At 61.3% G+C, this 57,248-nt stretch carries 50 protein-coding genes, 1 other RNA gene, 1 pseudogene and 1 riboswitch (2 of these 53 only partly in view); of the genes and pseudogenes, 26 read left to right on the top strand and 26 right to left on the bottom strand.

Going from position 1 to position 57,248, the window contains the following annotated elements; translation table 11 throughout:
* The 9 genes in view from BR00_RS04970 to BR00_RS04930 are tightly spaced (at most 30 nt apart) and all read left to right on the top strand, a layout consistent with a single transcriptional unit that may run on beyond the window.
* Nucleotides 1-563 carry the 3' portion of a DUF3800 domain-containing protein gene (locus tag BR00_RS04970; protein ID WP_496476510.1) on the top strand. Its footprint begins 289 nt before the window's first position, so 563 of the gene's 852 nt are visible here — the last part of the coding sequence; its start codon lies beyond the left edge, outside the window; its stop codon occupies nt 561-563.
* Complete coding sequence (locus tag BR00_RS04965) at nt 560-3,469, top strand: DEAD/DEAH box helicase (RefSeq protein WP_496476509.1); 2,910 nt, start codon at nt 560-562, stop codon at nt 3,467-3,469. Before BR00_RS04970 ends, BR00_RS04965 begins: the two co-directional genes overlap by 4 nt.
* Nucleotides 3,466-5,460, top strand: coding sequence for a BREX-3 system phosphatase PglZ (gene pglZ, locus BR00_RS04960; protein WP_496476508.1), 1,995 nt, complete (start codon nt 3,466-3,468; stop codon nt 5,458-5,460). Before BR00_RS04965 ends, pglZ begins: the two co-directional genes overlap by 4 nt.
* The gene (locus tag BR00_RS04955; RefSeq protein ID WP_496476507.1) at nt 5,460-6,215 is read left to right on the top strand and encodes a hypothetical protein; all 756 of its coding nucleotides are present in this window, start codon (nt 5,460-5,462) and stop codon (nt 6,213-6,215) included. Before pglZ ends, BR00_RS04955 begins: the two co-directional genes overlap by 1 nt.
* Nucleotides 6,216-6,233: 18 nt before the next feature.
* Nucleotides 6,234-7,052: a Hachiman antiphage defense system protein HamA gene (locus BR00_RS04950; protein ID WP_496476506.1), complete on the top strand. Its 819-nt coding sequence runs from the start codon at nt 6,234-6,236 to the stop codon at nt 7,050-7,052.
* Nucleotides 7,042-10,182, top strand: coding sequence for a DEAD/DEAH box helicase (locus BR00_RS04945; RefSeq protein WP_496476505.1), 3,141 nt, complete (start codon nt 7,042-7,044; stop codon nt 10,180-10,182). Before BR00_RS04950 ends, BR00_RS04945 begins: the two co-directional genes overlap by 11 nt.
* A gap of 30 nt (nt 10,183-10,212) precedes the next feature.
* Complete coding sequence (locus tag BR00_RS04940) at nt 10,213-11,367, top strand: pPIWI-associating nuclease domain-containing protein (protein ID WP_496476504.1); 1,155 nt, start codon at nt 10,213-10,215, stop codon at nt 11,365-11,367.
* Between the two features lie 13 nt (nt 11,368-11,380).
* A complete protein-coding gene (locus tag BR00_RS04935) occupies nt 11,381-11,614 on the top strand; it encodes a DUF2188 domain-containing protein (protein WP_011369119.1) in 234 nt (77 codons plus the stop codon).
* A gap of 26 nt (nt 11,615-11,640) precedes the next feature.
* Nucleotides 11,641-12,396 (top strand): class I SAM-dependent methyltransferase, encoded by a 756-nt coding sequence (locus BR00_RS04930; protein ID WP_496476503.1) that lies wholly within the window; start codon nt 11,641-11,643, stop codon nt 12,394-12,396.
* Between the two features lie 624 nt (nt 12,397-13,020).
* Here BR00_RS04930 and hydF read toward each other — a convergent pair.
* The 5 genes from hydF to BR00_RS04905 all read right to left on the bottom strand — a co-directional run bounded on the left by hydF (nt 13,021) and on the right by BR00_RS04905 (nt 18,590).
* A complete protein-coding gene (gene hydF / locus BR00_RS04925; protein WP_496476502.1) occupies nt 13,021-14,256 on the bottom strand; it encodes a [FeFe] hydrogenase H-cluster maturation GTPase HydF in 1,236 nt (411 codons plus the stop codon).
* On the bottom strand, nt 14,253-15,572 hold the full coding sequence (locus tag BR00_RS04920) for a lyase family protein (protein ID WP_496476501.1): 1,320 nt from the start codon (nt 15,570-15,572) through the stop codon (nt 14,253-14,255). Before BR00_RS04920 ends, hydF begins: the two co-directional genes overlap by 4 nt.
* A complete protein-coding gene (gene hydE / locus BR00_RS04915) occupies nt 15,562-16,599 on the bottom strand; it encodes a [FeFe] hydrogenase H-cluster radical SAM maturase HydE (RefSeq protein ID WP_496476500.1) in 1,038 nt (345 codons plus the stop codon). The genes BR00_RS04920 and hydE overlap by 11 nt, the downstream gene beginning before the upstream one ends.
* A 338-nt stretch (nt 16,600-16,937) precedes the next feature.
* Nucleotides 16,938-17,312, bottom strand: a complete 375-nt coding sequence (locus tag BR00_RS04910; RefSeq protein ID WP_496476499.1) for an iron hydrogenase small subunit — start codon at nt 17,310-17,312, stop codon at nt 16,938-16,940.
* Nucleotides 17,313-17,324: 12 nt separating this feature from the next.
* The gene (locus BR00_RS04905; protein ID WP_496476498.1) at nt 17,325-18,590 is read right to left on the bottom strand and encodes a [FeFe] hydrogenase, group A; all 1,266 of its coding nucleotides are present in this window, start codon (nt 18,588-18,590) and stop codon (nt 17,325-17,327) included.
* 451 nt (nt 18,591-19,041) lie between these two features.
* Between BR00_RS04905 and BR00_RS04900 the strand changes: the two genes are divergently transcribed.
* The 4 genes from BR00_RS04900 (at nt 19,042) to BR00_RS04885 (ending at nt 22,474) form a co-directional block, all read left to right on the top strand.
* Entirely contained in the window at nt 19,042-19,287 is a 246-nt protein-coding gene (locus BR00_RS04900; RefSeq protein WP_496476497.1) for a TM1266 family iron-only hydrogenase system putative regulator, read from the top strand.
* Nucleotides 19,288-19,301: 14 nt separating this feature from the next.
* Nucleotides 19,302-20,708: a [FeFe] hydrogenase H-cluster radical SAM maturase HydG gene (hydG, locus tag BR00_RS04895; protein WP_496476496.1), complete on the top strand. Its 1,407-nt coding sequence runs from the start codon at nt 19,302-19,304 to the stop codon at nt 20,706-20,708.
* 344 nt (nt 20,709-21,052) lie between these two features.
* Nucleotides 21,053-21,727, top strand: a complete 675-nt coding sequence (locus tag BR00_RS04890) for a hypothetical protein (RefSeq protein ID WP_496476495.1) — start codon at nt 21,053-21,055, stop codon at nt 21,725-21,727.
* A 3-nt stretch (nt 21,728-21,730) separates the two neighbouring features.
* Entirely contained in the window at nt 21,731-22,474 is a 744-nt protein-coding gene (locus tag BR00_RS04885) for a FlgO family outer membrane protein (protein WP_496476494.1), read from the top strand.
* Nucleotides 22,475-22,826: 352 nt separating this feature from the next.
* On the opposite strand, the gene BR00_RS04880 is transcribed toward BR00_RS04885, so the two are convergent.
* The 17 genes and pseudogenes from BR00_RS04880 to BR00_RS04800 form a co-directional block, all read right to left on the bottom strand.
* A complete protein-coding gene (locus BR00_RS04880) occupies nt 22,827-24,887 on the bottom strand; it encodes a ribonucleoside triphosphate reductase (protein ID WP_496476493.1) in 2,061 nt (686 codons plus the stop codon).
* On the bottom strand, nt 24,868-25,518 hold the full coding sequence (locus BR00_RS04875; RefSeq protein ID WP_496476492.1) for an anaerobic ribonucleoside-triphosphate reductase activating protein: 651 nt from the start codon (nt 25,516-25,518) through the stop codon (nt 24,868-24,870). The genes BR00_RS04880 and BR00_RS04875 overlap by 20 nt, the downstream gene beginning before the upstream one ends.
* Before the next feature lie 52 nt (nt 25,519-25,570).
* Nucleotides 25,571-25,683, bottom strand: a riboswitch (cobalamin riboswitch).
* A gap of 111 nt (nt 25,684-25,794) precedes the next feature.
* Complete coding sequence (gene thrC, locus BR00_RS04870) at nt 25,795-27,237, bottom strand: threonine synthase (protein ID WP_496476491.1); 1,443 nt, start codon at nt 27,235-27,237, stop codon at nt 25,795-25,797.
* Between the two features lie 31 nt (nt 27,238-27,268).
* Nucleotides 27,269-28,117: a UbiA-like polyprenyltransferase gene (locus BR00_RS04865; RefSeq protein ID WP_496476490.1), complete on the bottom strand. Its 849-nt coding sequence runs from the start codon at nt 28,115-28,117 to the stop codon at nt 27,269-27,271.
* Nucleotides 28,114-29,310 carry a tyrosine--tRNA ligase gene (gene tyrS, locus BR00_RS04860; RefSeq protein ID WP_496476489.1) on the bottom strand — a complete coding sequence of 399 codons (1,197 nt, stop codon included), beginning with the start codon at nt 29,308-29,310 and terminating at the stop codon, nt 28,114-28,116. Before tyrS ends, BR00_RS04865 begins: the two co-directional genes overlap by 4 nt.
* Complete coding sequence (locus tag BR00_RS04855; protein ID WP_496476488.1) at nt 29,307-30,080, bottom strand: TIGR00282 family metallophosphoesterase; 774 nt, start codon at nt 30,078-30,080, stop codon at nt 29,307-29,309. Before BR00_RS04855 ends, tyrS begins: the two co-directional genes overlap by 4 nt.
* Nucleotides 30,080-31,633, bottom strand: coding sequence for a ribonuclease Y (gene rny, locus BR00_RS04850; RefSeq protein ID WP_496476487.1), 1,554 nt, complete (start codon nt 31,631-31,633; stop codon nt 30,080-30,082). Before rny ends, BR00_RS04855 begins: the two co-directional genes overlap by 1 nt.
* A gap of 106 nt (nt 31,634-31,739) precedes the next feature.
* A non-coding RNA gene (gene ssrS, locus BR00_RS04845) (6S RNA) lies at nt 31,740-31,917 on the bottom strand.
* Between the two features lie 30 nt (nt 31,918-31,947).
* Nucleotides 31,948-32,181 (bottom strand): annotated as a pseudogene (locus BR00_RS04840) (cell division protein ZapA); the annotation flags it as partial.
* 3 nt (nt 32,182-32,184) lie between these two features.
* Complete coding sequence (locus BR00_RS04835) at nt 32,185-32,367, bottom strand: hypothetical protein (protein WP_496476486.1); 183 nt, start codon at nt 32,365-32,367, stop codon at nt 32,185-32,187.
* Nucleotides 32,351-33,742 carry a bifunctional UDP-N-acetylglucosamine diphosphorylase/glucosamine-1-phosphate N-acetyltransferase GlmU gene (gene glmU / locus BR00_RS04830; protein WP_496476485.1) on the bottom strand — a complete coding sequence of 464 codons (1,392 nt, stop codon included), beginning with the start codon at nt 33,740-33,742 and terminating at the stop codon, nt 32,351-32,353. The genes BR00_RS04835 and glmU overlap by 17 nt, the downstream gene beginning before the upstream one ends.
* A gap of 33 nt (nt 33,743-33,775) precedes the next feature.
* On the bottom strand, nt 33,776-34,027 hold the full coding sequence (minE, locus tag BR00_RS04825) for a cell division topological specificity factor MinE (protein WP_496476484.1): 252 nt from the start codon (nt 34,025-34,027) through the stop codon (nt 33,776-33,778).
* 1 nt (nt 34,028) lies between these two features.
* On the bottom strand, nt 34,029-34,835 hold the full coding sequence (gene minD / locus BR00_RS04820; RefSeq protein WP_496476483.1) for a septum site-determining protein MinD: 807 nt from the start codon (nt 34,833-34,835) through the stop codon (nt 34,029-34,031).
* 35 nt (nt 34,836-34,870) lie between these two features.
* Entirely contained in the window at nt 34,871-35,533 is a 663-nt protein-coding gene (gene minC, locus BR00_RS04815) for a septum site-determining protein MinC (RefSeq protein WP_496476482.1), read from the bottom strand.
* A complete protein-coding gene (locus BR00_RS04810) occupies nt 35,530-36,150 on the bottom strand; it encodes an IMPACT family protein (RefSeq protein WP_496476481.1) in 621 nt (206 codons plus the stop codon). Before BR00_RS04810 ends, minC begins: the two co-directional genes overlap by 4 nt.
* Nucleotides 36,147-36,818 carry a phosphoribosylanthranilate isomerase gene (locus BR00_RS04805; protein WP_496476480.1) on the bottom strand — a complete coding sequence of 224 codons (672 nt, stop codon included), beginning with the start codon at nt 36,816-36,818 and terminating at the stop codon, nt 36,147-36,149. Before BR00_RS04805 ends, BR00_RS04810 begins: the two co-directional genes overlap by 4 nt.
* Before the next feature lie 3 nt (nt 36,819-36,821).
* Nucleotides 36,822-37,106 (bottom strand): hypothetical protein, encoded by a 285-nt coding sequence (locus BR00_RS04800; protein WP_496476479.1) that lies wholly within the window; start codon nt 37,104-37,106, stop codon nt 36,822-36,824.
* Between the two features lie 152 nt (nt 37,107-37,258).
* On the opposite strand from BR00_RS04800, the gene BR00_RS04795 reads away from it, so the two are divergent.
* The 13 genes from BR00_RS04795 to BR00_RS04735 all read left to right on the top strand — a co-directional run bounded on the left by BR00_RS04795 (nt 37,259) and on the right by BR00_RS04735 (nt 53,774).
* On the top strand, nt 37,259-38,146 hold the full coding sequence (locus tag BR00_RS04795; RefSeq protein ID WP_496476478.1) for a cation diffusion facilitator family transporter: 888 nt from the start codon (nt 37,259-37,261) through the stop codon (nt 38,144-38,146).
* The gene (locus BR00_RS04790) at nt 38,136-38,564 is read left to right on the top strand and encodes a MarR family winged helix-turn-helix transcriptional regulator (protein WP_496476477.1); all 429 of its coding nucleotides are present in this window, start codon (nt 38,136-38,138) and stop codon (nt 38,562-38,564) included. The genes BR00_RS04795 and BR00_RS04790 overlap by 11 nt, the downstream gene beginning before the upstream one ends.
* A gap of 41 nt (nt 38,565-38,605) precedes the next feature.
* A complete protein-coding gene (locus tag BR00_RS04785; RefSeq protein WP_496476476.1) occupies nt 38,606-39,379 on the top strand; it encodes a lysophospholipid acyltransferase family protein in 774 nt (257 codons plus the stop codon).
* Nucleotides 39,376-40,404, top strand: a complete 1,029-nt coding sequence (gene ansA / locus BR00_RS04780; RefSeq protein ID WP_496476475.1) for an asparaginase — start codon at nt 39,376-39,378, stop codon at nt 40,402-40,404. Before BR00_RS04785 ends, ansA begins: the two co-directional genes overlap by 4 nt.
* Nucleotides 40,405-40,619: 215 nt before the next feature.
* Nucleotides 40,620-44,624, top strand: coding sequence for a response regulator (locus BR00_RS04775; protein WP_496476474.1), 4,005 nt, complete (start codon nt 40,620-40,622; stop codon nt 44,622-44,624).
* A complete protein-coding gene (locus tag BR00_RS04770; protein ID WP_496476473.1) occupies nt 44,609-45,481 on the top strand; it encodes a CheR family methyltransferase in 873 nt (290 codons plus the stop codon). The genes BR00_RS04775 and BR00_RS04770 overlap by 16 nt, the downstream gene beginning before the upstream one ends.
* Entirely contained in the window at nt 45,478-46,047 is a 570-nt protein-coding gene (locus BR00_RS04765) for a chemotaxis protein CheB (RefSeq protein ID WP_496476472.1), read from the top strand. The genes BR00_RS04770 and BR00_RS04765 overlap by 4 nt, the downstream gene beginning before the upstream one ends.
* Nucleotides 46,044-47,069 carry a diguanylate cyclase domain-containing protein gene (locus tag BR00_RS04760; protein ID WP_496476471.1) on the top strand — a complete coding sequence of 342 codons (1,026 nt, stop codon included), beginning with the start codon at nt 46,044-46,046 and terminating at the stop codon, nt 47,067-47,069. Before BR00_RS04765 ends, BR00_RS04760 begins: the two co-directional genes overlap by 4 nt.
* A gap of 239 nt (nt 47,070-47,308) precedes the next feature.
* The gene (locus tag BR00_RS04755) at nt 47,309-47,557 is read left to right on the top strand and encodes a DUF4212 domain-containing protein (RefSeq protein ID WP_496476470.1); all 249 of its coding nucleotides are present in this window, start codon (nt 47,309-47,311) and stop codon (nt 47,555-47,557) included.
* 12 nt (nt 47,558-47,569) lie between these two features.
* Nucleotides 47,570-49,339 (top strand): sodium:solute symporter family protein, encoded by a 1,770-nt coding sequence (locus BR00_RS04750; protein WP_496476469.1) that lies wholly within the window; start codon nt 47,570-47,572, stop codon nt 49,337-49,339.
* 49 nt (nt 49,340-49,388) lie between these two features.
* The gene (locus BR00_RS04745) at nt 49,389-51,296 is read left to right on the top strand and encodes a putative nucleotidyltransferase substrate binding domain-containing protein (RefSeq protein ID WP_496476468.1); all 1,908 of its coding nucleotides are present in this window, start codon (nt 49,389-49,391) and stop codon (nt 51,294-51,296) included.
* Nucleotides 51,296-52,012 carry a 3'-5' exonuclease gene (locus BR00_RS04740; RefSeq protein WP_496476467.1) on the top strand — a complete coding sequence of 239 codons (717 nt, stop codon included), beginning with the start codon at nt 51,296-51,298 and terminating at the stop codon, nt 52,010-52,012. Before BR00_RS04745 ends, BR00_RS04740 begins: the two co-directional genes overlap by 1 nt.
* Nucleotides 52,013-52,094: 82 nt before the next feature.
* The gene (locus tag BR00_RS04735; RefSeq protein ID WP_496476466.1) at nt 52,095-53,774 is read left to right on the top strand and encodes a sensor histidine kinase; all 1,680 of its coding nucleotides are present in this window, start codon (nt 52,095-52,097) and stop codon (nt 53,772-53,774) included.
* Nucleotides 53,775-53,820: 46 nt separating this feature from the next.
* Here BR00_RS04735 and phoU read toward each other — a convergent pair whose 3' ends face one another.
* The 4 genes in view from phoU to BR00_RS04715 are tightly spaced (at most 20 nt apart) and all read right to left on the bottom strand, a layout consistent with a single transcriptional unit that may run on beyond the window.
* On the bottom strand, nt 53,821-54,489 hold the full coding sequence (gene phoU, locus BR00_RS04730) for a phosphate signaling complex protein PhoU (RefSeq protein WP_496476465.1): 669 nt from the start codon (nt 54,487-54,489) through the stop codon (nt 53,821-53,823).
* Nucleotides 54,490-54,509: 20 nt separating this feature from the next.
* On the bottom strand, nt 54,510-55,271 hold the full coding sequence (gene pstB / locus BR00_RS04725; protein ID WP_496476464.1) for a phosphate ABC transporter ATP-binding protein PstB: 762 nt from the start codon (nt 55,269-55,271) through the stop codon (nt 54,510-54,512).
* Nucleotides 55,272-55,278: 7 nt separating this feature from the next.
* Nucleotides 55,279-57,063, bottom strand: a complete 1,785-nt coding sequence (locus BR00_RS04720) for a sensor histidine kinase (RefSeq protein ID WP_496476463.1) — start codon at nt 57,061-57,063, stop codon at nt 55,279-55,281.
* Nucleotides 57,060-57,248 carry the final stretch of a response regulator transcription factor gene (locus BR00_RS04715; RefSeq protein WP_496476644.1) on the bottom strand. Its footprint extends 510 nt past the window's final position, so only the last 189 of its 699 coding nucleotides appear in the window; the start codon falls outside the window, past its right edge; its stop codon occupies nt 57,060-57,062. The genes BR00_RS04720 and BR00_RS04715 overlap by 4 nt, the downstream gene beginning before the upstream one ends.

Genomic DNA, 57,248 nt, shown 5'->3' with positions numbered 1-57,248 from the left:
GAAGCCACGACGTACATATTTTCGCCATCGAAAAGCAAAAACTTGCAACAGAAGTATGCGCGGCTGAGATGACCTACAACCTAAAGGCACCTTATCTGGTCGCTTACGATTACCTTCTTACTCACATCAACTGGTTCGTAAAAGAAAGGCTTGGCCGTTCAGCAAGGGGCATGTTGATAATCGACGCGAAAGAACAATTTCATCCCGATATAGAAGCAATCACAAGATATCGGCGATTTGAAGACACTGCTGCACATCGAATCAAGTGGATAGTTGAATTCAGTTACCCGGTAGATTCAGAAAAGAATCCTATGGTTCAGCTCTCAGACCTAGTCGTCTTTTGCTCGAAAAAGTTTTTTGAAATTGAGGCAGGTTACAGGAATGGCTATCCGGCTGAAGCCAAGCGCTTCTTTGCCGAGTGCTTCGAGATCATCGACAGTCGAAATTCGAAAAAGACTTTGGTCACGAGAAATGGTCGCAGCATGGAGCATCTCAATAACTACCTCAACGCTGTTCAGGCCAAGCCATCGCGTCAATGGAAAAGGAAATACGGACTGGTATGAATGGTATTTGGCAATACAGCACCGTTCATAACAGCGCTTGCAAGGTCATCGAAGAACAGACCTTGTGGGGGCAGACGGTGTGCCGAGTCTGGTTGCCGAACCAGGACGCGGTGGTGCGCGTGCCCCGCTCCGCTTTGCGGCCGTTGAGTGCCGACCTGCGGCCAGAGATCGAGGCCGGACGCATTGCCTATGTGGCCGCCGCAGCCAAAGTAGCCGAGGTGCTTGAAGGCTCCACCAACGCCACCGACGGTCATGTGCTGCTGGCTCCCATGGAGTCCAACGTCATTCCGCTGCCGCACCAGATCCACGCCTTGTCCCGTGCCATCTCCGGCGACCGCGTGCGCTACCTGCTGGCCGACGAGGTGGGTCTCGGCAAGACCATCGAGGCCGGTCTGGTCATGCGCGAGCTCAAGCTGCGCGGGCTGGTTCGGCGAATCCTGGTTGTCTCTCCCAAAGGCATCGCTACCCAGTGGGTGGCGGAAATGCAGACCCACTTCAACGAGCAGTTCCAACTCGTGCTGGGCGACGACATCGGCACCTTGCAGCGTCTGGCTCCCCAATTTGGAAAAGGGGCTGACCACCGGAACTCAGCTTGGTCGATGTTCGATCAGGTCATCGTCTCCCTGGATTCAGTCAAGCCCATGGACAAACGGCGTGGTTGGACCGCCGAGCGCGTTGCCGAATACAACCGCAGCCGATTCGAGGATCTGATTACCGCCGGTTGGGACCTGGTGGTGGTGGACGAAGCGCACCGCCTGGGTGGCAGCACCGATCAGGTCGCCCGCTACAAACTCGGCAAAGGGCTGGCGGAAGCCGCGCCCTATGTGCTGCTTCTTTCGGCGACTCCCCACCAGGGGAAGACAGATGCCTTCCACCGCCTGATGAACCTGCTGGATGACGACGCCTTTCCGGATATGGACAGCGTCTCCCGCGAGCGGGTGGCCCCGTATGTCATCCGCACCGAAAAGCGCAAGGCCATCGATGCCGACGGCAAGCCGCTCTTCAAACCCCGGCGGACGCAGATGGCCCCGGTGGCCTGGGAGAGCCGTCATCACCTGCAGCAGCTTCTTTACGAAGCGGTGACCGACTACGTGCGCGAGGGCTACAACCAGGCCCTGCGCGAGAAGAAGCGCCACATCGGCTTTCTGATGATCCTGATGCAGCGCCTGGTGGTCTCAAGCACCCGGGCGATCCGCACTACGCTGGAACGGCGACTCGCCGCACTCAAGGAAGGTGAACAGCAGGCCAGTCTGCGCCTGGCGGAGCTGGAAAACGGCACGGAGGGATCGGATAGCCCAGACGATGAAATGGCCGAGCTTTACGACATGGACGGCCAGGAGCTGCTCGATGAGCTGCTGAAATCCCACGTGTCGGCTCTGCAAAGTGAAGGCAGCCATGTAGAGACCCTGCTGGATGCGGCGGTTCGCAGCGAACAAGCTGGACCGGACGCCAAGGCCGAGGCGTTGATCGAGTGGATCTACGAGCTGCAGGCCGAGGAAAACGAGCCGGACCTGAAGGTGTTGATCTTCACCGAGTTCGTGCCCACCCAGCAGATGCTGAAGGAGTTTCTGGAAGCCCGGGGGATCTCGGTGGTCACCCTGAACGGCTCCATGGATATGGAGGAACGCAAGCAGGCCCAGGACGCCTTCCGCAAGTCGCACCGCGTGCTGGTTTCCACCGACGCGGGCGGTGAGGGTCTGAACCTGCAGTTCGCCCATGTCATCATCAACTACGACATTCCCTGGAACCCGATGCGGCTGGAACAGCGAATCGGCCGCGTGGACCGTATCGGGCAGCCCAAGAAGGTGCGGGCAATCAACTTCGTGTTCGAGGATTCGGTCGAGTTCCGGGTCCGCGAGGTGCTGGAGCAGAAGCTCTCGGTAATCTTCGACGAGTTCGGCATCGACAAGACCGGCGACGTACTCGATTCCGCCCAGGCCGGTGAGCTGTTCGAGGATGTGTTCGCCTCGGCCATCCTCAATCCTGATGGTATCGAAACCTCCGTCGATCACACGGTGGCTCGACTTCGCGATGAAATTCAGCAGGTGCGCGAGGCCTCCGCCATCTATGGCATCTCCGAAGAGCCGGATGTGCAGGCTGCTGAGCGTCTGCGTTCCCATCCTCTGCCCCATTGGGTGGAGCGGATGACGGTGGGCTATCTCAACTCTCACGGCGGCGCGGCCAGCCGTAAACGTTCCTGGTGGGATCTGAATTGGCCGGACGGCCAGGAGCATCGCAAGGCCGTGTTCAACGCCCGGGAAGCGGACCGTCTGACCGACGCGACCCTGCTCAATCTTGAAAACAGCCGTGTCCGTGGGCTGGCCTTGAACCTGCCACAGATCGCGGCTGGCCAGCCCTTGCCATGTGTTAGCGTAAGCGGGCTGCCAGCCAGCATCTCCGGACTCTGGGGGCTCTTTGAGATACGCCTTCAGGCCGGAATGCACCAGAAAACACAACTCCTGCGCATCCCCATGGTGCGGCGTGGCTATGTCAGTGTGTTCCTGAGCGAGGAAGGCAAACTGTTTCTGCCCACGGCCCGGCATATCTGGGATGCGCTGCAGACAGCGGAAGCCCAGGTGCAGACCACCCTCGGCCAGGATGAATCCATCATCGCCCATGAGAGCTTGCAGATTGCTGCCGAACAGGCCGGACAGGAGCTATTCGACGCCCTGCAGCAGGCGCACCTCGCCTCTGTGGCTCGCGAGGAGGAACGTGGAGTCGTCTCTTTTGCCTCGCGCCGCAAGGCCATCGAACGGGTTGGATTGCCGGAGGTGCGACAATTCAGACTGTCCCGTTGCGATGCGGACGAAGCCGAGTGGCGGCATGAACTGCAATCGGCAAGGCAGATTGTGCCGGAAATCAGGCCGCTGCTGATGCTGCGGATTGTCAAAGGAGGCGCTCAATGAGTAGTTGGCGAGACGCCATCCTGAACGACTTTGTACCCAACGTCAGCAAACTGACCCTGGTCGCAGACCCGGATTGCCTGCTGACCGAAGAGAAGCTGGCCTTGGAACTTCGCGGGCGCGGCTTCGACTTGATCGAGTTCAGTGACCCGGTCGAATTCAGATACGCCTATGAGTTCAAGTACCGTTCGATCTGGGACCGGGGTGAGCACACCGATCTGGTGGTGGTCCTCCGCTTGCAGGATGCGGAGCTGGAATCGTTGCCTTACGACCTGCTCCAGGCGGGCCGCAAACTGTCGTTCAACCTGGGGGATCTCTTTCCCAATCTGAGCTACCCGGTCATCGAGAAGCTCGACCGGAGCTTGCTGGATTCGCTTTTTGAGGCCCAGCGTAAGTCGCCGCCGGATCGCATGGGCGACAACGCCACCAAGGATTTCATTCTCCGTCATGTGTTCGGCATTGCGGCGGAACTGATTGTGGGCGAGGTGGAGCTGCTTCGCGCTTTGCTCCGACTGCACTACGGTAAGCTTCAGCTTCCGCTGATGCTGGCCGAGCGGCTCATCCAGGTTCTCAAAGGTCATGATGGGTTCAAGGCCTGGCCGCTCTCCGAGATCGTTCCGGACGATGAAGCCTTCTTCGCCTTTTTGCAGGAACGCTGGCCGCTCTTTCTATCAAGGCTCGGCAGCGCCAATCAGGTGCGGGAAGATTCGCCGGAATACGGCCTCAAATATCCCGGCCCTGACCGCCTGCCGTTCGACCATCAGGACATCAAGGTCTATATCGACAACTTGTTCCTGGAAGGGAAACTCACCCCAGTCGAGGCCAAGGACATTGAAGTGGACGCCGGGTCCTGGGTTCGAAGCGGCATCGCCACCTCCGGCGTGGACGATGACGAGCTGCGGATCTCTCGCTTGTTTGGCCTTGTCGAGAAGGAGCTGCCCACTGCGGAAGCGCGTTACTCGGACTGGACCGCCTTCGCATTGAAATGGGCCGAACTCTCTGCGCTGGTTCATTGCGGCAACAGCACCGAGCATCAGACCCGTCTCAGGGAAATCGGCGATGCATTAAACACGACCTTTGCCGGTTGGTTGACCGATCACTACTCCAGCCTGATCAACCTTCCGCCGACCAATCCGGCCATGCTCCACCACGTGCCGCGCCGCCTGGCTCGGGACATCGAGGACTCCGGTAGTAGCCGTGCTGCGCTGATCGTGGTCGATGGCCTGGCCCTGGACCAATGGGTGACCATTCGCCAGCTTCTGCAAAAGCAGGACGCCAATCTGGTCATGCGCGAATCCGCAACCTTCGCCTGGATTCCGACGCTGACCTCGGTATCGCGGCAATCGATCTTCTCGGGCAAGCCGCCGCTCTATTTTCCGTCATCCATCAACTCGACCAACAGCGAAGAGAAACTTTGGAAGCAGTTCTGGGAAGGCCATGGCCTGTCCCGGCTGGATGTCGCCTACCAGCGCGGACTTGGCGACGGTGATGCTGCGGGCGTCCTCGACTCCGCAATCCACCCCGGGAAAACCAAGGTGGTGGGGCTGGTCGTGGACAAGGTCGACAAGATCATGCACGGCATGCAACTCGGCTCGGCCGGGATGCACAATCAGATCAAGCAGTGGTGCCAGGGTGGATTCCTGGCTTCGCTTGTCGACCAACTGCTGGAATACGGCTATGAGGTCTGGCTGACAGCCGATCACGGCAACATCCAATGCGACGGCAAAGGCCGCCCATCTGAAGGGGTGATTGCCGAAACTCGCGGCGAGCGGGTTCGTGTCTATCCCACGCCGGAACTCCGCGCTCAGGTGGCTGGGGCCTTCCCCTTTGCCCACGAGTGGCAGCCGGTCGGGTTGCCCGCAGATTATTTCCCTCTGGTAGCCGGTGGCCGCGACGCATTCGTGAATCCGGGAGATGCCATCGTAGGTCACGGCGGTGTAGCCATCGAAGAAGTCATCGTGCCCCTTGTGAAGTTTGAAAGGAGAACACGGTGATGGGCAAAAGACATGAAGCCATTGGCATCAAGCAGGCGATCCGTTTCGAGTGGATGCAAAAGGCAGCCAATCTGCTGCTTGCGGGGCTCGAGGCCAAAACCATCCGTCAGGAGCTGCATGAGTTCCTCGCGGACCGAAAAGGCAATGGCTCCGAGGGCGAACGAAGCGATCAGACCCGGACCTTTGTGGTGAACAACCTGATGAAGATCTGGGTCTCTCCCGACCCCGAGTTGATTCCATTCCGGGATGCCTCACTGGCGTTTTTGCGGGAAAACCCGTCCATGGCCTTGGCGATCCACTGGGGGATGATCTCGGCAGTCTATCCGTTCTGGTTCAATGTGGCCCGGCAAACCGGCCGTCTGCTGGCCTTGCAGGACCAAGTGACCCAGACGCAGATCATCAACCGCCTCAAGGAACAATATGGCGACCGGCAGACCGTGAGCCGCTACGCGAGATTTGTCATCCGTTCCTTTGTGGCCTGGGGAGCCTTGAAGGATTCCGAGGCCAAAGGCTGCTATGAGAAAGCCGCTCCGGTGAACATTGCCGAGCCAAACCTGGCCATCCTGATGTTCGAATCCGCACTCCTGGCCACCCCGGAGGCCAAGGGCGCATTGGGTCTGCTCCTGAACAACCCGGCATTCTTCCCATTTCAGCTCCCCGTGTTGACCGGTGATTTTGTATCCCAACGCAGCGACCGCATCGACGTGGTTCGCTATGGGCTGGACGATGAGTTGTTGAAATTGAAGGACAAATAAATCAGGGACGGGACGTGAATGCCTTGGACTTCGGAACACACTAAATGGCTGGTCGACACCGGTGAACGACTGAAGACCGCCGACGGCAAGGAGGTCGAGGTCTGGGAGTTCCGTCATGAGAACGACGAGGCAGTGCTCTCTGCCTGGGTCAGGCATTTTCGGAATCACTACTGCTTTGACAGCGAGATCGATTACTGGCGCAGAGGGTACAAGTGCTCTCGCGGAGAGTATCTCAACACCATAAAGTTCCCGGACCCAAAAAATGCCCCAGGACCCAGTATCCGCGCTGGCGACTTTGGAGAAGTACTGGTTGCCGATTTTCTTGAATACCTGCTTGGCTACTGGGTTCCACGCACTCGTTATGGCGACAAAACCATCCGGAACGAGTCGACAAAAGGCAGTGACATCATCGGCTTTCATATCGTCAAGGATGGCAAAGCCTCTTCGAAGGATAGGCTGGCGATCTTTGAAGCGAAGGCGCAATTCTCAGGGAAGAAGGCCAAGGCTAGACTTCAAGATGCTGTAGATGGCTCAGCAAAAGACATCACACGGAAGGCGGAGTCTTTAAATGCGATCAAGCAAAGGCTGCATGGTCGGAATGAGCTCGATGATGCCGAAAAAATTGAGCGTTTCCAAAACCAAGTAGATCACCCATACAAGGAAGTTTATGGGGCTGTCGCGCTCTTTGAGAATCCGCTTTTTGACGACCACCTGACATCCTCGACCGATGCATCCTCTCATCCGCATTCAGGTGACCTTGCGTTAGTGGTTATCAAAGGGGATCAGATGATGGCACTCGTCCACGAGCTCTACAGGAGGGCTGCGGATGAGGCCTGAACAGAAATCTCAACTCCTGCTGGGCGTCACCCGGTCAAAAGCAAAGATGCTCGAGTACGGCGTACCGGAAGAGCATCACATCAAGATCACCCAAGATCCGGCCAAGCTCTTCACCATTTCGATTGGCCTGCTTGGTGACCTCGCCGCCGCCATCAACCGGGAGGAGCCAGACCCCGATTCCCTCGCAGAGCTAAAAAACAATCTGCTATTTTCCGCCCGCTTTTTCGACTCCTACCTCCAATCAAAGCTGAACGAGACACTTGATCCATACCTCGTGCTTCTGGGCTCCGCCTCCTATTACCTGTGTGATCTTCCCGGAAGCGCGTCGGTATTGGCGAAGCGCATCAATGGTGACTGTCCTGATCTGGATGGCGATAGTTTGGAGGACCTGTTGCTCTGGTTGCTGCAGGCCGATCTGGGAACCTATTTTGATGGAGCTGAGGGGCCGTTCGGCGGATTCATCGACGGGATTTCAAAGTGGATTCTCCAGTTTTTTGAGGATGGGAACGGCGAAGAAAATCTCCTCGATTTGGCCACGAAGCTGCGGGACGCCGTCTATGAATTCGGCACGCCCAGGCAGCTTCTGTTTGGTGATGTGATCGCGGCCGTTCTGAGGAAAAAGCTGGAAAACTCCGCCTGGAAGGCTTTGCCGTCATATTCCGGGCTGCCCCGAGACAAATGGCTCCATGCGCTGCAAAAGGATTCGTTCATCAAGGAACTCTGGCCTGCACAACACCTTTTGGGCCAGGCGGATGTTCTCAAAGGCGAGTCTGCCATCGTTCAAATGCCCACCAGCGCTGGCAAAACGAAGGCAACGGAGCTGATCCTTCGAAGCGCGTTTCTGGCCGACCGCGTGTCACTGGCCATCATCATCGCCCCGTTCAGGGCACTGTGCCATGAGATCAAGAACAGTCTCGTCGAGGCATTCCACAACGAACCCACCAGGGTGGATGAGTTATCCGATGCCCTACAGACCGACTTCGAGATTGCCGAACTCTTGGGACACCAACAGGTCCTGGTCGTAACCCCCGAGAAGCTGCTCTACGTTCTTCGGCACGCTCCGGAGCTGGCTGCCCACGTTGGCCTGCTGGTTTTTGATGAAGGCCACCAGTTCGACAGCGGCACCCGAGGCATCACATACGAGCTGCTCCTAACATCGCTGCGCTCCATGATTCCTGAAAAAACCCAGAAGGTGCTGATCTCAGCGGTCATCAGCAACGCCGAGGCTGTTGGAAAATGGCTGAACGGGGAGCCCAATGTCGTCGAAGGAACAACTCTGATTCCGACTTTCAGGTCGGTCGGGTTCGCAAGCTGGCTCGATCAGTTGGGAAGGATCGAGTACGTCGACAGCCGTGACGCCGAACAAGGCGAGTTTTTCGTTCCGAGGGTGATTGAAAGATTCAATCTCGGGAAAAGAGGCAGAGAGCAGAAAGATCGTCACTTTCCAGAGAGGGACGATGGCCAGGCCATTGCACTCTATCTCGGTATAAAACTGACCCCTAATGGAAGCATCGCCATCTTCTGTGGCAGAAAATCAACAGCGACAAGCATCTGTGAAAAAGCGGTAGAATTCATTGATCGTGGTATTCCGCTTCCACTCCCACAAGAATTCTCAGATCGAAGGGAGGTTGAACGGCTCCATTACCTCCATGTTGCGAATCTTGGACCTGAAGCATCGGCTTCAATGAGTGCCGAGCATGGCATATTTTCTCATCATGGCAATACACCACATGGCATCCGCCTTTCAGTGGAACACGCTATGCGTGAAAACCTCGTGCGGTTCGTTGTTTGCACCTCCACACTGGCGCAGGGCGTAAATCTCCCAATCCGGTACCTCATTGTTACCAGCGTCTACCAGGGCATGGAGCGCATCAAGGTTCGCGATTTCCACAATCTCATTGGCCGAGCGGGCCGAGCCGGGATGCATACTGAAGGCAGCATTTTGTTTGCCGACCCTATTGTGTATGACAAGCGCCGCAACCGAAAAGACGGTTGGCGGTGGGATATAGTCAAGGAGCTGCTTGATCCAACCAAGTCAGAGGAATGCGCAAGCAGCCTCTTTCAACTGATCCCTCTGGTTATCCGGAATGACCGTACCAAGTCAAAAGACAAAAAGAATCATTCGTTGACATGGGACATCCTGTCTTTTGCCAAAGCTCATATAGCCGGGTGGGATTCCCTGAATGAAATTATCAGCAAGATTGCTAAACAATACGGTGGAAACGGTTTCACGGTCGATGCGGTTAAACCGCAATTCGAATTTTTCAGCCTGACTCTCGCCTCCATCGAAGGCTTTCTTCTCTCCAACTGGGATGCTGTTGATAATGGGCTGACGGAGGCAGACATTGCTGATCTCGCGGAACAGACATTGGCGTACTTCTTGGCTGATGATGAGAAACGGGAACAGATTCAAGAATTGTTCAAGCTTCTGGCGGAAAACATATCAAAGAATATTACTGACGTTAATCGGCGGAAAGCATTTGGCAAAACACTCTATGGTGTCAATGATGCCAAGGCGATTGAGGGGTGGGTTCAAGATAACGCTGATGAACTTCTTGACGCCCAAAATGGAGACGAAGCTCTTGACCTCGTGTGGCCATTAATAATGGGGCATGTACACAACAAAGCTTTCAATAAGTTCGACAAGAAGGACGTCCTGAAAGAAATTACGAAGAAGTGGATTTCAGGAACTCCATTTCATCAGCTTTTCAGAATTGCCGACAATAATAAATGCAAGCTCGGTAAGGGAAAGAGGCCCAGGAAAGTCAAAATCGAAAATATCATTGATATCTGCGAGGGTGGTCTTGCCTACGATGGGGCTCTTCTTGTGAGTGCATTGTGTGAATTTGTAGAAATGCTGGACCGCGAAGGAACAGGTGACCCGATCAATCGTCTCCAAATTTTCCAAAAGCGACTGAAATATGGTCTGCCGACCGAAACCACCATTGCCCTTTACGAGCTTGGCTTTTCAGACCGCGTCATCGCTCAGGACCTTGCCGCATCCTTGAACCTGGCAGCGACTCAGAAGAAGGATCTCGTGAAGGCGCTGAAAAAAGACCGGGACGGAGCCAATGCGGTGATGGAAAAATACCCAAGATATTTTCAGGAGCGAATGAATGAACTCATGTAACGGGAAACGCAATCAACAAATCGTGGTTATATGTCAGACAATTTGAAAACTGCAAAATCTGCTCTCGCCAAGCTCCATCAGGACATGGAGGCCATCAACCGGATGGCTAAGCCGCCCTATCTGAGCGTAATCGAGCAAATGGAACGCACGCTGGAACCCATCCGTCGTCAGCAGTTGGAAATCAGTCGCGCCCTCGAAATGTCTGGAGCCATGGCCCGGATACAGGAGATTGCAAGTGCCAATCAACACTGGCAGGAGCTGATAAAGCAGACCACCGCAACAAGCCGCATTGCCGAGAGCCTTACGGCTGCACATCAGTCATGGCTTGATACAATCAAGCCCATCCAGCACGACTTCTCGCACCTTTCACAGCTTCAGGCCTCTACCAAGCTGGCCCTGTGTGATACCTCCCTGCGACTTACAGCCACAGAACGGCTCATGGCGGGCATCGATTTCGAGGCCATAAAGAGTCGGTTCCAGATCGAGATGCCGGTCATCTCGGGACTGGAAAGCTCGATAGCTCACGCGGCTGCCTCGTATGGGAGTTTGGCAGAGTCACTGCGGGAGATCTCGGACATCACGCGTCTGCCTGCCTTCGTTTTGCCTGGGGCCACCCGTGAAATCTACACCACCAGCTTCGCGCTCGAGACCCTTCGGCCCTGGGATGAACGGGATGAGGACGAGGCCGAAACGGAAATTCAGCTTGTCGCTGAGGTGGAACTGGAAACATCAGGCTGCATCGCTCTCCTGCAGCAAGTCGATCCAGGACTCGCTCGGCCGTACATCGGCGCTCGAGATGCCCTGCATGGGAACAATGCCGACCGGGCAAGGCACATTCTGAGCTCGCTTAGGGAGCTGTGGAACCATCTGCTCAGGCGTTTGGCACCCGATGATCTCGTCGCCACGTGGATTCCGGGTGTGTCCAACCAGAAGGATCTGCTACATGACGGCAAGCCTACACGTCGAGCCAGGGTACTTTATATCTGCCGGGAGCTGAACAACGATCCACTGACCGACTTCCTGGTGCACGATACCCGGGCGCTGGTGAAGATGATCGATCTGTTCAATCGGGTTCACGAGTTGGAGACTGCGCTGACCGATGAGCAGCTCAGGGCCATTCTCCTCAGAACCGATTCGTGGCTGATGTACATACTGCAAATCTCATCGGGAAATTTTTACAAGTAAACAGGAGACGACCATGCCAAAGAAACCAGGATCACATCATGTTGTGCCCAACGCCGACGGCGGCTGGGACGTCAAGAAAGACGGCGCGACCCGTAGCAGCGGCCATTTCGACAAGAAGCAGGATGCCGTCGATGCTGGGCGCAAAATCAGCCAGAACCAGGGGACCGAGTTCTACATCCACGGCAAGGACGGGAAGATCCAGAACAAGGATAGCCATGGGAACGATCCATATCCGCCCAAGGGCTGATCCGGCGTATTGAATGAGGAAGGAATATGGATGATTTGCAAATGCAGCTTCTGCTTGATCTGCATAGATCAAATTTCAGGCAAGGGCCAGGCGGGGACGATGAAACAAAACGGGCGATGGAGCTGGCCGGACTCGACCGGTCGCGTCCGCTGAAGATCGCGGATGTTGGCTGCGGCACTGGCGCATCCACTATCCTCCTGGCCAAGGAGCTGGATGCCGACATCACCGCCGTGGACTTCCTCCCGGAGTTTCTCGACGAGCTTCAGACCAGAGCCAGCGACCACGGCGTTGCGGACAGGATCACCCCGCTGAACTGCTCCATGGATGCCCTGCCTTTCACGGAGGGAGAATTCGACGTGATCTGGTCCGAAGGGGCCGTCTACAACATGGGCTTCGAAGCCGGGGTATCAGCCTGGAGGCGATTCCTGAAGCCCGGTGGAAAGCTCATCGTTTCTGAGATCACCTGGCTCAGCGCCACACGACCGCCGGAGCTCCAGTCCCATTGGGATACCGAGTACCCGGAGATCGATGTCGCATCAGCAAAGATCGGGCTCCTTGAGCGGCATGGCTATATCCCGGAAGGCTACTTTATCCTGCCGGTCCATTGTTGGCTTGAAAATTACTATCGCCCCATGCAGAGCCGTTTTGATGCGTTTCTGGAGCGGCATGGCCACAGCAACCAGGCCAAGGCTATCGTCGATGCGGAACGGCACGAAATAGCCCTGTATGAAAAATTCCGCGACTACTACAGCTACGGCGTTTACGTGGCGAAAAAGGTGTGAGCCATGACGCCACCGGAGGCAGGATTGCTTGCCCTGGATGCTCAATTCGATTCCCATTTCGGGAACCGAACCGGCGTCCGAAAACCGGATTCGAAGTTGTTGCGGCTCGACGTCAGGTATCCGGTTTTACTGCAAACCCGTCATCCTCGTCCGATGCCGGGAAATCAGGGGAGAAAATCGTTTCTCTGGTCGGGTTGTTGGGAAGTGGTTGTGCGAAATGACTTCGGCGTTTATTATCAAGGAGTTACGAGGAGCGCGTGCTTTGAGACTGTTTTGCGGTAGGTCGTCGTTCCCTCCACCATTTACAAAAGACAAACCCGTCTCTCTGGGGTCATTCTCCGGGGTGACGGGTTTTCTTTTTCCCCTTGTTTCTAAAGGGTTTGCGCCCGTTTCACATCTTTCCGAAGCACCTCTTTGCACCATCGATTCTCCCCATCTTCCAGCCTTTCTTTCTCTGCCCTCTGTGCCCAGAATCGCTTGCGAGCTGCCTTCGTCTCCCCGGTTCCAGTCGGCCTGCGGCCTCCCTCCACCGGGGAGACGGCCGACATTCCCTTGTCGTTTTGTTTGCTCATGAATCACCTCGTGGGGAGTCTCTCTAATCCCAATTCGGTGTCCCAAAAAAACCTATACCAGAGGAGCCCCCCGAAGGAAGACCGCATACTCATAGGGAAAAGGTTCCAATGCCCGGGGGAGCAGGCCGTTGGCCCAGGCCAGAAAGAGTCCATAGTTGAGCGTGTGCACGCCCAAGCGCTGCATGGTATGCAGCCGGTGCATGATCTTCAGGCGACTCGCCATGCACCCCGCGCAATTGATCACCATGAAAAACCCCTTGAGTTCCTCGTCAGGCGGCAGCTCCCGAGCGAAGGAAAAGTGCGCGTCCTGCTGCACCAACTGCTTGAAGAGCCGGGGGATCTTCACCGTGCCGATGTCATCGGCCTGCCGATGATGGCTGCATGACTCCAGCACCAAAATCCGCGCCCCCGGCGGCACCTGCCCAAGGGCCCGCACGCCCCGCACGTAGGCCGCCAGATCCCCCTTCTTCCGCCCGAAAAGAATCGAAAAGCTCGTGAGCGGCTGATCCGCATCAACGTCCGCCGCCACCTTGCTGAACACCTGGCTGTCGCAGATCACGAGCTTCGGCCGCCTCGGGAGGGCTCGATAAAATTCGTAAAGCTCCCGCTCCTTCACCATCAGCACCCCGCAATCCCGGTCCAACAGGTCACGGATCGTCTCGACCTGCGGCAGAATCAGCCGGCCTTTGGGCGCCGCGAGATCAATGGGGATCACCAGCAGCACCAGATCCCCCTCCTGCACCAACCCCTCCACTGGCGTCATCTCAGGGTCGATCCCCTCAGCCACCCGGATGAGCAATTTACGCAGTTCCATCACCCCGCGCCCCGAGAGATTGTCCACCGTCGCATGGGGCAGATCCCGTAATGCCTCGACCTTCGATGCGTCCGTCGGCCGATCGGCGAAGGTGAGCGCCGCCACCACGGGTCGTCCCGAGCTTCGAATCGCCTCCAGCAACGCCTTCTCCGAAAGCGACAGAGGGCGATTCCCCGGCGTCACCAAGAGCACCAGATGTGCTTCGCGCAAGAGTTCCTCGGTGCGGCGGCGACGGTGTGCGCCGATCTCGCCATCGCGCTCGTCGTCGTCGAGCCCCGCCGTGTCCGAGAAGGCTACAGGGCCCAGCGGCCCCAGCTCAAAGCTCTTGGTCACCGGATCCGTGGTCGTGCCCGGCCGGTCGGTGACGATGGAGATTTCCTTGCCGAAGAGGTTGTTCATCAGCGACGACTTGCCGCTGTTTCGGTCTCCGGCCAGCACGATGCGCACCTGTTCCGCCAGCGGCGTATTGATCATGCGTTGCCTCCGTTCATGCCCGCCAGGCGCCCGGGCGAAAGCCACGAGCGCACCTCCTCGAGGGGCGTGCCCGTTTCCCGCGCCACCAGGGCGGCCAATTCCTCCAGCGACGCAGGAGGCGACGGCGCCTTCTCGTAGAGCTCCTTGACCCGGTGATAGCCCAGCTTGGGGGTGAGAGCGTTCATCATGGCGAGCGAGCCTGCCAGATTACGCTCCATGCGCGCCGCGTTCACCCGCAGACCGTCCAGAAAGCGCGTGCGGAAGGCCGCTATGGCCCACTGGAGCGCCTCGCCTGCCGAGAGCAACGCGGCGCAGGTGTGCGGGAGAAAAGGGTTCAACTGCAACTGTCCCGCGGCCGCGTACTGCCCCACCTTCCAGGCCTCGCCCTGCACGTGCACGGCCAGCCCTCGGACATGCTCCAGTATCACCGGGTTGGTCTTCGCCGCCATGATCGACGACCCCGCCTGCAGGCGCGGATGCTCCATTTCCCCCACCATCGACGAGGTGTAGAGCAGCAGATCACCGCACATCTTGAACAGGTTTACCGCGCACAGGGCGAAGCCGTTCGCCAGTTCCGCCCAGGCATCGAGGTTCGAGATCTCGTCGGGGAGATTCTGGCTCCGGCAAAGGGGAAGCCCCGTGATACTTCGCAATGCCCGTTCCGCCGCGTAGATGTAGCGCTGAGGCGCGGAAAAACAGGTGCCGATGGCCGTGCCGCCCAGAGGAATGGTGCGGATGCGCTCCTTGAGCTTGTTCAGCCGCCAGCGGTCGCGCTCCGTCGCCCCTGCCCAGGCCCCGAAAACCTGCCCCAAAGTCATGGGCAGCGCGGACTGCATCTCCGTGCGCCCTTCCATCAACAGGTTCTCGGATTGCCGCTCCCAGGCCACCAGCGCCTCCTGCAGCTCGATGACCTCGCGTTCCACCTCCGTGAGCAAGCGATAGAGCGAGATGGTGACCGCGGTGGGCACCACGTCGTTGGTTGACTGGTAGCGGTTGATATCTTCAATGGGATCGAGCCCCCCCACCAGCGACGCCAACACCTCGTTCATGTTCATGTTGAGGCTTGTGCCCGCTCCCCCCTGCATGAGGGGCAGGCGGAAGCGTTCCGGGTATTTCCCCGCCGCCACCTCGAGGCAAGCCGCTTCCAGCGCGGCGAAGACCTCGTCAGGCCAGCGCCGTTCCGTCTCCTGCACCGCCCGCAGACAGGCCAGCTTCACCTCCGCCAATGCCCGCACGAAAGGCGCCGGGGTCGAGCCCTCACCGAAGTTTCGCAGAGCAGCGGCGGTTTCCGGGCCCCAAAAGGCTTCAGCATGCACGGCGCAACTCCACGCTTTTGGAGTCGCCGCGCTCGAAGGAAAGCACCTTCCCAACGGAGGCGACGCGTTTTCGTGCATCTTCCAGACAGACCGCGCTGCTTTCGTCGATGCAGATCTTGCCCGGGTAGATCCGATAGCGCTGCTTCGCCGCGGTGGGCGATAGGTTCGGCATGAGCACATTGGCCCCCGAGGTCAGCATCTTCTCACGCCCCAGCGGGTCCATAGACCCCGCCGCCGTGGTGGCGGGTATGTTGGCGTAGGGGAGCAGCAGGCGCACGAGCGCTACCGCCTGAAGCGTTGGCTCCAGTGACGGAGCGGGGGCGTTGCGCAAGGGGGTGTCCGGGTGAGGGATGAAAGGACCCACGCCCACCATGTCCAGTTCCAGCTCCCGACAGAGCAGGATATTGTTGTAGAACGTGGCCTCGCTCTCGCCAGGAAGCCCCGTCATGAAGCCCGATCCCACCTCGAAACCCAGTTCCTTGAGATCGAACAGGGCTTGCAGTCGCCGGGCGTAGGGCACGCCGCCGCGCAAATGCGTGTGCAACGCCTCGTCGCTAGTCTCGAAGCGAAGCAGGTAGCGATCGGCCCCCGCATTTTTGAACGCCGCGTAGTGGCTTCGGGGGCGGATGCCGAGACTCAAGGCCACCGCCGCCTCGCCGCCTGTGGCTTTTCGGACACCCTCCACCATGCGGCAATAGTCATCCGTGGAGAAGGCGGGATCTTCGCCTCCCTGCAGCACGAAGGTGCGGATACCCCGGGCATACCCCTCACGGGCCAGCGCAACGATCTCCTCAGGAAAGAGGCGGTAGCGGGCGATGCGCTGGTTGGAGCATCGAATGCCGCAGTACAGGCAGTCCATGGCGCAGTGGTTCGAAATCTCCACCAATCCCCGCACGAAGACGCGATTTCCCCAAACCGCCTCGCACGCGGCATTGGCCTCAGCGCGCAAATCGTCCAGCGACCGGCGTGCTGCATAGTCCCGCAAGTCGGCGGGTGTTAGGGGCCCATGGGTGTTCCCAAGAGACATAGCCCTCCCTCTCGACGAAGAGGCGGTGCTCCGCCACGGTACGCAACAGTCTCTCATCAGCCCGTTTCCTCAACAAAATATTCGATGGGCGCCTTACCGCGCGCCTGCACCTCATAAGGAAATGCAATTCCCAATATTCATTATGAAGCGAAAAAACGACCATTTCAAGATGGTGGTCCGGATTTTCCTACCGCAATCAATGAATGCGATTCGTTGAACTGGTTGATATGGAGGATATCCGGAGCTGTTGTACACGGAGGTAAAAATCCCATTCCCCAACCCTCGAACGCAGAAAATTTCCTGATCTCAGGCCATGGGGAAGGAACGCACATCATCCGTTATTCATACGGATAGGTATTTCCTTGGAATTCCTTGGCACGCGGATTCGGATACTTGCCATCAGCGATAAGACGCTTCACACCTTTCGAGCGATCAGTGAAATGCATGTGGAGGAACTGATGGGCCTTATGACTATTGGGGTGTTCCAGCCAATCTTTGTACAGTTTGATGACCTGAGGATTTTCTTGAGATGCACGGAATTTGAAACCGGCATCCGCTCCGTATACCCCATTGATACGGTCGAGCATATAGTCTTTGAGGGTTTTGGCGGCAGCGACTGCCCGCGCCGTCCACCGCAAGCTCACCAATGTAGCGCCGCAGGCAATGCACCCCACCTTCAGAAACTGACGACGAGTAAACTCCATCATACGCATGGTCTTCTCTCCTTAGGCCTTATTTTCTGCCATCATGCGCAGCCGCTTCTTGAGCCCAGCATAAAACTTGGTCGTGGTGCGGTCCATGGATTCGAGGACACCCGGCATAATGGGCTGACCACCGCCACAAACACAGCCGCCCGGGCAGGCCATGAATTCTACAAAATGCCATGGCGCCTTACCGGACTTGATGGTTTCGCACACGTCGCGGAAACGCTTGGCCCCGTGGACCACTGCCACATTGACCTTCACGTCACCCACGGTAACGGTGCCTTCTTTGAGGCCACCGAGCCCACGCACCAGTTTAAAGTCCCAGGTCTCCGGTTTCTTGCCGGTGACGGCTTGATAGGCATAGCGCAAGGCCGCTTCCATGACGCCCCCGGTCACTCCAAAGATGGTGGCGCCGCCCGTGGACTCGCCCATCAGCGTATCCCGAGAGCCATCGGGAAGGTTCGCGAAGTCAATCCCCGCCTTCTTGATCATATACGCCAATTCACGGGTGTCGATGGTCGCGTCGATGTCGTGGTAACCACTGGACCACAAATCCGGACGCATCCCTTCGTACTTCTTGGCCGTGCACGGCATGATAGAGACCGTATAAACTTTGGCGCGATCATACTTCATGGTATCAGCGCCGTAGGTCTTGGCCAAAGCCCCCATCATGCCAATGGGCGACTTGGCCGTCGAGAGATGCGGAAGAAGTTCTGGATAGAACGACTCCACATACTTGTGCCAGCCCGGACAGCACGACGTAAACTGCGGCAAGGGGGCGTCGATCTTTTTGGTGAGCCGACCAATGAACTCCGTACCTTCCTCCCAGATGGTCACATCGGCCGTGAACTCATTGTCCCACACATGATCAAAGCCAAGCTTCTGCAATGCACTGAGCATCTTTCCTGTGGAAACTGATCCAACAGGCATCCCAAAACAATCACCCAAAGCATACCGAACAGCAGGCGCAGGCATTGCTATAACTTTGATGTTTGGATCTTTGAGCTTCTTTTCAATTTCAGAAACCCAAGACTGAGCCTCATAAATTGCTCCAACAGGACAATGCGTCAGACATTGGCCGCAATTAATACATAGTTCAATATGAGGAATACTATGCGGCTCTCCTGTCTCACCATATACGGCATTGGTAGGACAGTACTGCTGGCAAGTGTCACAACCAATACATTTTTCTGGGTCAATCTTGATGAAGTACAGTTCATCCGGATTCGCCTTGGGATCCGGAGCGTGGTCTTCATACTCCACTTTTTCCATGATAATCCGTTCCATACGCCTTTACCTCCTTGTTTTTTCAACGAGTTGGTGACGGCACTGCCGCCAGTTCCGAGGGCATGCTCACCTCCTTACTTGGAAATTTTCCCGCAAGCAGCACCGTGCACCCATTGGCCCCACAGAAATGTGTTACCATTTAGAATTGAGTATTCATTAGTGTCAACATTCTTTCTGCAAAGAAAAAAAGCTTTTCAAAAAGATAAAAAATTTCAAATATTTTTTTATTATAGTAACACTAATTTCTATTTTATACTCTTTTTTTGTAAAAAAATATTGACTCCTCCCCCAGCCCAAGGCATGATGCCTCCGCACATAGCCATTGGCGGAGAACATGCCTGCGGGAAGGGGTCCCCTGAACCTCAGGGCGAGAACACACTTGCCCGAGAGGCATGTTCTGTTCGCGCCCCCACCGCCGCCGCGTTCTCCTCCGCAGCTCAAAGGAGTCTTGATGATGGAGAAACGCATCGGTATCATTGGCATTTTTATCCGGGAGCGCAAAAATGCCGCTCCTGAAGTCAACGCCCTCCTCAGCGAATACGCAGAACTCATCGCCGGCCGCATTGGTCTGCCTTTTCGGGAAAAAGGCATCCATGTCATCGGCCTCATCGTCGAGGCGACCACCGATGAGGTAGGCGCCCTCACGGGAAAACTGGGCATGGTCGAAGGCGTTCGCGTCAAATCATTTGTAGCGTAGAGGAGGATGACGCCATGAAAAAGAGCACACCCAATTTCATCGACGAACACCAAATCTGGCAGGACATAGAGGCGGCAAAAACAGCATCATCTGAACAGGCTCTCGATATCATTGAAAAAGCAAAGACATGCACGGGGCTTCTTCCCAAAGAGGCGGCTATTCTGCTCCAAAATACAGACCGAGATATCGATGCGGCAATCTTCGACGCTGCGCTCCATGTCAAAAAACGTATCTATGGGAACAGGCTCGTTCTTTTTGCTCCGCTCTACATCACCAACGAATGTTCCAATCAGTGCAGGTACTGTGGATTCAATGCCAAAAACAAAGAACTTATCCGCAAGACGCTTTCCAAGGAAAAGATTCGGCGAGAAGTCGAGGTATTGGAAAACATCGGGCATAAGCGTCTGCTTCTGGTATACGGTGAGCATCCCAAATTCGGTGCCCAATGGATCGCCGAGACCGTCCATACCGTCTATGCAGTAACATCACAAAAGAGCGGAGAGATCCGAAGGGTCAACATCAATTGCGCCCCCCTCGATGTCGAAGGCTTTCGCCTGCTCCACGAGGCAGGCATTGGCACCTATCAATGCTTCCAAGAAACCTACCATCAAGAAACCTATGCCGCCATGCATCCAGCGGGTCGCAAACAAGACTACCTCTGGCGTCTTTATGCCTTGCACCGGGCCCAAGAGGCCGGTATTGACGACGTAGCCCTTGGAGCGCTCTTTGGGCTTTTCGACTCCACCTTCGAAGTCCTCGGTCTGCTGTATCATGCGGCACAGTTGGAGAAAGATTTCGGCGTGGGGCCGCACACCATCTCCTTCCCTCGATTGGAGCCGGCGTTGGGCTCGGAAGTCGCCTTCCATCCGCCGCATCCCGTGTCGGACCACCAATTCAAGAAAATCGTGGCAGTACTACGACTGGCCGTACCGTACACCGGCCTTATCCTCACCACGCGGGAGCGACCGGAGTTGCGCAAGGAACTCCTGGAAGTAGGGGTATCCCAACTTTCTGCAGGCTCACGTACCTATCCTGGTGCCTACTCCGACCCCGAGTACAACCGGCCTGAAGTGCAGCAGTTCTGCATTGGCGACAACCGCTCCCTCGACGAGGTCATCGGCGCCATTGTTCGGGAACATGGCTACATCCCCTCCTGGTGCACCGCCTGCTATCGTTTGGGTCGCACCGGAGAGCACTTCATGGCTCTGGCCAAAAAAGGCTTCATTCAAGACTTCTGCCGCCCCAACGCCATGCTCACTTTCAAAGAATACCTTCTCGATTACGCCTCCCCGGCCACCCGCCAGGCAGGTGAGACCCTCTTAGCCCAAGAATTGGAAAATTACCCCGATAGCCACCGCAAGGCCGTTCTCCTCCAGCGGTTTACCCGACTCGAGGCAGGAGAGCGTGACCTCTATTTCTAGCCGCATCCACGGAGGTATCCAGGGCTCCCCTGGGGGAGCCCCCTAGCGCATGCTCTGGGTGGGGAGCAGCTCGCACCGGGAACATAGGGGACATTCAACAAACATCGCACGGCCGTACATGGCTTTCCTTGATGCTTTGTCCCGGCAATGATGATCATCTTACGAAATGGAAAAGCTCCCCTCTGGTACCGGGGGCACTGAACTGAAGGCAGCGGACCATCCCTGCCCGCTGGGTGCTGGAAAGCCTGCCGCAACTGATTCCCGGGGGCGCTCTCGACCTAAAGTTTTCCTCCTCCATGCCGATACACCGAGAAAGCGCACCTTCCCGGCGCACAGGAGGTCCCATGCGTTCTGCCCCCATCCTTGCCCTTGCCCTGCTTACCGCATGCGCGGGCCGCATCCTGCCCTTTGGCCCCGAAACCGATCTGCAAACCGCCCGGGTGCCGGCGCCGGTAGGCTTTGCCTTCACCACCCAGCACACCCTGGAGAGCGCCCAGCATTGGCAGGAGGCTGCCCGCCGCGTAGGACTCGTCATGGCCGAAGCCTATCTACGCGCCTATCCGGACGGCAGCCTCCCTGTTTTTCTCGCCCCTATGGGGACCACCCCCTTTGCCCAAAACTTCCGCCAATTTCTTCTGGAATCCCTCAGCAAACAGGGCATTCCCCTGGCCACGACGCCAGATGGAGCGCTCACCCTGGAGATAACCACCCAAATGGTTCAACATCATTGGCGCACGGAAGGCGGACGCGTCCGCACAGTGCCCAACCCGGGCTTTGTCCAAGGCAAAGACGAACGCGGCCGCTACCTCGATCTCCCCGTGGTGCGTGAAGACCGAGGGGAGTACACCCGCTACGCGCCAACCACGGAAATGGTGCTCACTGCAGGGCTCTACCTCGGCCCCCGCGTCCTTGCCCACACGAGCACGGTTTTCTACATCCCGCCGGAGGAGCAGCGCCTCTACCAGCCCGGACCCGCCATCCCCGCTTCTCCGCTCAAACACTACATCCTTGTGGAGTAAGCCATGCGTGCCCTGCTCTTCTTCCTACTCCTCCTGGCGATGACCGCTCCCTTGGCCACGGCGTCTTCCTGCCGCACCACTTCGGAGACCGAGGCCGCCAACTCTTTGGCGGAGCAACTGGCCGCCAACCTCACCTTGCGTCTGGACCGCAGCCAACCTGTGGTCCCTACGGTGTTCGTGCCCTTGGATGACGTCGAGGCCACCTCGCCGCTGGGACGCCTGCTCGCGGAACGCACCGCCGACGCCCTGGCCCGGTGGGGATTTTCCCTGTCTGAAGTGCGCTTGCGCGCCCAATCCTTGCGCATCACCCCCATGCAAGGGGAGTTCGCCCTCACCCGCAACGAGCGCGCACTGGCAAGCCCTGTCTCCGCCCAAGCGGTGCTCACCGGCACTTACGCACAAAGCGGCCACATCCTCCACGTATCGGCACGCCTCATCCACGCCATCAGCCGCACGGTGCTCAGCACCGCAGACTGCGAACTCGTGCTCACCCCGGCCACCCGCGCCAGCATGACGCCAGACTCTGTCGGCGCGCACCAAAACGCCGCGCTCCTTTCCCCCGCCAACCCCACCGACACCCGGGCCATCCAAAGCCGACTCAAGGAACTGGGGCTCTACCGCGGCAAGATCGACGGCATCTGGGGCAAACACACCCAGGCTGCAGTGGACGCCTTCCGGCGTATCCGGGGCATTGCCTCCACCGCAAAGTGGGATATGGCCACCCAGCAAGCCTTGCTCGGCTCCTGAGGAGATCCCACCCGCCCTTCCGAACGCCGCGACAAAACTTCGCGGCGTTCATTTTTTTCAGGCGTTCATTTTTTTCTTGACTCAACCAAACATCATTCTTAGTTGCGCCTCGTCTTTTGACGTTTCGTCGAAAAATATCCAACAACCGAGGCTACCATGCGTGAGATAACCGTATTCCTCTCCACCCAAAAACTCCGTCCCCGACGCACCCTTCCCTTGCGCCGCGTCTTGCGCGCCGCCATGGGGCTTGTGGGGATCGTGCTGCGCTAGCGCAAGCACGCCGTCACCAAACAGCGAGGCCGGGGATCTCTCCCCGGCCTCTTCGCGTTTTTCCAGTATTCCCCAACAGTTCCTATGCCCGCAAACACGTCTCCATGGCGTATACCTTCCGGTCCTTGTACTCCGCCTGCTTGCCCTTGTTCCAGAGCTGCACCGGTCGGTAATATCCCACCACCCGAGTATAGACTTCCGCAGGCGCTCCACACGTCGGACAGGTGTGGTGCTCTCCCGCAAGGTATCCGTGATCCTTGCACACGGAAAACGTCGGAGTGATGGAAAGATACGGGATCCGGGTCTTGGACAAAGCCTTCATGATAAACGAACGCAGCGCCCCCGTGTCCGGCACGGCTTCCCCAAGAAAGCAATGGAACACCGTCCCGCCCGTATAGAGCGGCTGGAGCTTGTTTTGATGCTCCAGGGCCTCGAAGACGTCCGCCGTGGCGTTTACCGGAAGCAGCGTGGAATTGGTGTAGTATGGCACGCCGTTTCCGGATGCATGAATGTCGGCATAGAGTTCCTTGTCGATCTTGGCCAGGCGGTAGCTCGTCCCCTCCGCCGGGGTCGCCTCCAGGTTGTAGAGGTTTCCGGTCTCCTCCTGGAATCGTACCGTCATCTCCCGCAGATACTCCAGGGTGCGCTGCATGAGTCGCATGCCGGCTTCGGTATCGATGCCCTTGCCCAGAAGGTTCAGGCATGCCTCATGGCCGCCCACGATGCCGATGGTGCTGAAATGCCCGCGCAGGCCGTTTTTGAGATACCGCCTTGAAAACGGAAACATCCCCTTGTCCATGTTGTCCTGCACCATCTTCCGCTTGAACTCCAAAGAGTCCTTGGCGAGCTCCGCATATTCGCGCACCAGATCCAGGAAGTCCTCCTCTCCTTGGGCGAGATAGGCCAGCTTGGGGAGATTAAGCGTCACCACGCCGATGGACCCGGTGAGATCACCCGCGCCGAAGAGCCCGCCGGTGCGTTTGCGCAGCTCCCGAAGATCCATCTGGAGCCGACAGCACATGGAGCGCACGTCTTCCGGCTTGAGGTCGGAGTTGATGAAGTTCTGAAAGTACGGAGCGCCGTATTTGGCGGTCAGACGAAGGAGCAGGTCCCCCACGGGGGAATCCCACGGGAAGTCTTCGGTGACGTTGTACGTGGGGATGGGGAAGGAAAAGATGCGGCCATGATAATCGCCTTCGAGCATGACTTCCAGGAAGGCCCGGTTGATCATCTCCATCTCCGCCGCATACTCGCCATACGTGGAGTCCTGGAGTTTTCCGCCGAGGATCACCGCTTCCCCGGCGATATGCTTGGGCGGCACCAGATCGAAGGTGAGGTTGGTGAACGGGCTCTGTCCGCCCCAACGAGAGGTGGTGTTCACGTTGAAGACGAACTTCTGCATGGCCTGTTTGACTTCATCGTAGGTCAAGCGGTCATGGCGCACGAACGGGGCAAGATAGGTGTCCACGTTGTTGAACGCCTGAGCGCCTGCCCACTCGTTTTGCAGGGTGCCCAGGAAGTTGACCATCTGCCCCAGGATGGAGTCGAAGTGCTTGGCGGGTCCGGAAGAGCACCGGCCCTCGAGGTTGAATCCCTCCAAAAGCAGATCCCGCAAGGACCAGCCGGCGCAGTATCCAGCCAGACCGAAGGAGAGGTCATGGATATGGAAATACCCGTGTTCATGGGCCTGTCGGATCTCTTCCGGGTATTTTTCCAGGGCGTAGCGGGCCTGCACGGAGCCAGAGAGGTGGAGCATGAGGCCCTGGAAGGAGTGGGCGAGATTGGCGTTTTCGTTCACCCGCCAATCGGACTTGTTGAGATAGCTGTCGATGGTCTGCGTGATGTCTAAAAATGCGGCCTTCTGGCTGCGGATCTGCCGCCGCTGTTCACGGTACAGGATATAGCGCTTGGCGACCCCGTAGAGCCGGGATTCCATGAGGACCTGCTCCACGGTATCCTGCACCAGTTCCTGCTCCGGAGTGTCCACGTCGGCGAGCTTCGCTTCCACCTTGCTGGCCAGACGCTTTGCAAGCAACGGATCCTTGATGCCGCTGGCCTTGAGGGCCTTGAAAATGGCCTGGGCGATGCGGTCCACCGACCAGGTCTCGATACGTCCGTCACGCTTACGAATGTGTTTGGGCATACTCAGCCTCTAAAGGTATTGAGCGAGGAGGGATGAACTCCTGCCAATGGACGGGGAACATTTCCGGGACCTGTTTTCGCACCTGCGCCAGATCCTCCTCGGTGAGCTGGGGCACACGGGTGCAGCGAAAGAGAAACTGCTGCGGCTTTTGCTTCGCCATGGCGAAGATGCGGGCGAACCAGGCCTCCACCGCCTCGGAGGAAGCGGCCTGGCCTGTCAGCTCCGGATAGCGCGACCACGGCCCTTTGACGTCCACCGCCACGGTGTCCACCAGGCCGGCAGCAAGCAGCGCCTCAAGCCTGGCAGGATCGCTGCCGTTGGTATCGAGCTTCACCGGCAGGCCGAGACGTGCCACGTCTTCAAGCAGCGCCTCAAGCTCCGGGGCTGCGGTGGGCTCGCCGCCGCTCACCACCAAACCGTCCAACCACAAGCGCCGTCGGCGCAGATCCGCCAGGGTCGCCTCGCGGTCCAAAGGGGCGAGGAGATGCGCACGCCAGGCAAGGACAGCGTTGTGGCAGGTGGGGCAACGCCATGGGCATCCGGCAACAAAGAGCACCGCAGAGACCCGTCCAGGCCAGTCGCACAGACTCACCCGCTCAAAGCCCCGCACCGCGTTCCAGGGAGAAGACATGCAGCGTAGTCTTTTTCGGTGACACCGTATGCCGACGCCAGCGCCGGCAGGTTCCAGAAATGCGCTTCAGGATGGTTTTCTGGCTTCCCCACCTGGGGGGTTACAGAGGCAGCACCGCGCCGGACTTGCACCGGACTTGCCTTGTCCTGAAGGAATCACAAAAGCGAGAGACCTCTAGCTCAAAGCATTCCACGAGACAAGGGGGAAACCTGAATCCACAGGCTTCCCCCCAATGTTCCTTCAGACGATTTGCCCGGCCGCCCTTGGAATACCGACTTACCGCCGCGCAGAAAGTCCCAAAATTTCCACAACCCGCCCGGCAGCGGTGCGGGTGTATTCGTCCTCGGCCAGTCGGCTCTTGGCCTCGTCGTCCAAGACCGGCTTGGGGAGATTGGCCAGCGCGGGGTTGGGGGTGATGTTGTACTCTGCAGGCAAGGTCCCGGAAAAATACATATCCTGGAATCCCGCAAACTTGAGGGCATGCGCCGTGGCATCGAGGATCGCCAGCTCTTGCGGCTCCACAAGCCCGAGCTCCCGCGCCCGCAATAGTCCTGCCAGACATTCCCCTCCTTGAGTGCAGGCGATGTGGCCGTGGCGATTGGCCAGGAGCATGCTTTCGATGATGGCCTGCTCAGACACCTGCACCACCTGAAAGGCCCCGGCGCCGCCTTCTTTTTCGTAACGCTCCGCCAGGGCGCGCACGCGGGGGAAGGACACGGGATTGCCGATCATGGCCGCCTGGGCCACGGAAGGACGCACCCGCACCGGAACGAAGCTCCGATGCTCCGGGGAAGCGGCGTAATACTGGAATACCGGGTCCGCATGCTCGGACTGCACGCCAAAAAGCCGTGGAAGCTGCTCGATGATACCCAAGTCATACAGCTTCAGGAACCCGCTCATGACCGCGGTGATGTTGCCGGCGTTGCCGATGGGCACGAACACCGCCTTGCCGGCCAGGTCCCAATCATACCACTGGGCGATCTCGAAGGCATAGCTTTCCTGGCCGAGGATGCGCCAGGCGTTCTTGGAGTTGAGCAGGGCCACCCGGTAGTTTTCGGCCAAGTACTCCACCACCTTCATGCAGTCGTCGAAAACACCGGGCAGCTCCAGCACGTGAGCGCCGCTTCCCAAGGGCTGGGAGAGCTGCTGCGCCGTCACCTTGCCTTTGGGCAGCAGCACCACACTCTTGATGGGATCGCCCACGTAGGCGGCATACAAGGCTGCCGCCGCCGATGTGTCGCCCGTGGAGGCGCACACCGTGATGACCTCCTTCCAGCCGTGCACCGCCACCAAGCGCTTGAGGTAGGAAAAGGCGCAGGCCATACCACGGTCTTTGAAGGACGCCGAGGGATTCTGGCCGTCGTTCTTGAAGGCGAAACGCTGCCCCACCTGGCGCGAAAGGGCCGACGAGGCCTCCACGATGGGAGTATTGCCCTCGCCCAGGTAGACGATGTGCTCTTCGTCCACCACCGGAGCCATGAGTTCGTAGAAGCGGAAGATCCCCCGCAAGGCGGTGCGCTTGCTGGCCGCGCGTTCATCAAAGGTCTTGCGCCACCAGGCAGGCGCATGCTGCCGCAAGACATCGAAGGTGGTGTCTTCCAACAAGAATACCCCGCCACACGAAGGACAGGTGTAGTGAAGTTCATCGATGGAATAGCGTTCCTGGCATCCCAGACAACGGTACTCCATCCGGCCGCGGTACGAGGGGAACTGGCTCATGGCATCCTTCCTTCACGTGCGTTGCAACGGGTCACCACAACAAATCCACCACCGCACCAACCGCCAGCGCGATGGCCACACATCCATTCATGGTAAAAAAGGCCAAATTCACTCGGGAGAGGTCCTGCGGCGTCACCACCCGGTGTTCCGCCCAGAGCACTCCGCCCACGACCGCCACAAAGGCGGCGTAGATCCATCCTGCCCCTGCCGCCCAGCCCGCCAGCGCAAAGAGCACCGCAGCCACGGCGTGCATGAGACGGGCCACCAGCAGGGCCGCCGGGATGCCGAAGTCTGCGGGGATGGAGTGCAGCCCCTTCTGACGGTCGAAATCCTCATCCTGACAGGCGTAGAGAATGTCGAATCCCGCCACCCACAAGGCGACCGCAACCCCCAGGATCACCGGCGCCGGATGCCACTCAGGTGCCACGGCGATCCACCCCGCGATGGGAGCGAGCCCCAAGACCGAACCCAACACTACGTGGCATGCCGAGGTAAACCGCTTGGTGAAGCTGTAGAAGGCCGACCACGCCAGGGCACACGGCGCCAACGCCAGACAAAGGGTATTGAGCCCGGCGCATGCCCCCACAAAGAGTACGGCGCACCCGGCCACAAACCCCGCCGCCTGCGGCAGGCTCAAGGCCCCTGTCACCAATTCCCGATTCTGGGTGCGGGGGTTTTGGGCGTCGATATGCCGGTCTACGATGCGGTTTATGCCCATGGCAAAGGCACGCACCATGACCATGGCCAAGGTCAAAAGCCCAAAGACCCGCCAGCCGGGCCACGGCTGGGCGTGCCAGAGCATGCCCATGTAGGCGAAGGGCAGCGCAAAGACCGAGTGTTCGATTTTCACGAAGCGCGCCAAGCGCACCAAGAGGTTCATGCGCACACCACCCGCAGGAAGCGTTTTTTGCCCACCTTGAGCACAAAGGTGCCCGCGGGGAAGACGAAGCCGAAATCCTCCTCCTTGCGGCCGTCGATGGCCACGGCGTTCTGCTTGCACAGACGCTTGGCCTCGGCCTTGGAGGCGCACACCCCGCTGGCGGCGAGCACGTCCGCGAGCACGGCCCCCGGGGCGGCATGGAACTCCGGCGTGTCCTCCGGGATGGCGCCGGCGCCGAACACCGCGCCGAACTCCTCCCGAGCCGCCTGGGCCGCCGCCGCGCCATGGAAGCGGCGCACCAACTCTTCGGCCAGATCCTCTTTGACGGTCTTGGGGTGCACGCGCCCCGCCTCCACGTCCGCCCGCAGCGCGGCCACGGCATCGAGGCTCAGGTCCGAGAGGAGCTCATAATAGCGCCACATGAGCGCATCGGAAATGGACATGAGTTTGCCGAACATCTGCGCCGGAGGTTCGTCGATGCCCACATAGTTCCGCAGGGACTTGCTCATCTTCTGCACCCCATCGAGGCCTTCCAGGATGGGCATGGTGAGGATGACCTGCGGCGCTTGGCCGTATTCCCGCTGCAGATGGCGCCCCATGAGGAGGTTGAATTTCTGGTCCGTCCCCCCCAATTCCACATCGGCCTGCAGGGCGACGGAGTCATAGCCTTGCGCCAGGGGATACAAAAATTCATGGATGCTGATGGGCTGCTCGGAAGTAAAGCGCTTGTGGAAGTCATCGCGCTCGAGCATGCGGGCAACGGTGTAGTGGGAGCACAGACGGACGAAGTCCGCCGCGCCGAGCCTGTCCATCCAGGTGGAGTTGAAGGCCACTTGCGTGCGTTCCGGATCGAGGATCTTGAACACCTGGCGTTTGTAGGTCTCGGCATTGGCGAGCACTTCCTCCCGGGTGAGCGCGCGGCGGGTCTCGGACTTGCCCGTGGGGTCACCGATCATCCCGGTGAAGTCGCCGATGAGAAAGATCACCTGATGACCAAGATCTTGAAAATGCTTGAGCTTCTGGATGAGTACCGTATGGCCGAGATGGAGATCCGGCGCCGTGGGGTCGAACCCGGCCTTGACCCGCAAGGGTCTTCCCGAGCGCAGCTTGGCTTCCAATTCCTTCTCGTCGATGATCTCCACCGCCCCGCGCCGGATCTGTGCCATCTGGCGCTGTACTTCTGCTTCCGTCATAGCCCCTCCGTATATTCCCAGGGGCTCATGCCCACGCACCGCCCCTCGGCCCAATCAATGATCACCCCGTGGGCCGCGCCCGGCCCATCGGCCACGGTAAAACGTACCGGCCGGCCCGTGCGAAAACGCGCAAGCACGGCCTTGGGGTCCATACCCAGGCAACTCTCCCGCGGTCCGCACATGCCTACGTCCGTGATGTATCCAGTCACGCCGTCGAGAATGGTGGCGTCACGCGTGGGCACATGGGTATGGGTGCCCACCACGGCGTGCACCCGCCCCCGCAGGAAATGGGCCATGGCCCATTTTTCGCTCGTGGCCTCGGCGTGAAAGTCCACCACGATACACGCGTCTGCAGGCGCAGCGGCCACCAGGGCGTCGGCAGCGGCAAAGGGACAGTCCACCGCCTCCATGAAGGTACGCCCCAAGAGGTTGATCACCACCACCGGCCCCGCCGGCGTGGAATGGAGATGCATCCCCGTTCCTGGTGCGGGCTCCGGATAGTTGGCCGGCCGCAGCAGCCCGTCTCTGCGCGCCAACACGGGCTCGATATCGCGATGCTTCCAGACGTGGTTTCCCGTGGTGCCCACGTGGATCCCCATGGCGCAAAGCTCGCCCCAGGTCTTGGCCGCAATGCCGACCCCGCCCGAGGCATTCTCCACGTTGGCCACCACCACGTCCACGCCCAGCGAGGCCGTCGCTTTGGCCACGGCCTGGCGCGCGATGCGCCGCCCCGGACGGCCCACGATGTCGCCCAAAAACAAGATGCGCATTATTTGGCCACGCCCACGGCGCGTTTCTCCCGAATGACCGTCACCCGGATCTGGCCCGGGTACGTCATCTTTTCTTCGATTTGCTTGGCGATGTCTTTGCTGAGCAAAAACACGCCATCGTCGCTCACCTGGTCGCAGTCCACCATGACCCGTACTTCCCGGCCGGCCTGAATGGCGTAGGCGCGGGTGACGCCCGGAAAACTCGTCGCAATGCCTTCGAGCTCCTCCAGGCGCTTCACGTAGCTCTCCAAAAGTTCCTTGCGGGCCCCGGGCCGGGCGCCGGAGAGGGCATCCGCCGCCTGCACCAATACCGCCAGGACGCTCTTGGGGGGAACATCCTCGTGATGTGCGGCGATGGCATGGATGACATCCCCGGGTTCATTGTATTTTTTCGCCAGATCCGCGCCAATGAGGGCATGCGGGCCTTCCACCTCGTGGTCCACGGCCTTGCCGATGTCATGGAGCAAGCCGGCTCGCCGGGCCTTTTTCACGTCCATGCCCAGCTCCGCCGCCATGATGCCGCAGAGGAAGCCCACCTCGAGGGAATGCTGGAGCACGTTCTGGGTAAAGCTGGTGCGGAAGCGCAGTTGCCCCAAGAGCTTCACCAGCTCTGGATGAATGCCGTGCACGCCGAGATCGAAGGTGGCCTGCTCGCCGATCTCGCGCACCTGCACTTCCATCTCCTTCTCCACCTTCTTCACGATCTCCTCGATGCGCGCCGGATGGATGCGACCGTCACTGATGAGGCGCTCCAAAGAGCGTTTGGCGATCTCCCGGCGCAAAGGACTGAAGGCGGAAAGCACCACGGTCTCCGGGGTGTCGTCGATGATGAGGTCCACACCCGTGGCGGCTTCCAGGGCACGGATGTTGCGCCCCTCACGACCGATGATGCGGCCTTTCATGTCCTCGCTGGGAAGCTCCACGGCGCTCACCGTGTGCTCCGCCACGTAGTCGCTGGCATAGCGCTGCACCGCCGTGGCGATGATCATCTGCGCCTTGCGGTGCGCCGTCTCCTGGGCCTCCACCTCGATCTGACGGATCATGCGGGCGGCTTCATGCCGGGCCTTGCTCTCCACTTCCTGCATGAAACGATTTTTGGCCTCCTCGGCCGTCAACCCGCTGATTTCCTCCAATTTCCGCTGCTGCTCGGCCACCAATTCGGAGAGGCGATGTTCTTTGGCCTCCAGCTCCTTCTCTTGCTTGACGAGCTTTTTTTCCAGCATGCCCAACTCGCTCTCCCGCTGGGCCAATTGCTCGACCTTCTGCTCCAGGCGCTCTTCTTTGGCCTGCAAGCGAGCCTCGCTCTTCTTGAGCTCCCGCTCACGATCCTTGGCGTCCTGCTCCGCCTCTTTCTTGCGCGCCAAGGCCTCCGCTTCCGCCTGCACCAAAATCTCTTTTTTCTGGGCAAGCGCTTCTTTCTTGGCTTCGTCCAAAATACGCGCAGCCATCTGCTGCGCTCCGTCCATCTCCTGCTCCAGAAGATGCTTCTTCAAGAAAAAACCGCCAGCCGCACCAATGGCGATCCACACCAGGGCGGTCATTATTTCACCCATACGCACTCCTTTTTCGAAAATACATGCTTTCCGACGCCGCAAACATCGTTTACAGCGTATGCGATGGGATACACTACTAAGGGGAAGACGACAGGCAGGCCGTTGGAAGGACCCCGGAGAGCCGTGTCGAGAACTCTTTTGAACCTCTTTCGTCAAGAGGGGGTCGGCGGTGACCTTTTAGGCTTCATCCTCGAGGGATGCATGCACACCAGGCCACGAAGCTACCCTAGTTCTGCGTTATTGGCTCAAAAACGCGTTATCGATCACGCACTCTCCAGGGTTTGATGCATTGCGGTATCTATTGTCTGGATGAGCTGAAGTACTCGATGATCGATCTTTTCCATCTCATCCGCGTGCTGCAAACATTCATCGGCCAAACTCAACGCCACATAGATGAGCAGCCGTTCCTTTCCAATGGTTCTGCCTTGAGACTCCAACTGTGCATAGCGACGTTCCACCAGATCGATCACTCGCTGCAGGCGGTCTTCGGTCACATTCGCCTGAAACGAAAGTTCCCGACCCAATACCGTCACCGTGTACCCAGGCATCGCTTACTGGCTAGCAACGTCACGTAATTTATTCAAGATGTTTTCTACCTGCTTTCGTGCGGCCTCGCGCAATTCCTCTGCGGCGGCCAACTCCTCGCGCAGCTGCGCATTTTCCGCCTCCAATTGCTGCAGGCGCTCTCGCAGGGCGTCCACCTTGGCCGCGAGCAACTCAAGCTTCTCCAGCATGGTCCTTCTCCTTGCGCCGCCACGGAAGGTGCACCTGCCTGGCGCGCGCCACACAGAGCATGTCTCGAGGCACATCCTTGGTCACCACCGAGCCCGCGCCCACCACAGCGCCTTCGCCTATCGTCACCGGCGCCACCAGGGCCGTGTTACTGCCGATGAACGCACGCGGCTCGATGCGGGTGCTGTGCTTGCGGACGCCATCATAGTTGCAGGTGATGGTCCCCGCGCCGATATTGGTGTCCGCCCCGATGACAGCGTCCCCCAGGTAACTCAAATGCCCGGCCTTGACCCCTGGGCCCAGGTGCGCCTTTTTGGTTTCCACGAAATTGCCTACCCGGGCGCCGGATTCCAACACCGTACCAGGGCGCAGGCGGGCAAAGGGCCCCGCCACGCAGCCAGGCCCCAACACCGCGCCTTCCAGGTGGGAAAAAGAGCGCACCGTAGCGCCCTCCAGGCGGCAGTCGCGCATCCACACATGGGACTCCACCCGGGAGCCTGCCATAATCTGGCTTTTACCGTAAATTTCTACCGGCCCGATGATCTCCACCCCTGGCGCCAGCTCCACATCCGGACCGATGCGCACGCTCTGAGGCATACGCACAATCACGGCACGGTTGCGCCACATATCGACCACGCGCCGCCGCACCACCTCTTCGAGGGCCACCAATTGGGCCGGGGAGTTGACGCCCCAAAAGTCTTCGGCCGCCTCCGCCGGCACCGCGGCCACCCGCAGTCCTGCCTCCCGGGCCAAGAAAATGACCTGCGGCAGATAGTACTCGGCCTGGGCATTAGCGGTATCGAGCTGTTCCAAAAGCGGCCCCACATCCTGCACCCGCAGGGCGTAGACCCCGGCGTTGACTTCACGGATGCCCGCGTCCACCCCCAAGCGGCCCAAATCCTTCTCTTCCACCACGGTTTGGACGGCACCGGAAAAGTCCCGCACCACCCGGCCGTATCCCGTGGGGTCGTCCAATTCCACACTCACGAACCCCACCGCAGCCCCGCAGCTGCGGCACGATTCCACCAGGGCGTCCAAATGGCGCGCCTGCACCAGGGGGGTGTCCCCACTCAGCACACACACGTATTCCACGCCGCTTGCCACCACACGCGGCCAGGCCTCGCGCACGGCGTGTCCGGTGCCCAATTGCTCCGCTTGGAGCACCATGGACGATGCGTGCCCGGGAAATGCAGCCTCAACCAGGTGATGCCCATGTCCCACAACGATCCAGCGATGCGCTACCGAGGACGTCGCATCCAAGAGATAGCCCAGAAGGGGCTTTTCCAGGAGCGTGTGGAGCACTTTGGGGAGATCGCTGCGCATCCGGGTGCCCTTGCCGGCGGCAAGGATCACGACGCCATAGTCCTTGTTTTTCACGTTACGCCCCTCCACGCCGATACCGCCGAAACACTACCGCCGCTCCGGAAGGGTGACGTTGAATTCCAAGACCTCGCAATTGCCCTCTTTGGAGACGTCTATGCGAATATGGTCCAACTCCACAGACACATATTTCTGCACCACACACAAAATCTCCCGCCGCAGCTGTGGAAGAAAATCGTATCCTGAATTCTCCGCCCGCTCATGGGCGACGATAATCTGGAGCCGGTTCTTGGCGACCTGGGCGCTGGTCTTTTTGGATCGAAAATAATTGAAAATCCCCATATCAGCCTCCGAACAGGCGCGAAAAGAGGCCCTTCTTCACCGGCTTGAGAAAGCGGTGCTCCCGCTCCTCGCCCAAGAGCCGCGCCACGGCGTCCGCATAGGCCTGCCCAGCGTCGCTTCCTGCATCCAGGATCACCGGCTCGCCGGAGTTGGAAGCCTGAAGCACGGACTTGGATTCCGGAATCACCCCCAAAAGGGGAATGGCCAGAATCTCTTGCACGTCCTCCACGCTGAGCATCTCGCCCCGCTCCACCCGCATGGGGTCGTAGCGGGTCAAAAGGAGATGCTCCCGCACGCTTTCGCCCTCCCGGGCCTTGCGCGTCTTGCTCTGCAACAGTCCCAGCACCCGGTCCGAATCCCGCACCGAAGAAACTTCCGGATTGGTCACCACGATGGCTTCATCGGCGAAATACATGGCCATCATGGCTCCATGCTCGATGCCCGCCGGAGAGTCGCAGATGATGTAATCCACCCGATCCGAAAGCTCGGCAAGCACCCGCTCCACTCCTTCCGGGGTGAGGGCGTCCTTGTCCTTGGTCTGGGAAGCCGCCAAGATATACAACTTATCGACGCGTTTATCTCGAATCAGGGCCTGATTGAGGGTGGCATCCCCCTGGATGACGTTCACGAAGTCGTAGACCACCCGACGCTCACAGCCCATGATCAAATCCAGGTTGCGCAACCCCACGTCGAAATCGAGCACCGCCACGGAAAACCCCCGCAGGGCCAAGCCCGTGGCCAAAGACGCGCTCGTGGTGGTCTTGCCCACCCCGCCTTTCCCTGAAGTGACGACAATAATATGTGCCACGTTGTTCCTCCTTCCTCTCCCGCCCTTGGGGGAGATTACAACACCTGAAAATCCAATTGCTGGCCGCAGAGACGAATCTGCACACTCCGGCCGATGACCGCCTCGGGCAGGTCCTCGCTCACCCGATACAGCCCGGCCACGGCCACCAGCTCGGCCTCCAGTTCCCGACAAAAAATCCGCGCCGACGTATCGCCCAGCGCCCCGGCCATGGCCCGGCCCCGCAACGGACCATACACATGCACATGGCCATCAGCAATGACCTCGGCCCCGGGGGCCACGGAGCCGAGCACGATGAGATCCCGGCCCTTGGCGTAAATCTGCTGACCCGAACGCACCGGCCGGTCCACCACCATGGCCGACGCCTGCGCCGGAGCGTCCGTGGCCGCGGCCTTCTCCGGCCGGTGGTCGGTCACCACCGCCAGGTCCAACTGCTCGGCCAAGGCCACGTCCCCACCCAAGACCCCCACGGGTACCAGTCCCACCTTGCGCAGCGCGGCCACAAACCCCGGCAAATCCAAACGATCTCGGTCTTCACCCAAGGCCGCCACATCGAGCAGCACCGGAAGACGCCGGAAAAACTCCGGGCTACGCGCCACCTGCGCCTGCACGTCCATGGTAAGACGGCGAAGATCTCCCACAAAAGGACGCAGCACCGTGCACGGCACCATACGCCCCTTGAGCTCAAACGAGGCCATCATTCCTCCTCATCTGCGATCCGCACTTCTCCCGCACCTGCGGAAACCTCCTGCACCCAGGCGGCGATGGCCGGGGCCATCCCTTCCGGGGCCAGGATCGTCATCTGCGCCCGCAAGCCGCAATCCTCCGCCACCAATTGCGCGCCCCACCCGGGCAAGGCGCGGTAGAAGGCGGAGATCTGCGGATAATCCAAGGTGAGCACCAACCGCTGCCAGCGGACCTTTTCCACCGTGGGAAGACTCCCCATGGCCCGGGCGAGCACCCCGGAGTAGGCGCGCACCAAGCCGCCCGCGCCCAGCTTGATGCCCCCAAAATACCGGGTCACCACCGCCACCACTTCCCCCACCGCGGAGGCCACCAACACCCCGAGCATGGGCCGGCCCGCCGTGCCCGCCGGCTCGCCGTCGTCCGAAGCCCGCACCTGGGCGGTATCCCCAGGCGGCCCCAATTGCCAGGCCCAGCAATTGTGGGTGGCATCGGCAAACTCCTCCCGCACCGCGGCGATCTGCGCCTGCGCCTGGGAGGCGCTCTCCGCGTGCGCCACGGTGACGATGAAGCGACTGCGGCGAATCACCTCTTCAGTCCGGTATACCCCGGCAGGGACCAAATATCCGCTCACGCCGCCTCCAGGCGGGCAAAGGCGGCCTTGGCCTCCCGCACGAAGGCCCGCACCAGACAGGGGTCTTTGTCCCCCTCGTCGTCCTCCAGGGCGGTGTGGGCGTCCACCCCCGCCGGGCGCACCAGGGCAACGGCCGCGGCCACATTCACCGGAGACAGACCGCCGGCCACGATCACCGGGAGCGGCGACGCCTCCACCAAGGCGCGGCTCACCTGCCAGTCATGGGTGCGGCCCGTGGCGCCCATGGCGCCGGTACGCGGGTCGAAGGTGTCGGTCAAAAATGCGTCACACACCGGGGCAAAGCGCTCCACAAAGGCGGAAATCCCCTCCACGGCAAAGCCCACCACATAACTCTTGATGATCCGCACCGCCACGGCCTGGCGCACGGCGGCGATGGTCTGGGGCGTGACGTTCCCATGGAGCTGCACCCAGCCCACAGGCAGCCGCTGACAGAGCTCGATGATCTCGTGCGGGTCGGCGGCGTAGGTGATGAGCACTGCCCGGTCGCGCCCCAAGGCCTCGGCAATGGGTACGGCCTGAGCCTCGGTCACGTCCGGCTGATGATAGGCCAAACGCAAGGGAATGCCCACCTGATCCACGCCAAGGCCCACCAGCATACGCGCCTCGGCCACGGATCGCACCCCCGCCACCTGGACCACGCCACGCATGGGTCAACTCCGGCCGGCAGCGCGGCGGCGCTCCTCTTCCAAGAGGGCCTTGGCCACCGTGAGGTCGTACAGACGAGTGGGGTCCACATCCTTGGAACGCTCTTTGCGGAAGAGCTGCGCCCCGCGCTGCACCAAATCCATATCCAACCACCCGTGCCGCTCCCAAATCTCGGGATAATCGGGGTTATAGAGCCGAAACTCCACCACCCCGTCGCGCTCGCGCACGTACATGCGGATGCGCTTGTTGCCCGGCACCGGATAATAAAACACACCACTGGGTGTACGCATACCAGATTCCTCCTGAAAACTGCGCCATCTTCCTAGCCACCGCCGCCCATGGAGGGAAGGGCCCTGCAGCCGATTTTTTTATTTGACAATCAAAACACCGCAATTTAGTTGGCCGATAAAGTTTTTTGAAACTCAAAACAAAGGAGCGCTGCATGTCTTCCTGCACCTGCCACCACCATCACGAGGCCGAGCGCGGCACCCGGTGGGTATGTCTCATCACCCTGGTCACCATGGCCGCGGAAATCCTTGCCGGATGGCTCTTTGGCTCCATGGCCCTCATGGCCGACGGCTGGCACATGGCCGGCCATGCTGGCGCCATGGGGGTCGCCTGGTTTGCCTACGTCTACATGCGCACCCATCGTGAGGATGCGCGTTTCGTCTTCGGGCCCGGCAAGATCAACGCCTTGGCGGGATTTGTCTCCGCCCTGGGTCTGGGGCTCGTCTCCGTGTTCATGATCGTCGAATCCGCCCATCGACTGGTGGCCCCCACCACCATCGCCTTCACCGAGGCCATGGTCGTGGCCGTGCTCGGGCTTATGGTCAACATCGCCAGCGCCTGGCTGCTCCGCGACCGGGAGCAGGCCTCCCATGACACGGACCAGAACCTGAGGGCCGCCTACCTCCACGTGCTTGCCGACGCCCTCACCTCGGTACTGGCCATCGCGGCCTTGGCAGGCGGAAAATTCTGGGGGCTCACCCGCCTGGATCCCATCATGGGCGTGGTGGGGGCCGTGGTGGTCGGCAAATGGGCCATCGCGCTCACCCGGGATACCGCCGCCGTACTGCTCGACATGCGCGCCCCGGAGCATGTGAGCACCACCGTGCGCCAGCGCCTGGAAGCCGCAGGGGCTTCCATCCGGGATCTTGCCTTGTGGTACGTAGGACCGCAAGAGATGGCCGCCTCGGTCTGTCTGGCCGCGCCCAAGGCCGCGCCGCCGGAGACCTACACGGACATCCTCCGCGCCATGCCCGAAGTGGCCTTCGTACGCGTGGAAGTCCACAACCTACCCTGTCCGGGAGAAAAAGACCATGACCACTAGCCCCGTGGACCTCGAAGCCCTCTCGCATCTTCTGGTGGAGTTCTACGAGCGCCTCTCCTCCTGGGAGCAGGAGGTGGCGCGGGAAAGCGGCCTTTCACTGCCGCAGATGCACACCCTGGAAATCCTCGGGCACCATGCCCCGTTGCGCATGAAGGACCTGGCCGAACGTCTGGGGGTCACCACCGGCACCATGACCGTCACCGTGGATAAATTGGAGCGTCTCGGACTGGTGACCCGCCAACCTCACGGCACGGACCGACGTTCCTTCCTTGTGGCCCTCACGCCGGAGGGAGAGCGGCTCTACCAAGAACACCACGGCCACCACCTGCGCCTCACCCAGGAGCTCACCGCGGACCTCACGGAAACCGAGCTCGCCTGCCTCACCCAAACCCTCGCCAAGATGCGCGCCGTCATTTGACAGCGCCACCAAGCTCGCTACAAGCCGGGGCGGAGGTCATCATGTTCACGGTCCCCATCTCCGACACCTATGATTCCCTGCCCCGGCGCGTGGGCCCCATCTCCCGCTGGTTTCCCTCCCTGGCCTTCTACGCCCGGGTACTCGAGGTCGTGGTGCGCGCTGCCGCGAGCACCCGGCGCGGCTACACCCACGCCATGTGGGTGAACGACAGTGTGCGCTTCATCCGCGCCGCCGAGGCCACAGGACTCACCTTCCACGTGGAAGGACTGCACCACTTCACCAACCTCCCCGGGCCCTGCGTGGTGGTGGCCAACCACATGTCCACCCTGGAGACCTTTGCCTTGCCGGCCATCCTGGGCGCCCACCGCCCCATCTGCTTCGTGCTCAAGGAAAGCCTCCTGCGTTACCCGGTGTTCCGGCACGTGGTGAAAAACACCCATCCCGTGGCCGTGCGCCGTCAAAACCCACGGGAAGACCTGGAGATCATCCTCACCCAAGGCGCCGAGCGCCTCGCCCAGGGATTTTCCGTAGTGGTCTTTCCCCAGACCACCCGGCGGCCGGACATCGATCCCGCAAGCTTCAACTCCATCGGCGTCAAGCTCGCCAAGCGGGCCCAGGTGCCGGTGCTCCCCATGGCGGTGGATACCCGCGCCTGGGGTACTGGGCGCATCATCAAGGATTTCGGTCCGATCCGGCCGCACATCCCAGTGCGCTTCGCCTGCGGCGCGCCCCTTGCCATCACCGGGAACGGCAAAGACCAGCACGCTCAGGTGCTCGACTTTCTCCAATCGTCCCTGCGCCGGTGGCACGCATGAGACCGGTGCGCATCCTCGCCACCGGCGGCACCATCGCCATGGCCCCCACGCCCCACGGCTTTGCCCCCCGGCCGGGATACCTGAAGGAGCTCCTCGCCCAGGATCCCCGCTTCCAGCACCCAGAGCTGCCGCCCTTTACCCTCCATGAGTACAGCCCGCTCATGGACTCGGCCACCATGCGGCCCGAACATTGGCACACCCTGGCCCGGGACATCGCCGCCGCCCACGAAGACGGCGCCGGGGTTGTGGTACTCCACGGCACGGACACCATGGCGTATACGGCCTCGGCCCTGGCCTTTCTTTTGGAGAACCTGCACCACCCCGTGGTGCTCACCGGCTCCCAGCTCCCCATGGGAGAGCTACGCAGCGACGCCCCGGACAACCTCCTCGCGGCCCTGCTGCTCGCCGCACAACCGCACTTGCCGGAAGTGGCCCTGGTCTTCGGACACCGCATCCTGCGCGGCTGCCGCGCCACCAAGGTGGACGCCTCGGGGTTCATGGCCTTCGACTCGCCAAACTATCCCGACCTCGGCGCCCTCGGAGTGCGCCTAACCCTCTTTGCCGACAGGCTCCGGCCCAAGCCGCAGGCTCCGCTGTGCGTCCACACCCTCGACCCCCGCGTGCAGGTGGGCGTGGTGCGCCTCTTTCCGGGCATCAGCGCCGCCTTCCTCGCCAACGTGCTGCGCTCCCCGCTGCAAGGCCTCATCCTCGAGACCTACGGCATGGGCAACGGCCCCAGCAGCGACACGGCCCTGCTGGCCACCTTGGAGCGGGCCAGCCGGCGCGGCGTCGTGGTGGTGAACTGCACCCAATGCCTGCGCGGCGGAGTCGACCAAGAGGGCTACGCCACCGGTTCCGCGCTGGCCCGGGCCGGCGTGGTGAGCGGCGGAGACATGACCGTGGAAGCCGCCCTCACCAAACTCCTCTTCCTCCTCAGCACCGAGCCCAGCGCCGACGCCGTGCGTGCCCGCGTGGAAGAAGACCTGCGCGGCGAGCGCACCCCGCTTGCCCCATCCCGTTCATAAGTCACCCTTGTGTTGGCGCACGATCCCCGCGCTCGCATGCTGCACCCCCCAACACGACACCAAGCCAATGTGTCTTTTTGATACATCATCCAGACAACTCGTAGTATACCAATCCGATTCCCACACAAAAACCATCTCCACGAGAAGGATCTTGTAAGCGCATCCAAAATGGCATAGGCAAGGCCCGCCTGTATTCCTTGCATTGGAGAGCGCTCATGGTCTTTGCCCTGCTCGACGACATCCGCATGCGGCCCAAACTGCTCCTTCTCTTTCTCTTTACCGCCATCGTACCCTTGGTGGTGGTGGGCAGTGTGGGAGGCTACTTTGCCATCCATACCCTCACGCAACAAACGGAGCGAGAACTCACGAGCCTTCAGGACATGCAGGCCGACAAGCTCTCCTCCGCCTTCACGATGCTCCAGGCCGTGCTCACCCCCCTTGCCGAGGCCCCGCATGTACGCGCCGCCTTCACCAGCACCGATCTGCATATCGAAGACACGCTCAAGGGCACGGCGCGCTCCCTCAATCTCACGGCCATCGCCCTGGTCACCCACAAAGGTGTCGTACGCGCCAGCTCCCTCAAGGAACTGAACGGTCAAGACCTGACTTTCGGTCGGCTGGCGGCCTCGGCCATGAGCGCTGCCTGGAGCAGCGCCAAAGAACAGAACCGCCCGGTATTCGTGGATTTCTCCGCAGACCCTCTCGGCTGGGGCGAACCCCTGGCCTTCCTCGCCCTGCCGGTCTTCGACGCCGAAGGCGGACGCCTGGGCGTCCTTCTTGCCCTGCTGGGCGCAGATTTCGTCGATCAACCTTTGGCATCCCGCCAGGGACTCGGCAAAACCGGCGAGACTTACGCCATCCGCTTCCTTGCCGATGGCAACCGCTATGAGTTCCGCTCCTCCATGCGCACCATGGGCATGGGCCGCTACCGCCCGGGGGTGACGCTCGACCGACCGCCGGCATACTGGCGGCAAGCCACCCATGAGGAGACTGGTTTCGGCGAGTACACCGACAGCAGCGGCACCACCGTGTTCGCAGCCTTCCGGCCCGTAGACATCCTCGGAGTGCGCTGGATCTTGATCTCCAAGATCGACAAGGCCGAGGTCTTCCAGCCCATTGTCTGGTTCACTCTCGCCATGATAGGGGCTGCGGTCTTCTTCGTCCTCTCCATCACCCCGGGCGTCCACGTCCTGGCCCGACGGCTCAGTGCCCCCCTGGAGGCCGGGGTGCGTTTCGCCCAAGCCATTTCCTCCGGCAACTACACCGCCCGCTGGGAAGTCTCCCAGCACGACGAGATGGGAGATCTGGCCCATGCCTTGAACCGCATGGCCCAAGACCTGCGTGAGCAGGATTGGCGGCGCCGGGGCATCAGCGGACTCGACAACGCCCTGCGCGGCGAGCACACGCCGGAAGAAATCCTGCGCCGCGCCCTGGACTTCCTCACGCGCCACACGGAGGCGTCTTTGGGTCTTGCGTATCTCGCCGAAGAAAACGGCGAACTCTCGCTGCGGGCAAGCCGCGCCTTCGTGGACCGCACCGGGACCTTCCACCGGGTGGAACCCGGGCACGGGCTCGTGGGCCAAGCGATCCAAGAAGGGGAAATCTTGACCTTCCATTTCCTCAAAGACGCAGAGCAAGCCCCAACCTTTTCCTCCGGCGTCCATGAGGCCGTCCCCTCCCATTTGGTGGCCCTGCCCTTGGTATTCGAGGGCCGCACTGTGGGCGCATTGCTCCTCGGCATGGAGGCCCCCATCACCCGCCTCATGCGCGATTTTCTCACCCAGGCAGGACAAAACCTCGCCGTGCTGCTCCAGGCGGCCCTGTCCCGCCAGACCATCGACGGGCTGCTGCGCACCGCCCAAGAGCAGCAGGAGCAGCTGCGCCAGGCCAACCAGGAGCTGGAGACCCAGGCCCGCGCCCTCAAGGAGTCCGAAGCCGAACTCCAGGCCCAGCATGAAGAATTACAAGTCACCAACGAAGAGCTGGAAGAACAGGCCCGCGCCCTCAAGGAATCCCAGACCAAACTGGAGGCCCAGCAAGAAGAGCTGCGCGCGGCCAACGCCAAGCTGGAAGAGCGCACCAACGCCTTGGAAGAACAGAAGATCGCCATGCGCAAAAAGAACATCGATCTGTTGCGCGCCCAAGAGCAGCTGCGGCAAAAGGCCGAAGAACTGGAACAGGCCAACCGCTACAAATCCGAATTCTTGGCCAATATGAGCCACGAGCTGCGCACCCCGCTCAATTCCATCCTCATTCTCTCCCAGCTCTTGGCCGCCAACAAAGACGGCAACCTCACCGCGCGCCAGCAGGAATCCGCCCAGGCCATCCACGCCTCGGGATCGGACCTCTTGCGGCTCATCAACGACATCCTCGACCTTTCCAAGGTGGAGGCCGGCAAAATCGAGGTCCACGAGGAGCCGCTCGCCCTCGATGCCTTGGTGGCGGACCTCCAGCGGCTTTTCACCAGCATCGCCGAGGACAAGCACGTGCGCTTCGTGGTGGAGCGCGAGGAAGGTCTGCCGGACACCATCCTCACCGATGGCCTGCGGCTCCAGCAGATCCTGCGCAACCTCCTCTCCAATGCCTTCAAGTTCACGGACAAGGGCACGGTGACGCTGCGGCTCTTCCACCCCGCCCCGGACCAAGTCCCGGAACACCTCTCCGCCCCAAGGCTTTTGGCCATGGCCGTACAGGACACCGGCGTCGGCATCCCCAAGGACAAGCACGCCACCATTTTCGAACCCTTCCGCCAGGCCGACGGCTCCACCACCCGCAAATACGGCGGCACGGGCCTAGGGCTGTCCATCTCCCGGGAGCTCGCGCGGCTGCTTGGCGGCGACATCACCCTGGAGAGCGAGCCCGGCGAGGGCGCGACCTTCACCCTCTTTCTTCCGGAAAATCCGGCCCCAGCCGCATCTGCAGATCCTCTGCCGCAACAGACCACCGCAGCAGCCGGCGCCGATCCAGCGGCCCTCGCCTCGCCGACAGCGCCAGCTCCCGCTCCAGACGTCCCCCCCGAATCCCAGGATTTCGTGCAGGACGACCGCCGCAGCCTCCAGCCCGGTGACACCATCGTGCTCATCATCGACGACCATCTCGAGCGCGCCCGGCGCATCCGCGACCGCGCCCGGGCCCAAGGTTTCGCCACCCTCCTTGCCCACGACGCCGAGACCGGGCTGCACTTTGCCGACTACCACCGCCCGCAGGCCATCGTGCTGGCAGGAAGCCTCCCCTCCAGCTGGAAGACCCTGGAACGCCTCAAGGCCGACGCCGGCACCCGGGCCATTCCCCTGATCTTTCTCACCACAGCCGAGCGCGGCATGGAGGCGCTGCGCCTAGGCGCTTACACTGTGGCCCCGGAAAACCCGGATACCGCAGCCATCGACGCGGCGCTGCAGGAAGTCCACGCCTATCTCGCCAGCCCTCGGCGACGGGTGCTCATCGTGGACGACGACCGCCTCCAGCGGGACTCGCTCGCCACCCTCATCGCCACCCTGCCGGACGTGGAAATCACCGCCTGCGGCACCAGCGCCGAGGCCCTGGACACCCTGCGCCGCACCCCGGTGCATTGTCTGATCCTCGATTTGGGGCTGCCGGACGCCAGCGGCTTCGATCTCTTGCGCCGCATCCGCGCCGACGAGAGCCTCTCCCACACCCCCATCATCGTCTACACCGGCCGGGACCTCTCCGCGGACGAAGAGGCCCTGCTCGCCCGGCACGCCGAGAGCATCATCGTCAAAGGGGTGCGCTCCCCCGAGCGCCTACTGGAAGAAACCGCCCTCTATCTCCACCGCACGCCCCCAGCGCTCACCGCCGCCCCAGAGGGCGATGCGGATCCTGTGTTTGCCGGCAAGACCGTACTCTTGGTGGACGACGACATGCGCAACGTCTTCGCCCTTTCCAGCATCCTGGAGGACAAAGGGCTCACCGTGCTCGTGGCTCGGGACGGCCAGGAAGGGGTGCAGCGCCTGGAGGAACACGCCCACGAGGTGGACCTGGTGCTCATGGACATCATGATGCCGGTAATGAACGGGTTTGAAGCCATGGCCGCCATCCGGGCGCAAAAGCGCTTCCAAAACCTTCCTATCATCGCCCTGACGGCCAAGGCCATGAAAGGCGACCGCGCCAAGTGCATCGAGGCCGGGGCCAGTGATTACCTGGCCAAGCCCGTGGATACGGAAAAACTCCTCTCCCTCCTCAAGGTATGGCTCTCGCAATGACCCACGGCCCCCACCTGCCCCAACCCGAAGTCATCGAACTGCGCCTGCTCTTGGAGGCCATCTACCAGGCCTACGGCTACGACTTCCGCAACTATTCCCTCGCCCACCTCAAGCGGCGCGTGGAGCAGCGCCTGCTGCTCTCGGGCTTTGCCTCCATCTCGCACCTGCAGCACGAACTTCTCCACAATCCCGAGCTCTTGCCCATCGTGCTCCAGGACCTGTCCATCAATGTCTCGGAGATGTTCCGCGACCCCAGCTTCTATCAGGCGCTGCGCGCCGAGGTCCTGCCCATCCTCGAGACCTACCCGTCCATCCGCATCTGGCACGCCGGCTGCGCCGCCGGCCAAGAGGCCTATTCCATGGCCATCCTGCTCCATGAAGCCGAACTCCTGGAGCGCAGCACCCTCTTTGTCACCGATTTCAACCCCCGCCTGGTGGCCCTGGCCCAGGAAGGCCGCTACCCCCTGTCCGCCATCAAAAAATACACCGCCAACTACCAGGCGAGCGGTGGAAGCGACTCCTTCGCCGAGTACTACACCGTGCGCGACAACCACGCCGAGATGGCCGCCTTCTTACGCGATCGCATGGTCTTCTCCGAACACAACCTGGCCACGGACGGCGTCTTCGGGGAAATGCACCTCGTCATCTGCCGCAACGTGCTCATCTACTTCAACGCCCACCTCCAAAACCGCGTCCTCGGGCTCTTTGTGGAGAGCTTGTGCCCGGGCGGATTTCTCTGCCTGGGGTCCAAGGAGACCCTGCGCTTCAGCGAGCACGCCCCGTCTTTCGAACCCGTGGTGGAGCGCGAACGCATCTACCGCAAGCGCCGGCGCCCCCCTCAGGAGGAGACCCCATGACCGCTGTCTATGCCGTCGTCCTGGGGGCTTCGGCCGGAGGGCTTACCGCCATCCGGCATATCCTGGCGCAGCTGCGCCCGGACTTCGGCCCGCCCATCCTCATCGTCCAGCATATCGCCCCCACTGCAGGCCCCACCCTGGTGGGGGCCCTCACCGACCACAGCCCCCTTCCCGTGGTGGAGGCTGAAGACAAGATCATCCCCACTCCAGGCACCGTATATCTGGCCCCACCCGACTACCACCTGCAGGTGGAGCCCGAAGGGCACCTCTCGCTCTGCCTGGACGAGCGGGTATGCTTTGCCCGGCCCTCCATCGACGTGCTCTTCACCACCGCCGCCGACGCCTTCTGCCCCCGCCTGGCCGGGGTGCTGCTCACCGGCGCCAATGACGACGGCGCCCAGGGACTTTTGCGCATCCACCGTCTCGGAGGCATCACCCTGGTGCAAGACCCGGCCACAGCCCAAGCGGGCGTCATGCCCGAGGCGGCCATCGCCCTCTGCCCCGGGCACCGAGTCCTCTCCCTGGACGGCATCGCATCCACCCTCAACACCTTGGTGCTCCCATGATCCCTGTCACCATCCTTCTCGTGGACGACCGGCCGGAAAACCTCTTCGCCCTGCGGCAAGTGCTGGAAGACGACCCGCACCGCACCCTGCTTTGCGCCCACTCCGGCCAAGAGGCCCTGAGGCTCCTCTTGGATCACGAGGTGGCGCTGGTGCTCCTCGATGTGCAGATGCCGGAGATGGACGGCTTCGAGACCGCAACCCTCATGCGCAGCAGCCGCCGCACCCGGCACATCCCCATCATCTTCGTCACCGCCAACCACACCGAACGCGCCCACGTCTTCCAGGGCTACGCCGTCGGCGCCGTGGACTATCTGCCCAAGCCCGTGGACCCGGTGATCCTCCAAAGCAAGGTGCGCATCTTCGAAGACCTCTACCGGCAGCGCAAGCAATTGGAGGACGTGAGCGCCCGGCTGGACGCCAAGGTGACGGAGTTGGAACGGCTGCGCTTCGAGCTGGAAGAAAAAAATCGCATCCTCCACACCCTCTCCCTGCTCGACGGCCTCACCGGCATCCCCAACCGCCGCCACTTCGATGACACCTTGCGTTCCGAATGGCAGCGCATGCTGCGGGAAGGAAGCCCGCTTGGGCTCATCATGATCGATGTGGACCACTTCAAACGCTTCAACGACCACTACGGGCATCTGCACGGCGACCGCTGCCTCAAGCGCGTGGCCGGCTGCCTGTCTGCGGTGCTCAAGCGGCCTTCGGACTTCGTGGCCCGCTACGGCGGTGAAGAATTCGCCGCCATCCTGCCGGCCACCGACCACGAAGGCACCAGCCACGTGGCCGAGGCCCTGCGCCAGGCCGTGGAACATCTGGCCATCGACCACGCAGCATCTCCCACCACGGACCACGTCACCATCAGCCTGGGCGCCTCTTCCGTCATCCCCACCCCAGGCTGCCACCCCTCGGACTTGGTGTGTGCTGCAGACCAAGCCCTCTACATGGCCAAACAGAACGGCCGCAATTGCTGGTACTACCAGGGCTGCCTCCCGGAAGCCTGCCTCCAGCCCCAAAGCTGACGCCCCCGACCGCGAAAGCCTCTCCGTCCAACGCGACCTTCCTCCCGGCAAACGGCCATCTTCGTCCGATAACCGGCGACCACCGATGCGCCGCTGCCTTCTGCCGTTCCGCCTGCCGCTGCGGCTTGTCGTTCACCAAAAAAGGGATGCACGGCTGGGACATTTTGCTACACCCAAGCCGTGTCCGGGGTTTGGTGGCAATCCCGCCGCCGGTCCCCCAGGCCTTCAGGAGGTTTTCCATGAACACTCGTCACGCGTACTGGAACGTCAACAAACGCATCATGGCCGTTCTTCTCACCGTATGGGCTTTCGTCGCTTATGGATGTGGGATGCTGGGTGCAGATGCGCTCAACGCCATCTATCTCGGAGGATTTCCCCTTGGTTTTTGGTTTGCCCAGCAAGGCGCCATTTATGTCTTCGTCCTCCTCATTTTGGCGTACTTTCTCATCATGGAACGAGTGGATAAACAATTCGATGTGCACGAATAAGGAGAAAACATCATGTCCATCATGACCTGGACCTATATCATGGTGGGGGCGTCCTTTGCCCTGTATTTGGGCATTGCCTGGGCCTCCCGCGTGCGCGACACCAAGGGCTTCTACGTGGCCGGCGGCGGGGTGCCGCCCTTGGCCAACGGCCTGGCCACTGCGGCCGATTGGATGAGCGCGGCATCGTTCATCTCCATGGCGGGCATGATCTCGTTCATGGGCTTTGGCGGGGCAACCTACCTCATGGGCTGGACTGGCGGTTACGTGCTCCTCGCCCTGCTGCTCGCCCCATACTTACGGAAATTCGGAAAATTCACGGTGCCGGATTTCGTGGGTGACCGATATTATTCCACCACGGCCCGCATCGTCGCCTTGGTGTGCGCCATTTTCGTGTCCCTCACCTACGTGGCCGGGCAGATGCGCGGGGTGGGCATCGTGTTCTCCCGCTTCCTCGAGGTGGATGTGAATACTGGCGTGGTCGTCGGCATGGTCATCGTGTTCTTCTATGCCTCCCTGGGCGGCATGAAAGGCATCACCTGGACGCAGGTGGCCCAGTATTTGGTGCTCATCCTGGCCTTTCTGGTGCCGGCGGTGGCCATCTCCATGAAGATCACCGGCAATCCCCTGCCGCAACTGGGCTTTGGCGACCGCATCGCCCAAGGCCCGGACGCGGGCGCGTATTTTCTCCAGACACTGGATGCCATCTGCACGGACCTGGGCTTTGGCGCCTACACCCAGCCCGCTTCCGGCACGGCCATGCTCAACATGGTGGCCGTGACCACCTGCCTCATGGTGGGCACCGCGGGACTGCCGCATGTGATCATCCGTTTCTACACCGTGCCCACGGTGCGGGCGGCCCGCCTGTCGGCCGTCTACGCCATCCTGTTCATCGCCATCCTCTACACCGCTGCTCCGGCCGTGGGCGCCTTTGCCCGCTACAACATGATCCGGTCCGTCAACGGCGTCTCCTACGCCCAGGCCCCCAGCTGGTTCAAAAACTGGGAGCGCACCGGCCTCATCGCCTGGATGGACAAAAACGGTGACGGCGTCATCCAATACGCCAAAGGCGCGCCCTTCCAAGGCAAGCCCAGCTTCACCGGCGCCGTCGGCGCCCAAGGAGAACGGCTCTTGGCCAACACCCCCGAAAATACCCCCAACGAACTCTTCGTAGACCGGGACATCATGGTGCTCGCCAACCCGGAGATCGCCAATCTTCCGCCCTGGGTCATCGCCCTGGTGGCCGCCGGCGGCCTGGCCGCGGCCCTGTCCACGGCCTCGGGCCTGCTCTTGGTCATTGCCTCGGCCATCTCCCACGACCTCTACTACCGTGTCATCAACCCCAAGGCGTCGGAAAAAAGCCGCCTGACCCTGGGCCGGGTGATGATCGGCCTCGCAGTGCTCGTGGCCGGATACTTCGGCATCAATCCGCCGGGCTTCGTGGCTCAAGTGGTGGCTTTGGCCTTTGGGCTGGCGGCATCGAGCTTTTTCCCCATCATCGTGCTCGGAGTGTTCTGGAAGCGCGCCACCCGAGAAGGGGCTATCGCGGGCATGGTTTGCGGCATCGGCATCACCCTCTTCTACATCATCCAGGTGAAATTCCTGGGAATGCGGCCCTGGTTTTTGGGCATCGCGCCGGAGGGCATCGGTATCGTGGGCATGCTCCTCAACTTCGCCGTCACCACGCTCGTCTCCCTTGCCAGCGCGCCGCCACCGGAGGCAGTGCAGGAACTGGTGGAACACGTGCGCATCCCCAGAGGGGCAGGCGCCGCCATCGATCACTAAAACACACGCGGTCCAGAGGGCTTTCCTCTGGGCCGCCTTCGGGACACCTATGCGCCCCAGCGATCCCCAAAGCCCCATCGCCACGTTTCTCAGGCAGACGTTGCCTTTCTCCGACCTGCCCGCTGAGGCCGTCAGCCACCTGGCGCGCCAGGCCACGGTGGACTTCTTTCCTCAAGGCACCCGCATCTTCATCCGGGCCCAAAGCGAGCTCACCCATCTGCTGGTCATCCAAAAAGGGGCCCTCAAACTCTTCGTGGAGGAAAACGGCGCCACGCGCCTGGTGGACATCCGCGGTGAAGGAGCCAGTGTTGGGGCGGTGTGCCTCTTTCACGGCACCCACGCCACCATGGACGCCGAAGCCCTGGAAGACACCTTCGTGGTGGCGATCCCGCGCGAGGTCTTTCTTGAGACCGTGGCAAAATTCCCCGGGATCGCCCAATTCTACCTCAAGACCCTGGCCCAAGGCGCCCTCGACCGCGCCTTCGAAGACATCCGCCACCGGCCGGCCGTGGGCGGCTGCGAGATCACGCTGCCGCTTTTCAGCCAAAAGGTGGAGAACCTCATCCACCGGCCGCCTGTTGCGGTTCCGCTGGGCACCACCATTCAAGCCGCAGCGCGAGAAATGCTGCGCCACGGCACGGGCTCGCTGCTGTTTCGCGAACCATCCGGGAGAGTCTGCGGCATCATCACGGACACAGACCTCCGCAAGGCCCTGGCCTTGGGGATGGACTCCCAGGCCCCGGCAGAGACCATCATGAGCACGCCGGTGCGCACCCTGCCGCACAGCGCCACCTGCTTCGACGCCCTCACCACCATGATGACCGAGGCCATCCATCATCTGGCTGTCGAGCGCGACGGAGAGATCCTCGGCGTCATCAGCTCCCATGATCTCCTCGTGGTGCAAGGCCGCTCGCCCCTGGCCCTGTTTCAGGACATCTCCTCCCAGAGCACCTTCGAGGGGATCTATCCCATCCACGGCCGCATCCCCGCGGTGGTGCGCACCCTCATCCGCGAGGGGGCCAAGGCCGGACACATCACCCGGCTGATCGCCATTCTCAACGACCACATCGTCATCCGCCTCCTGGAGCTCCTCACGGCCGAGATCGGCCCCTCCCCGGTACCCTACGTCTGGATCCTCATGGGGAGCGAAGGCCGCCAGGAACAGACCTTCTCCACGGACCAAGACAACGCCCTCATCAGCGCCGACGTCTCCGAAGACTTCGTGGCCCGGGCGGGGGAAGTCTACTTTCAGGCCCTCACCAGCCGCATGGAAGGGCACCTTTTGCGCTGCGGCATCCCCCGATGCCCGGCGCAGATGATGGCCGCAAACCCCCAATGGCGGGGGAGCCTGACCCGGTGGAAAGCGCGAGTGGACCATTGGCGCGCGAGTCCAGAGCCCACGGAAGTGCTCCAAAGCTCGGTGTTCTTCGATTTCCGCCCCCTCCACGGCCGCCTGCGCCTGGGCATGGAGCTTCGCGACCACATCACCACGAGCTGCGCCGGCCAAGCAGTATTTCTGCGCCATCTGGCGGCCGAGGCCGTGCGCTCCCGACCGCCGCTCACCTTCTTCAAGGGATTCGTGGTGGAAAAGGACGGGGAGCACAAAAACGCCCTGGACATCAAAACCCGGGGACTGTTGCCCTTTCTCGACTTCGCCCGGGTCATGGCCCTCTACCACGGCATCCCCGCGGCCGGGACCCTGAGCCGCTTGGACGCGCTGCACGCCGGCGGTCATATCTCCCGGGACCTCTACAGCGAAACCCGGGAAGCCTTCGAATTTCTGCTCCATTTGCGTCTGGTGCGCCAGCTGGAACAGGTGGAGGCCGGACAGCAGCCCCACAACTATCTCGACCCCAACGCCCTGACGGCCCTGGAAAAGCGCACCCTGCGCGAGGCCTTCGGCCTGGTTTCGGCCCTGCACGAAGTCCTGCGCGACACCTTCCATCTGAGGCTGTGATGCTGCGAAGACTGCTTCATCGCTGGCAGGGCCCGAAACTTGCCCCGCCCCCGGTCCTCATCTCCAACAACGAGGCATGCCGGCATCTGGGCCAAGACCAGAGCCTGGCGGAAACCGTGTTCACGGTCATCGACACCGAGCTCACCGGGCTCTCCCCACGCCAGGATGAGATCGTAGCCTTGGGCGCGGTACGGGTACACGGGCTTTCCATCGTGGCGGAAAAGAGCTTCCACGCCCTGGTGCGCCCCAAGAAGGGCGTTCCCAAGAAAAGCACCCTCATCCACCGCATCACCCCCGCGGCCGTGGCCGAGGCGCCGACCCTGGAAGAGGTGCTGCCGTCGTTTCTCCAATTCCTCCACGGAACCTTCGTGGTGGGGCATCACATCGGCCTCGACATGCAGTTTCTGCGCCGCGCCTGCCGCACGGCATACGGCATGGAGCCGAAAAATCCCTGTCTGGACACCCTGCGCCTGGCCATGATCTGGCGCGAAGAACGCCTGACGTCTCCGTACGAGCGCTACGACCTGCGCATCTCCTACCACCTGGCGGACCTGGCCGAAGAGTTAGGGCTGCCCACCTTTCCCTCCCACGACGCCCTGGCCGACGCCCTCCAGACCGCCTACCTCTTCGTGTACCTGGCCAACAAGCTCGCCACGCCCCTCACCCCGCTCGCGGAGCTCTTCGCCCTGGGCCGCTCCTGGCGCTGGTACCTCTAGTGCCCGGGATGCCTCACCTGCGCGCCCAAAATCCCCCGCCATCGCTGGACGAATGCGGCCTTCTCTGCCACAAGGCCCAGCCATGGCAGACGCACCCCGCAACCCCGGCCAGGAGGCCGAACACACCTTGCGGCGAGTCACCGTAGCGGTGGCCATCACCCCGCTGCTGCTCGTCTCCGCCATCCTTTTCTACGCCTACGACATCATCTACCGGGGGACCGTCCTCGACCACCTGCGCACCCAGGCCTTGCGCCACGCCCAAATCATCGACCGCTTCCTGGAGGAGCGCGCCGCCACGCTGCGCCTCGAGGCCCACAGCGCCCCCGTGTCTCGCCTCGCCGACACCCGCTATCTCGAAGCGCGTCTGACCGCCCTCAACGATGCCTTCGGCCCCATGTACACCGACCTGGGGATCATCGATCCCCAAGGACGGCAAGTGGCCTATGCCGGCCCGCCCCAGTTTCACCGGACGTCCTACGCCGACGCACCGTGGTTTGCCCTTGCCAAAGACCAAGAGACGTTCGTCTCCGACGTCGCCCTCGGGGCCCGGCGCAGCCCGCATTTCTTCGTGACCGTGCGCCTTTGGGACGCCGAAAAAAGGCCCTGGCTGCTGCGGGCCGCCATCGATTTCGGCAAATTCAACGCCCGGGTGCGGGAGATCCGTCTGGGGCGCACGGGCAAGGCCTTTATCATCAACCGCAGCGGCGCCTTCCAGACCGACGCCGGCGACGCCTCGTCCCTACCGCCCAATGTGCTCACCGCCCTGGTGCTCCGCGACCTTGCCGCTGACCAAGCCATCGTGCTCGAGGGCGACAACACCCAGGGCATCGCCTCCCTGGTCTGCGTTGCTCCCCTCAAAGGCGGCCAGTGGCTGCTCATCCTCCAGCAGGAACGCTTCGACGCCTTGCGACCGCTGTATCTCGCCCGCATCGCGGCCATGACTACCGTCACCCTGGGCATCATCGCCATCATCACGGTCATCCACCTGGTCGCCGGCCGTATGGAACGCCGCCTCGGCGCCGCCTACGCCCTCCAGGAGCGCCTCCAGCAGCAAATCGTGGAAAAAAGCAAACTCGCCGCCATTGGCGAGCTCGCCGCCGGGGTCGCCCACGAAATCAACAATCCCGTGGCCATCATGATGGAAAACGCCGGATGGATTGCAGACCTTCTGGAGGGGGACGACCTCCACCGCCCCGAGACCCTCAAAGAAATCCGTAATTCCGTCCAAGAGATCACCACCCAGGGCCGCCGCTGCCGGGAGATCACCCACAATCTATTGAGCTTTGCCCGCAAGACCAACACTGCGGGCCAGCCTGTGGATTTGGGCCCCCTCATCCAAGAAATCGCCTCCCTCATCCGCGCCCGGATCTACCAGCGCGGCATGACCCTTACCCTCGATCTGCACGACGCGCCTCCAGTCCTCGCTTCGGCCACGGAAATCCAGCAGGTGCTCCTCAATCTCCTCAATAACGCCATGGACGCCATCGATCACGACCACGGCGCCATCGTGGTCCGGCTCTTTTCCCAGGAGGGGCATGCAGTGATCGAAGTGGAAGACAATGGCCAGGGGATTGCGCCGGAACACCGCCAGCGCATCTTCGAGCCCTTCTTCACCACCAAGCCCGTGGGCAAGGGCACGGGCCTGGGGCTTGCCATCTGCTACGGCATCGTGCGCAACCTCGACGGCGACATCGAAGTAGAAAGCGAACCAGGCCGAGGGACCACCTTCCGCATCCGCATCCCGCAGGCTCCCCATGCATAAAAAAACCCGGCGCACGGCCGGGCGGAAACGTCCTCGCCAAGGCAGCCTAGCGCTGGTCGAAGGCGTTTTTGTGTTTGATATTGATGCCTTTGACAATAAAGACCACTGACTCGCAGATATTGGTCACCAGGTCGGCGATGCGCTCCAAATGGCGGACAATGAGGATGGTATGCACGGACCGCTCGATGGCCGGCGTCTCGTGGAGCATGTATTCGATGACCTCACGCATGTTGCGATGGTTGAGGGTATCGATCTCCGCATCGCAGCGCCACACATCCAGGGCCAAATCCGTATCCCCGCGCACAAAGGCTTGCGTGGCGCGACGCAGCATGGCCAGGGCGCGCTCGCCCATGTGCTCGATGGGTTTTTGGAAGGGAAGCGGCGGCCGCGCGCTCAAAATCATGGCCCGCTCCGCAATATTGACGGCTTCGTCGGCGATGCGCTCCAAGTCGACACTGATGCGCATGCAGCCCAGCACAAAGCGCAAGTCGCTGGCCACAGGCTGCTCCAAGGCGAGGAGCTTGAGACCGATCTCGTCGATGGCCACCTCCAAGGCATTGACCTCGGCGTCGCCGTCCACCACAGCCTCGGCCAAAAATTCATCCCGCGCCACATAGGCTTGGATCGCCCGCGTCACCGCAGCCTCGGCCAAATTCACCATATGCAGCACCTGCAGGCGCAGGCGCTCCATTTCCTCGTGCAGATGCGTGGTCATGAATCCTTCCTCCGTCCGGCCTACCCAAAGCGGCCGGTGATGTAATCTTCGGTCTGCGCATTGGCGGGCCGGGTGAAAATCTGCTCGGTATCGCCCACTTCGATGAGCCGGCCCATGTAGAAGAAGGCCGTGCGGTCCGAGACCCGGGCCGCCTGCTGCATGGAATGCGTCACGATAACGATGGTAAAACGCTGTTTGAGCTCGTGGATGAGCTCTTCGATCTTCTGAGTGGCGATGGGGTCCAAGGCCGAAGCCGGCTCGTCCATGAGCAACACTTCCGGCTCCACGGCCAGAGCGCGGGCGATGCAGAGTCGTTGCTGCTGCCCCCCGGAAAGCCCCAAGGCCGAAGCGTGCAAGCGGTCTTTCACTTCATCCCACAAAGCGGCCAGGCGCAGGCTCTCTTCCACCCGCTGGGCGATAAAGGCCTTGTCACGGACGCCGTTGACGCGCAACCCATACGCCACGTTGTCGAAGATGCTCTTGGGGAAAGGGTTGGGCTTTTGAAAGACCATGCCCACCCGGCGGCGCAAGGTCACCACGTCCACGGCTGGGCCGAGGATGTCTTGCCCGTCCATGGTGAGCTCCCCCGTAGTACGGGTGCCGGCAATGAGGTCGTTCATGCGGTTGAGGCAGCGCAGGAAGGTGGACTTACCGCACCCCGACGGGCCGATGAGGGCCGTGGCCTGACGGGCGTACATATCCAACGAGATATCAAAGAGCGCCTGCGCCTCGCCGTAGTAGAAGTTCAGGTGACGGGCGGCGATTTTCACGTGGGTATTCATGGGGGTGTCACACTCCGGCTAAAGGCAATGTGATGGTGAAGCGGGCGCCGGAGCCTTGTCCGGGCACCGGACTCTGGGCCACGATGGCCCCGCCAAGAAGCTGCAAGAGGTGCCGACAGATGGCGAGCCCGAGTCCCGTACCGCTCACCGTGCGGCTGCGGTCCTTTTCCACACGATAGAACCGCTCGAACACCCGGTCCACGTCCTCGGCCGGGATACCTGGACCGTTGTCGTCCACATGCACTACAAGCACCTCTGCCTGGGTTTCAGCATGGATCCGCACCAAGCCCCCTGGCCGGGGCACATACTTGAGGGCGTTTTCCAAGACATTGCGAAAAACCTGCGTCAAAGACTCCGGATGTCCCTGCACCAAAGGGACGGCATCCAACGCCACGTCCAGCGCGACCCCATCGGGCACCGGAAGTTCCTTCCAGGCCGCAGCCACTACGGCGTCCAGGGCGACAGGCGCAAGAGACATGGGTACCCGCCCATGCTCCAGACGGGAGAGCTGGAGCACGTCCTCCACCAGGGCGTGCATGTGGTTGGCATTGCGCACGATGGTCTCCACAAATCCCCGCACCGGCTCCGTGGCGCACGCCTCCAGCCCCAGCAGGGTTTCGGCGTAGCCTTTGATGGAGGTCAGTGGGGTGCGCAGTTCATGGGAGACGTTGGCCGCAAAATCCCGACGGACCTGCTCCGCCCGCTTGATGGCGGTGATGTCGTGAAAGAGAAGGATGACCCCGATATCGGGATCTTCGGGCACCGGCACCAAGGAAACGTCGAAAATGCGCCCGGCCATGGTCGCCTCCACCTTGAGCGGCCTGTCCTCGCCGCGCGTACGCCGGGCAAGGACTTCCTCACAGCCCTGCTGCAAGGCAGGTTCCAAGGTCAGCTCCAGAATCTGTCGGCCCACAAAGGATTCAAGGTCCGCAAACAGCTCCCGGGCCGCAGGATTGCCCCGCACGATGCGGCCGTGGCCATCGAGCACCACAACCCCGGCTCGCATACCGTTGAGCACCGCCTCCAGCTCGCGGCCCTGTTTGAGCACGGTAGCCAAATGGGTTTGCACCCGAGTGGCCATGGCATTGAAGGCGCGGATCAGCGGAACAAGCTCCTCCAGGGCCGCTTCGTCGTCCAACCGCGGCGCGGCGTTGTCGCCCACCCGGGCCATCTCCTGACTGATGGTGCCGATGGCCCTTTGCAGGGAGCGAGCCACCAGGGCCACCCCCACCAACGCCAGGACAGCCACCACGGCAAAAACCCCCATGGCCTGCCCCTGCGCTTGGGCCACAATCCGCCCCACATTCCCGTACGCCACGGCCAAACGCAACACCCCGGCGGGGAGCCCTCCCGTCGCGGGCATGACCACCGCTGCGTACACCATATCCTGACGCAACGTGTCACTTGCACGTATGGCCACTCCCGTGCCGGAGGACAGGGCCTTCACGATCTCGGGCCGGGTACCGTGGTTTTCCAATTTGCGCGCAGTCTCCAAGGGAAGAGACGTATCGAGCACCACCGCGCCCCGCCGCTCCACGTAGGTGATGCGTGCATCCAGATCCACGGCCACCGCACGCAAGATTTCGTCCGCCACCTCCACCGAGGACGGGGCCAAGCGACGCAGCATGGCCGCCACAGCCTGGACCTCCTGCCGCGCCCGCAAAATCGTTTCCGCCTCCATTTGCGGAAGCACGGTGCGATCCATGAGCAACGCCACCATTACTCCCGCCCCAAGCACAATACCCAGGCCGGCAACCCACAAACGGCCCCGCACCGACTGCCACAATCTCATGCGCCCTCCTTCGCCCGCTGCAGGCGATACCCGATCCCGCGCACGGTTTCGATGAGGTCGGCATACGGTCCCATCTTGCGGCGCAGCCGGCGCACGTGCGTATCCACGGTGCGGGAATATCCCTCGAACTCATAGCCCCATACCGTAGAGAGCAAATGTTCCCGGGAGAGGGCCTTGCCCTCGCG

It is taken from the genome of Thermodesulfomicrobium thermophilum DSM 16697 (assembly GCF_059568695.1).
The sequence above is the reverse complement of the archived record's forward strand: the minus strand, read 5'-3'. Positions and strand labels throughout refer to the sequence as shown.

What these genes read in the sequence shown, in the direction of transcription:
- BR00_RS04965 (WP_496476509.1), top strand. Translation starts at nt 560, where the DNA reads ATGAATGGTATTTGGCAATACAGCACCGTTCATAACAGCGCTTGCAAG.
- pglZ (WP_496476508.1), top strand. Translation starts at nt 3,466, where the DNA reads ATGAGTAGTTGGCGAGACGCCATCCTGAACGACTTTGTACCCAACGTC.
- BR00_RS04955 (WP_496476507.1), top strand. Translation starts at nt 5,460, where the DNA reads ATGGGCAAAAGACATGAAGCCATTGGCATCAAGCAGGCGATCCGTTTC.
- BR00_RS04950 (WP_496476506.1), top strand. Translation starts at nt 6,234, where the DNA reads ATGCCTTGGACTTCGGAACACACTAAATGGCTGGTCGACACCGGTGAA.
- BR00_RS04945 (WP_496476505.1), top strand. Translation starts at nt 7,042, where the DNA reads ATGAGGCCTGAACAGAAATCTCAACTCCTGCTGGGCGTCACCCGGTCA.
- BR00_RS04940 (WP_496476504.1), top strand. Translation starts at nt 10,213, where the DNA reads ATGTCAGACAATTTGAAAACTGCAAAATCTGCTCTCGCCAAGCTCCAT.
- BR00_RS04935 (WP_011369119.1), top strand. Translation starts at nt 11,381, where the DNA reads ATGCCAAAGAAACCAGGATCACATCATGTTGTGCCCAACGCCGACGGC.
- BR00_RS04930 (WP_496476503.1), top strand. Translation starts at nt 11,641, where the DNA reads ATGGATGATTTGCAAATGCAGCTTCTGCTTGATCTGCATAGATCAAAT.
- hydF (WP_496476502.1), bottom strand. Translation starts at nt 14,256, where the DNA reads ATGATCAATACGCCGCTGGCGGAACAGGTGCGCATCGTGCTGGCCGGA.
- hydE (WP_496476500.1), bottom strand. Translation starts at nt 16,599, where the DNA reads ATGTCTCTTGGGAACACCCATGGGCCCCTAACACCCGCCGACTTGCGG.
- BR00_RS04910 (WP_496476499.1), bottom strand. Translation starts at nt 17,312, where the DNA reads ATGCGTATGATGGAGTTTACTCGTCGTCAGTTTCTGAAGGTGGGGTGC.
- BR00_RS04905 (WP_496476498.1), bottom strand. Translation starts at nt 18,590, where the DNA reads ATGGAACGGATTATCATGGAAAAAGTGGAGTATGAAGACCACGCTCCG.
- BR00_RS04900 (WP_496476497.1), top strand. Translation starts at nt 19,042, where the DNA reads ATGATGGAGAAACGCATCGGTATCATTGGCATTTTTATCCGGGAGCGC.
- hydG (WP_496476496.1), top strand. Translation starts at nt 19,302, where the DNA reads ATGAAAAAGAGCACACCCAATTTCATCGACGAACACCAAATCTGGCAG.
- BR00_RS04890 (WP_496476495.1), top strand. Translation starts at nt 21,053, where the DNA reads ATGCGTTCTGCCCCCATCCTTGCCCTTGCCCTGCTTACCGCATGCGCG.
- BR00_RS04885 (WP_496476494.1), top strand. Translation starts at nt 21,731, where the DNA reads ATGCGTGCCCTGCTCTTCTTCCTACTCCTCCTGGCGATGACCGCTCCC.
- BR00_RS04880 (WP_496476493.1), bottom strand. Translation starts at nt 24,887, where the DNA reads ATGCCCAAACACATTCGTAAGCGTGACGGACGTATCGAGACCTGGTCG.
- BR00_RS04875 (WP_496476492.1), bottom strand. Translation starts at nt 25,518, where the DNA reads ATGTCTTCTCCCTGGAACGCGGTGCGGGGCTTTGAGCGGGTGAGTCTG.
- thrC (WP_496476491.1), bottom strand. Translation starts at nt 27,237, where the DNA reads ATGAGCCAGTTCCCCTCGTACCGCGGCCGGATGGAGTACCGTTGTCTG.
- BR00_RS04865 (WP_496476490.1), bottom strand. Translation starts at nt 28,117, where the DNA reads ATGAACCTCTTGGTGCGCTTGGCGCGCTTCGTGAAAATCGAACACTCG.
- tyrS (WP_496476489.1), bottom strand. Translation starts at nt 29,310, where the DNA reads ATGACGGAAGCAGAAGTACAGCGCCAGATGGCACAGATCCGGCGCGGG.
- BR00_RS04855 (WP_496476488.1), bottom strand. Translation starts at nt 30,080, where the DNA reads ATGCGCATCTTGTTTTTGGGCGACATCGTGGGCCGTCCGGGGCGGCGC.
- rny (WP_496476487.1), bottom strand. Translation starts at nt 31,633, where the DNA reads ATGGGTGAAATAATGACCGCCCTGGTGTGGATCGCCATTGGTGCGGCT.
- BR00_RS04835 (WP_496476486.1), bottom strand. Translation starts at nt 32,367, where the DNA reads ATGCTGGAGAAGCTTGAGTTGCTCGCGGCCAAGGTGGACGCCCTGCGA.
- minE (WP_496476484.1), bottom strand. Translation starts at nt 34,027, where the DNA reads ATGGGGATTTTCAATTATTTTCGATCCAAAAAGACCAGCGCCCAGGTC.
- minC (WP_496476482.1), bottom strand. Translation starts at nt 35,533, where the DNA reads ATGATGGCCTCGTTTGAGCTCAAGGGGCGTATGGTGCCGTGCACGGTG.
- BR00_RS04805 (WP_496476480.1), bottom strand. Translation starts at nt 36,818, where the DNA reads ATGCGTGGCGTGGTCCAGGTGGCGGGGGTGCGATCCGTGGCCGAGGCG.
- BR00_RS04800 (WP_496476479.1), bottom strand. Translation starts at nt 37,106, where the DNA reads ATGCGTACACCCAGTGGTGTGTTTTATTATCCGGTGCCGGGCAACAAG.
- BR00_RS04795 (WP_496476478.1), top strand. Translation starts at nt 37,259, where the DNA reads ATGTCTTCCTGCACCTGCCACCACCATCACGAGGCCGAGCGCGGCACC.
- BR00_RS04790 (WP_496476477.1), top strand. Translation starts at nt 38,136, where the DNA reads ATGACCACTAGCCCCGTGGACCTCGAAGCCCTCTCGCATCTTCTGGTG.
- BR00_RS04785 (WP_496476476.1), top strand. Translation starts at nt 38,606, where the DNA reads ATGTTCACGGTCCCCATCTCCGACACCTATGATTCCCTGCCCCGGCGC.
- ansA (WP_496476475.1), top strand. Translation starts at nt 39,376, where the DNA reads ATGAGACCGGTGCGCATCCTCGCCACCGGCGGCACCATCGCCATGGCC.
- BR00_RS04775 (WP_496476474.1), top strand. Translation starts at nt 40,620, where the DNA reads ATGGTCTTTGCCCTGCTCGACGACATCCGCATGCGGCCCAAACTGCTC.
- BR00_RS04770 (WP_496476473.1), top strand. Translation starts at nt 44,609, where the DNA reads ATGGCTCTCGCAATGACCCACGGCCCCCACCTGCCCCAACCCGAAGTC.
- BR00_RS04765 (WP_496476472.1), top strand. Translation starts at nt 45,478, where the DNA reads ATGACCGCTGTCTATGCCGTCGTCCTGGGGGCTTCGGCCGGAGGGCTT.
- BR00_RS04760 (WP_496476471.1), top strand. Translation starts at nt 46,044, where the DNA reads ATGATCCCTGTCACCATCCTTCTCGTGGACGACCGGCCGGAAAACCTC.
- BR00_RS04755 (WP_496476470.1), top strand. Translation starts at nt 47,309, where the DNA reads ATGAACACTCGTCACGCGTACTGGAACGTCAACAAACGCATCATGGCC.
- BR00_RS04750 (WP_496476469.1), top strand. Translation starts at nt 47,570, where the DNA reads ATGTCCATCATGACCTGGACCTATATCATGGTGGGGGCGTCCTTTGCC.
- BR00_RS04745 (WP_496476468.1), top strand. Translation starts at nt 49,389, where the DNA reads ATGCGCCCCAGCGATCCCCAAAGCCCCATCGCCACGTTTCTCAGGCAG.
- BR00_RS04740 (WP_496476467.1), top strand. Translation starts at nt 51,296, where the DNA reads ATGCTGCGAAGACTGCTTCATCGCTGGCAGGGCCCGAAACTTGCCCCG.
- BR00_RS04735 (WP_496476466.1), top strand. Translation starts at nt 52,095, where the DNA reads ATGGCAGACGCACCCCGCAACCCCGGCCAGGAGGCCGAACACACCTTG.
- phoU (WP_496476465.1), bottom strand. Translation starts at nt 54,489, where the DNA reads ATGACCACGCATCTGCACGAGGAAATGGAGCGCCTGCGCCTGCAGGTG.
- pstB (WP_496476464.1), bottom strand. Translation starts at nt 55,271, where the DNA reads ATGAATACCCACGTGAAAATCGCCGCCCGTCACCTGAACTTCTACTAC.
- BR00_RS04720 (WP_496476463.1), bottom strand. Translation starts at nt 57,063, where the DNA reads ATGAGATTGTGGCAGTCGGTGCGGGGCCGTTTGTGGGTTGCCGGCCTG.